This is a genomic window from Priestia sp. MDV22-iso46 (genome assembly GCF_058629175.1).
In genome coordinates, this window is sequence record NZ_JBZVWT010000001.1 from 1,323,858 (window position 1) to 1,381,528 (window position 57,671).

The 57,671-nt window shown below is 36.6% G+C and carries 50 protein-coding genes and 7 pseudogenes (1 of these 57 only partly in view); 17 read left to right on the forward strand and 40 right to left on the reverse strand.

Annotated elements, in window-relative coordinates; genetic code table 11:
* Positions 1–579: 579 nt before the first annotated feature.
* The 4 genes and pseudogenes from AC4NPH_RS06855 to AC4NPH_RS06870 all read right to left on the reverse strand — a co-directional run bounded on the left by AC4NPH_RS06855 (position 580) and on the right by AC4NPH_RS06870 (position 3,299).
* Positions 580–1,251 (reverse strand): HAD family hydrolase, encoded by a 672-nt coding sequence (locus AC4NPH_RS06855; RefSeq protein ID WP_013056345.1) that lies wholly within the window; start codon positions 1,249–1,251, stop codon positions 580–582.
* 168 nt (positions 1,252–1,419) lie between these two features.
* Complete coding sequence (locus AC4NPH_RS06860) at positions 1,420–1,944, reverse strand: hypothetical protein (RefSeq protein WP_097812100.1); 525 nt, start codon at positions 1,942–1,944, stop codon at positions 1,420–1,422.
* 585 nt (positions 1,945–2,529) lie between these two features.
* Positions 2,530–2,785: pseudogene (locus tag AC4NPH_RS06865) on the reverse strand (hypothetical protein); the annotation flags it as partial.
* A gap of 49 nt (positions 2,786–2,834) precedes the next feature.
* Positions 2,835–3,299 (reverse strand): hypothetical protein, encoded by a 465-nt coding sequence (locus AC4NPH_RS06870; protein ID WP_063671140.1) that lies wholly within the window; start codon positions 3,297–3,299, stop codon positions 2,835–2,837.
* Between the two features lie 236 nt (positions 3,300–3,535).
* Between AC4NPH_RS06870 and AC4NPH_RS06875 the strand changes: the two genes are divergently transcribed.
* Complete coding sequence (locus tag AC4NPH_RS06875) at positions 3,536–3,730, forward strand: hypothetical protein (protein ID WP_013056341.1); 195 nt, start codon at positions 3,536–3,538, stop codon at positions 3,728–3,730.
* Positions 3,731–3,851: 121 nt separating this feature from the next.
* Here the strand turns inward: AC4NPH_RS06875 and AC4NPH_RS06880 are convergent.
* From AC4NPH_RS06880 to AC4NPH_RS06890, 3 genes and pseudogenes are all read right to left on the reverse strand, one after another.
* Positions 3,852–3,992: pseudogene (locus AC4NPH_RS06880) on the reverse strand (type 1 glutamine amidotransferase domain-containing protein); the annotation flags it as partial.
* Positions 3,993–4,018: 26 nt separating this feature from the next.
* Positions 4,019–4,543, reverse strand: coding sequence for a spermidine/spermine N(1)-acetyltransferase (gene paiA, locus AC4NPH_RS06885; protein WP_035439286.1), 525 nt, complete (start codon positions 4,541–4,543; stop codon positions 4,019–4,021).
* A 19-nt stretch (positions 4,544–4,562) separates the two neighbouring features.
* Positions 4,563–5,015, reverse strand: a complete 453-nt coding sequence (locus tag AC4NPH_RS06890) for a MarR family winged helix-turn-helix transcriptional regulator (protein ID WP_063671139.1) — start codon at positions 5,013–5,015, stop codon at positions 4,563–4,565.
* Between the two features lie 114 nt (positions 5,016–5,129).
* Between AC4NPH_RS06890 and AC4NPH_RS06895 the strand changes: the two genes are divergently transcribed.
* Together AC4NPH_RS06895 and AC4NPH_RS06900 are read left to right on the forward strand one after the other, a co-directional pair.
* Entirely contained in the window at positions 5,130–5,774 is a 645-nt protein-coding gene (locus tag AC4NPH_RS06895) for a YczE/YyaS/YitT family protein (RefSeq protein ID WP_013056338.1), read from the forward strand.
* A gap of 109 nt (positions 5,775–5,883) precedes the next feature.
* Entirely contained in the window at positions 5,884–6,384 is a 501-nt protein-coding gene (locus AC4NPH_RS06900; protein WP_013056337.1) for a GNAT family N-acetyltransferase, read from the forward strand.
* A gap of 51 nt (positions 6,385–6,435) precedes the next feature.
* Here the strand turns inward: AC4NPH_RS06900 and AC4NPH_RS06905 are convergent, their stop codons facing one another.
* From AC4NPH_RS06905 to AC4NPH_RS06915, 3 genes are all read right to left on the reverse strand, one after another.
* Positions 6,436–7,200: a methyltransferase domain-containing protein gene (locus tag AC4NPH_RS06905; protein WP_053487071.1), complete on the reverse strand. Its 765-nt coding sequence runs from the start codon at positions 7,198–7,200 to the stop codon at positions 6,436–6,438.
* A gap of 144 nt (positions 7,201–7,344) precedes the next feature.
* Positions 7,345–7,794, reverse strand: coding sequence for a GNAT family N-acetyltransferase (locus tag AC4NPH_RS06910; protein ID WP_098197147.1), 450 nt, complete (start codon positions 7,792–7,794; stop codon positions 7,345–7,347).
* A 51-nt stretch (positions 7,795–7,845) separates the two neighbouring features.
* Positions 7,846–8,337: a GNAT family N-acetyltransferase gene (locus AC4NPH_RS06915; protein ID WP_098287219.1), complete on the reverse strand. Its 492-nt coding sequence runs from the start codon at positions 8,335–8,337 to the stop codon at positions 7,846–7,848.
* Positions 8,338–8,622: 285 nt separating this feature from the next.
* Between AC4NPH_RS06915 and AC4NPH_RS06920 the strand changes: the two genes are divergently transcribed.
* Complete coding sequence (locus AC4NPH_RS06920) at positions 8,623–9,369, forward strand: phosphorylase family protein (RefSeq protein ID WP_025601919.1); 747 nt, start codon at positions 8,623–8,625, stop codon at positions 9,367–9,369.
* Positions 9,370–9,612: 243 nt separating this feature from the next.
* On the opposite strand, the gene AC4NPH_RS06925 is transcribed toward AC4NPH_RS06920, so the two are convergent.
* Positions 9,613–10,881, reverse strand: coding sequence for an MFS transporter (locus AC4NPH_RS06925; protein ID WP_025601406.1), 1,269 nt, complete (start codon positions 10,879–10,881; stop codon positions 9,613–9,615).
* Between the two features lie 421 nt (positions 10,882–11,302).
* On the opposite strand from AC4NPH_RS06925, the gene AC4NPH_RS06930 reads away from it, so the two are divergent.
* The 4 genes and pseudogenes from AC4NPH_RS06930 (at position 11,303) to AC4NPH_RS06945 (ending at position 12,376) form a co-directional block, all read left to right on the forward strand.
* Entirely contained in the window at positions 11,303–11,497 is a 195-nt protein-coding gene (locus AC4NPH_RS06930) for a hypothetical protein (RefSeq protein ID WP_234014902.1), read from the forward strand.
* Positions 11,476–11,745, forward strand: coding sequence for a hypothetical protein (locus AC4NPH_RS06935; protein WP_240530843.1), 270 nt, complete (start codon positions 11,476–11,478; stop codon positions 11,743–11,745). Before AC4NPH_RS06930 ends, AC4NPH_RS06935 begins: the two co-directional genes overlap by 22 nt.
* Before the next feature lie 29 nt (positions 11,746–11,774).
* Positions 11,775–11,903, forward strand: a pseudogene (locus AC4NPH_RS06940) (cyanophycinase); the annotation flags it as partial.
* A 38-nt stretch (positions 11,904–11,941) separates the two neighbouring features.
* Positions 11,942–12,376, forward strand: a complete 435-nt coding sequence (locus AC4NPH_RS06945; protein ID WP_231101704.1) for a type 1 glutamine amidotransferase family protein — start codon at positions 11,942–11,944, stop codon at positions 12,374–12,376.
* Positions 12,377–12,451: 75 nt separating this feature from the next.
* On the opposite strand, the gene AC4NPH_RS06950 is transcribed toward AC4NPH_RS06945, so the two are convergent.
* The 4 genes from AC4NPH_RS06950 to AC4NPH_RS06965 all read right to left on the reverse strand — a co-directional run bounded on the left by AC4NPH_RS06950 (position 12,452) and on the right by AC4NPH_RS06965 (position 20,052).
* A complete protein-coding gene (locus AC4NPH_RS06950; RefSeq protein WP_063671128.1) occupies positions 12,452–14,497 on the reverse strand; it encodes a sigma 54-interacting transcriptional regulator in 2,046 nt (681 codons plus the stop codon).
* A 218-nt stretch (positions 14,498–14,715) separates the two neighbouring features.
* Positions 14,716–17,286, reverse strand: a complete 2,571-nt coding sequence (locus AC4NPH_RS06955) for a cyanophycinase (RefSeq protein WP_098314613.1) — start codon at positions 17,284–17,286, stop codon at positions 14,716–14,718.
* Positions 17,287–17,394: 108 nt separating this feature from the next.
* A complete protein-coding gene (gene iadA / locus AC4NPH_RS06960) occupies positions 17,395–18,567 on the reverse strand; it encodes a beta-aspartyl-peptidase (RefSeq protein WP_098314614.1) in 1,173 nt (390 codons plus the stop codon).
* Between the two features lie 63 nt (positions 18,568–18,630).
* Positions 18,631–20,052 (reverse strand): YfcC family protein, encoded by a 1,422-nt coding sequence (locus tag AC4NPH_RS06965; RefSeq protein ID WP_098314615.1) that lies wholly within the window; start codon positions 20,050–20,052, stop codon positions 18,631–18,633.
* Between the two features lie 457 nt (positions 20,053–20,509).
* Between AC4NPH_RS06965 and AC4NPH_RS06970 the strand changes: the two are divergent.
* Together AC4NPH_RS06970 and AC4NPH_RS06975 are read left to right on the forward strand one after the other, a co-directional pair.
* Positions 20,510–21,217 (forward strand): annotated as a pseudogene (locus AC4NPH_RS06970) (isocitrate/isopropylmalate family dehydrogenase); the annotation flags it as partial.
* A gap of 33 nt (positions 21,218–21,250) precedes the next feature.
* The gene (locus AC4NPH_RS06975; protein ID WP_098314617.1) at positions 21,251–22,189 is read left to right on the forward strand and encodes a nucleoside hydrolase; all 939 of its coding nucleotides are present in this window, start codon (positions 21,251–21,253) and stop codon (positions 22,187–22,189) included.
* Between the two features lie 88 nt (positions 22,190–22,277).
* Here the strand turns inward: AC4NPH_RS06975 and AC4NPH_RS06980 are convergent, their stop codons facing one another.
* From AC4NPH_RS06980 to AC4NPH_RS07015, 8 genes are all read right to left on the reverse strand, one after another.
* Positions 22,278–22,442 carry a hypothetical protein gene (locus tag AC4NPH_RS06980; protein ID WP_170959567.1) on the reverse strand — a complete coding sequence of 55 codons (165 nt, stop codon included), beginning with the start codon at positions 22,440–22,442 and terminating at the stop codon, positions 22,278–22,280.
* 3 nt (positions 22,443–22,445) lie between these two features.
* The gene (locus tag AC4NPH_RS06985; protein WP_053487067.1) at positions 22,446–22,877 is read right to left on the reverse strand and encodes a MarR family winged helix-turn-helix transcriptional regulator; all 432 of its coding nucleotides are present in this window, start codon (positions 22,875–22,877) and stop codon (positions 22,446–22,448) included.
* A 190-nt stretch (positions 22,878–23,067) separates the two neighbouring features.
* On the reverse strand, positions 23,068–24,051 hold the full coding sequence (locus AC4NPH_RS06990; protein WP_098314618.1) for an agmatinase family protein: 984 nt from the start codon (positions 24,049–24,051) through the stop codon (positions 23,068–23,070).
* Entirely contained in the window at positions 24,026–25,315 is a 1,290-nt protein-coding gene (hutI, locus tag AC4NPH_RS06995; protein ID WP_057274666.1) for an imidazolonepropionase, read from the reverse strand. Before hutI ends, AC4NPH_RS06990 begins: the two co-directional genes overlap by 26 nt.
* Positions 25,316–25,331: 16 nt before the next feature.
* Positions 25,332–26,993: a urocanate hydratase gene (hutU, locus tag AC4NPH_RS07000; RefSeq protein ID WP_029324272.1), complete on the reverse strand. Its 1,662-nt coding sequence runs from the start codon at positions 26,991–26,993 to the stop codon at positions 25,332–25,334.
* Between the two features lie 50 nt (positions 26,994–27,043).
* The gene (gene hutH / locus AC4NPH_RS07005) at positions 27,044–28,555 is read right to left on the reverse strand and encodes a histidine ammonia-lyase (RefSeq protein WP_491938738.1); all 1,512 of its coding nucleotides are present in this window, start codon (positions 28,553–28,555) and stop codon (positions 27,044–27,046) included.
* 360 nt (positions 28,556–28,915) lie between these two features.
* On the reverse strand, positions 28,916–29,740 hold the full coding sequence (locus AC4NPH_RS07010) for an aldo/keto reductase (protein ID WP_098314620.1): 825 nt from the start codon (positions 29,738–29,740) through the stop codon (positions 28,916–28,918).
* A gap of 37 nt (positions 29,741–29,777) precedes the next feature.
* Positions 29,778–29,969: a hypothetical protein gene (locus tag AC4NPH_RS07015; RefSeq protein ID WP_098239443.1), complete on the reverse strand. Its 192-nt coding sequence runs from the start codon at positions 29,967–29,969 to the stop codon at positions 29,778–29,780.
* Positions 29,970–30,284: 315 nt separating this feature from the next.
* Here AC4NPH_RS07015 and AC4NPH_RS07020 point away from each other — a divergent pair, with 315 nt between their 5' ends.
* Complete coding sequence (locus tag AC4NPH_RS07020) at positions 30,285–30,758, forward strand: YbaK/EbsC family protein (protein ID WP_013056318.1); 474 nt, start codon at positions 30,285–30,287, stop codon at positions 30,756–30,758.
* A gap of 866 nt (positions 30,759–31,624) precedes the next feature.
* On the opposite strand, the gene AC4NPH_RS07025 is transcribed toward AC4NPH_RS07020, so the two are convergent.
* The 4 genes and pseudogenes from AC4NPH_RS07025 to AC4NPH_RS07040 form a co-directional block, all read right to left on the reverse strand.
* Complete coding sequence (locus AC4NPH_RS07025; protein ID WP_013056316.1) at positions 31,625–31,933, reverse strand: DUF5634 family protein; 309 nt, start codon at positions 31,931–31,933, stop codon at positions 31,625–31,627.
* A gap of 307 nt (positions 31,934–32,240) precedes the next feature.
* On the reverse strand, positions 32,241–32,948 hold the full coding sequence (locus AC4NPH_RS07030; protein ID WP_013056315.1) for a GntR family transcriptional regulator: 708 nt from the start codon (positions 32,946–32,948) through the stop codon (positions 32,241–32,243).
* Positions 32,949–33,036: 88 nt separating this feature from the next.
* Positions 33,037–34,446, reverse strand: coding sequence for a GH1 family beta-glucosidase (locus tag AC4NPH_RS07035; RefSeq protein ID WP_013056314.1), 1,410 nt, complete (start codon positions 34,444–34,446; stop codon positions 33,037–33,039).
* Between the two features lie 666 nt (positions 34,447–35,112).
* Positions 35,113–35,841, reverse strand: a pseudogene (locus AC4NPH_RS07040) (spore germination protein); the annotation flags it as partial.
* Between the two features lie 472 nt (positions 35,842–36,313).
* Here AC4NPH_RS07040 and AC4NPH_RS07045 point away from each other — a divergent pair.
* Positions 36,314–37,087, forward strand: a complete 774-nt coding sequence (locus tag AC4NPH_RS07045; protein WP_013056312.1) for an alpha/beta fold hydrolase — start codon at positions 36,314–36,316, stop codon at positions 37,085–37,087.
* Between the two features lie 292 nt (positions 37,088–37,379).
* Here the strand turns inward: AC4NPH_RS07045 and AC4NPH_RS07050 are convergent.
* Positions 37,380–37,722: pseudogene (locus AC4NPH_RS07050) on the reverse strand (phosphatase PAP2 family protein); the annotation flags it as partial.
* 297 nt (positions 37,723–38,019) lie between these two features.
* Here AC4NPH_RS07050 and AC4NPH_RS07055 point away from each other — a divergent pair.
* Together AC4NPH_RS07055 and AC4NPH_RS07060 are read left to right on the forward strand one after the other, a co-directional pair.
* Positions 38,020–38,235 (forward strand): hypothetical protein, encoded by a 216-nt coding sequence (locus AC4NPH_RS07055; protein WP_041816517.1) that lies wholly within the window; start codon positions 38,020–38,022, stop codon positions 38,233–38,235.
* Positions 38,236–38,509: 274 nt separating this feature from the next.
* Positions 38,510–39,442, forward strand: a complete 933-nt coding sequence (locus tag AC4NPH_RS07060; protein WP_013056310.1) for an alpha/beta hydrolase — start codon at positions 38,510–38,512, stop codon at positions 39,440–39,442.
* A gap of 263 nt (positions 39,443–39,705) precedes the next feature.
* Here AC4NPH_RS07060 and map read toward each other — a convergent pair.
* The 6 genes and pseudogenes from map to AC4NPH_RS07090 form a co-directional block, all read right to left on the reverse strand.
* Positions 39,706–40,501: pseudogene (gene map, locus AC4NPH_RS07065) on the reverse strand (type I methionyl aminopeptidase).
* A 382-nt stretch (positions 40,502–40,883) separates the two neighbouring features.
* Positions 40,884–42,233 carry an LLM class flavin-dependent oxidoreductase gene (locus AC4NPH_RS07070; protein ID WP_013056308.1) on the reverse strand — a complete coding sequence of 450 codons (1,350 nt, stop codon included), beginning with the start codon at positions 42,231–42,233 and terminating at the stop codon, positions 40,884–40,886.
* Positions 42,234–42,254: 21 nt separating this feature from the next.
* Positions 42,255–43,106 carry a MetQ/NlpA family ABC transporter substrate-binding protein gene (locus tag AC4NPH_RS07075; RefSeq protein WP_013056307.1) on the reverse strand — a complete coding sequence of 284 codons (852 nt, stop codon included), beginning with the start codon at positions 43,104–43,106 and terminating at the stop codon, positions 42,255–42,257.
* 40 nt (positions 43,107–43,146) lie between these two features.
* Complete coding sequence (locus AC4NPH_RS07080; protein WP_013056305.1) at positions 43,147–43,800, reverse strand: methionine ABC transporter permease; 654 nt, start codon at positions 43,798–43,800, stop codon at positions 43,147–43,149.
* Positions 43,739–44,821, reverse strand: a complete 1,083-nt coding sequence (locus AC4NPH_RS07085) for a methionine ABC transporter ATP-binding protein (protein ID WP_013056304.1) — start codon at positions 44,819–44,821, stop codon at positions 43,739–43,741. The genes AC4NPH_RS07080 and AC4NPH_RS07085 overlap by 62 nt, the downstream gene beginning before the upstream one ends.
* Positions 44,822–44,877: 56 nt before the next feature.
* The gene (locus tag AC4NPH_RS07090) at positions 44,878–45,705 is read right to left on the reverse strand and encodes a MetQ/NlpA family ABC transporter substrate-binding protein (RefSeq protein WP_098314623.1); all 828 of its coding nucleotides are present in this window, start codon (positions 45,703–45,705) and stop codon (positions 44,878–44,880) included.
* A gap of 562 nt (positions 45,706–46,267) precedes the next feature.
* Between AC4NPH_RS07090 and AC4NPH_RS07095 the strand changes: the two genes are divergently transcribed.
* The 3 genes from AC4NPH_RS07095 to AC4NPH_RS07105 are packed head-to-tail and all read left to right on the forward strand — an operon-like array spanning position 46,268 to position 48,605.
* Positions 46,268–47,113 (forward strand): transporter substrate-binding domain-containing protein, encoded by an 846-nt coding sequence (locus tag AC4NPH_RS07095; RefSeq protein ID WP_013056302.1) that lies wholly within the window; start codon positions 46,268–46,270, stop codon positions 47,111–47,113.
* Positions 47,114–47,150: 37 nt separating this feature from the next.
* Positions 47,151–47,852 carry an amino acid ABC transporter permease gene (locus tag AC4NPH_RS07100; RefSeq protein ID WP_013056301.1) on the forward strand — a complete coding sequence of 234 codons (702 nt, stop codon included), beginning with the start codon at positions 47,151–47,153 and terminating at the stop codon, positions 47,850–47,852.
* A gap of 27 nt (positions 47,853–47,879) precedes the next feature.
* On the forward strand, positions 47,880–48,605 hold the full coding sequence (locus AC4NPH_RS07105) for an amino acid ABC transporter permease (RefSeq protein WP_013056300.1): 726 nt from the start codon (positions 47,880–47,882) through the stop codon (positions 48,603–48,605).
* Positions 48,606–48,674: 69 nt separating this feature from the next.
* On the opposite strand, the gene AC4NPH_RS07110 is transcribed toward AC4NPH_RS07105, so the two are convergent.
* From AC4NPH_RS07110 to AC4NPH_RS07135, 6 genes are all read right to left on the reverse strand, one after another.
* Positions 48,675–52,250 (reverse strand): glycoside hydrolase family 32 protein, encoded by a 3,576-nt coding sequence (locus AC4NPH_RS07110; protein ID WP_150369174.1) that lies wholly within the window; start codon positions 52,248–52,250, stop codon positions 48,675–48,677.
* An 86-nt stretch (positions 52,251–52,336) separates the two neighbouring features.
* On the reverse strand, positions 52,337–53,164 hold the full coding sequence (locus AC4NPH_RS07115; RefSeq protein ID WP_013056298.1) for a mannose/fructose/sorbose PTS transporter subunit IID: 828 nt from the start codon (positions 53,162–53,164) through the stop codon (positions 52,337–52,339).
* 26 nt (positions 53,165–53,190) lie between these two features.
* Positions 53,191–53,997 carry a PTS mannose/fructose/sorbose transporter subunit IIC gene (locus tag AC4NPH_RS07120; RefSeq protein WP_013056297.1) on the reverse strand — a complete coding sequence of 269 codons (807 nt, stop codon included), beginning with the start codon at positions 53,995–53,997 and terminating at the stop codon, positions 53,191–53,193.
* Positions 53,998–54,009: 12 nt separating this feature from the next.
* A complete protein-coding gene (locus AC4NPH_RS07125; RefSeq protein WP_013056296.1) occupies positions 54,010–54,504 on the reverse strand; it encodes a PTS sugar transporter subunit IIB in 495 nt (164 codons plus the stop codon).
* Positions 54,501–54,941: a mannose/fructose/sorbose PTS transporter subunit IIA gene (locus AC4NPH_RS07130; protein ID WP_014460796.1), complete on the reverse strand. Its 441-nt coding sequence runs from the start codon at positions 54,939–54,941 to the stop codon at positions 54,501–54,503. The genes AC4NPH_RS07125 and AC4NPH_RS07130 overlap by 4 nt, the downstream gene beginning before the upstream one ends.
* A 254-nt stretch (positions 54,942–55,195) precedes the next feature.
* Positions 55,196–57,671 carry the 3' portion of a sigma-54-dependent transcriptional regulator gene (locus tag AC4NPH_RS07135; protein WP_029324242.1) on the reverse strand. It continues 311 nt past the right edge of the window, so only the last 2,476 of its 2,787 coding nucleotides appear in the window; the start codon falls outside the window, past its right edge; the stop codon is at positions 55,196–55,198.

A 57,671-nucleotide genomic window follows, 5' to 3' on the forward strand; every position in this document is an offset into this window, starting at 1 on the left:
TAATTCTTTTAAATTTTTATGGTCAATAAAAAGTGGTAAAACATTTAAAAAATGCATATTTAGTTGTGCTTTATTTTAATTTCACTTAAATAATATTTCTCTTTTTTATTACATTTTTTAACTTTTATTAGTCTTTTTTATTATAAAGTCTAAATAGTTAACCAATTAAAAGGTTAATAAAAGAAATGCAAAAAACCCCATCTAAATTAAGATGGAGGTTTTCCTCTTTTAATAGTTGGGTTAACCATTATCTCCGAGTTCTTACAAGCTTCCACTGGCTGAGTGTCAATTTTATCTTATACCCTCTAATACATAAGTGAGCGCTATCAGATTTACGAATCATATGCGAAGTCATAATCAAAAATCTCCTTTCTCATAGAATTATTTTTAATATAAAACTATTTTGGAAATCTTAACCTAAGCATAGCTCAGTATTGTAAACCATTTATTAATGACAAGAAAAGATTATGTAAACATTTTAAATTGCAAGGGAACCGCTCATTATTTATGTTTCAACTTCAGTAGATTTAGGTCTATAATTGAGACATTAACCATCTATAATGGTTATGTACGAGGATCTTAGATTGACAAGCTACTATTTATGTTAGATACAATAGTTTTTAACTCCTTCAAATCATCTATTACCACATCAGCCTGCGCAAGTTCAGCTTCTTGAGCAAAATCAAAATTGCACCCCACTGCCATTAAACCATTATCCTTTGCAGCATTGATATCAGATAGGCGGTCTCCTACTACTGCAGCGTATTTGATATCGTATTTCTTTATAATCGTTTTGACTAACTCTCCTTTATCGAGAGTTTGGATTTGTTGAATACTAAATGTCTCTGTCACCCAATTATTCAAATCGTAATGGTCTACAATCGCTTCTAAATATTCCCTTAAACCGTTACTTGCTATGTAAATGGAACAATTATTTTCTTTTAAATAGCTAAAGACCTCTTTTACATTGGGATATAAAGCACCCTTCCCTTTTCTTATATTCTCCACTAAGCTTTTCAAAAAATAGTCATCCGTATACTTTCTCATTTCACCTGAATGAATAGGTAATAAAGCTTCCCATACTTTTGGTAAAGGTACACCCATAATCTCACGATACTTATCAATAGGAGTGCCAGTATCCCATTGATTGAGTGCACGCAAATGGTTAAAGGTATCATCAAGTGATAATTCTAAAATCTTATCTGTTTGAAACAGCGTTCCATCCATATCAAAAATCAGTGATTGCAACATTAAGTATCTCCCTCTTTCGGCAGTATTAAATATGTATTTATATATAATACCATAAAAAGGAAAACCCGCAGTTGTTAAAAACCATAATGAATGTTCTCAGCACAAAAAAGCACCTAATCATTTATAGGTGCTCTTTTTCATTTTGCAAATAGATCATTATTACTCATCCTAATTATTTATTTTTTGAACCAAAATACCTCCAACTTTACTATTATCATCTAAAGAAAACTCAATGTTGAGTTTATGAGTTTTATCAAAATACCCTATTATTGTTGCTCCGGTATCTTCTCTTTCGTAATAATTTTCTCCATATGCCCTAATGACATCTTTTTTGCTGTCACCAGTATGTATTCCCTTTTCCGTACCATACTTGTTACTAAGCAAGTCATATCTGCTGACTTTATTATTTACAATTTTAAATTCAACATCATACTTTTCTGTACTTTCTCCGTAAATGTAGGTAGTATACGGAGGCTGCTCCGTAACCTCTATAAATTTTGGTTTCTTCTTTAAACAACTGGCTACGTCATATTTAGAACTTCCTATTGATACTGATTTAACGTTTTCTAATTGAAGGTTTGTGCTTTTGGTGCTTGAATAGTATTTTTCTTTAGGCGTAGAAGATGGATCGCAGCTGGCTAATAATAGTAAAATGAGTGGAAAGATAAACAAAAAATAATTCTTAATGCGCACTGTTAGATTCCTTTATATCGTTTGTTTTTACTCTGACTCTCAGCATTTTCTAATCTATTAACTATTTTTCTTTTGCATATACAAGTCAATCGAATAGAAAACACTAACTGCAAAGTAATACATGGCAAGTATAGCTAACGTCTCATAGACAGATTCCGCAGCGCTATTTTTCACAAAAGAAAAAACAGTACGCACTACAAAGAAAACGATAGGATAGACTATAAATAGAGAATTAAATTTACGATTCATAACAACACAAAATTCCTTTATTTGGGTATTTAAGATTATTATAACATATAATTTTCTTTTTTATTTCTCTCCTACGTATTCCATAGGTTTTTCATTTACATAATACTGTTTATCAACATTACAACATCAAAAGAAATTCTTATTAGTAGGTCTTCTTTTGATTATCCGTTGTTTTCGATTTCTTATCTAAGATGAATTTTAAATGACTACTAAAGATGAATAAACCGCAGATAACCATCAACCAGCGCGTAATCCCTTGATTTATAGGATCAAAAAGGTTTAAAGAGCTATTCCTAATCCTGATAACATAGCTAGATAACGAAAAATCAAGTCTCATACCGCTACTGTATGCAAAGATACCCATTTCAGATCTCCTCTAGCAAGACGAAAAGAATCGTACCAGTTTTCAGTCGTTACCAATAAACTTTTATAAGAAAGTTCCTTTTTCTTTAAATTTTTGATTTCTAGAATAAAATCTAACATATTTTCTTCCTTAGGCACTTGAACAACCCGCTCTATAAATGTTCCATTAGGATTTTTTCGTTTTATAAATTTTTTCCCTTTCTATTTCTAACTCGGGCCGCCCCCTCATATTCCTTCCCCCTGTGTATTAACAAATAATCTCAGTGCTAAGTAGAAATCTATAATTGGTTCAGTAATTCTTCTAACTTTTCTTCAATATCAGCTTCTAAACGATTTTTTGACAAATCATACAAAGTGCCTGTCCCTTTAAAATACCCACTAAAGTAATACCACAATTGGATGTAATGAACGTATGCATCTTCTTCGTCTGTAAACCCATCAAAGTTTATTGCCACTTGGGAACGATATTCTTTTTCTAAACACTGCTTCGAACTTAGATTTGGTAGTTGGTCGCCATCAATATCTCGGCACACCCATACTTTTAAGTTCTGCTTACCATCACGTTCAAATTTACTTCTATATTTGTGCTGAAGACTTTTGCAGTATGTCTCTCCTACTTCTTCCAACTTCACTATATCTCTTTTTAAAGTCTCATTTATTTCACTCTCAGGGACTAAAATGTATTTGTCATCTGCTTCCTGATCCTGTTTATCCATAAATAGCTTTTTCAATTTATCAAACAAGCTTTTCCCACCTATCTAAAAAAAGAATATAAGCATGTTAAATTCGACTAAACGAATCTCATTTCCTTCTCTGAACTGCGTTTAGTCGCCATAACTAATATAATATCAGCTACTTCCTTACAAGTAGATTCTTTTCCTGGAGTGCTGATTTTCTGACATACTTGTAATTCGATATTTTTTACAGTGAGCACATATGTTAAAGTGTAAAGTAGTGAAGCGAAAGGAGTAACGACAACATGGCTCAACGAATCGTCAATATGTTTTTATCTGTTTTAGCTGCTTATGGAACGTTAATTCTAACGAAACACATGAGTATTGCAGATAATATCTTTGTGACACAGATTGTTCGTCTGATCATTTGTATTGTGGCTGTTATCATTGTGACAGGAATTACTACATACATTTTCAGAAATAAATCTTCTAATAAATAAAAGGGCAGCTATTTAGATAGCCGCCCTTTTTGTTTTCCTTAATTCTCATTTTATTTCACCCTAAAGAAATGGGGATGTCTCAATCAATCATGAGACATCCCCATTAGGGTTATAGATACTTTTATGCGTTTAAAGCACGTACAAATTCTTTTGCGAGGCTGATTGTAGACTGTGGATTTTGCCCTGTTAAAAGTTTTCCGTCTACTTCAATATGATCTGTCCAATTATCTTTTGCAATAAACTCAGCGCCTAGCTCACGAAGTTATACTTTATTTATCTTTTAAAAAACTATAAAAGTGTTTTAACCATAATAAAGTCTATTTGTTCTTCGTCTCCCATATAAAACGAGTGAGATCCAGTTTGAACAAATCCCTGTTTCTTGTAAAAAGCAATCGCATTTTTATTTTTTTCCCATACGCCTAACCAAATTTTCTTTTTATTAAGTGTCGTTGCTATCTCTACTGCTTTATTAAATAAATGTTTACCAAGCCCTCGTTTTTGAAAGCTGTTACCTATATAAATTCTTTCAATTTCAAGCGCTTCTTCCCCCATCTCTTCAGATTGAGCATCATCCGTATTAACCTTTAAATAACCTGCAATTTCATGATTAACATACATAAAAAAGAATTGCGAGGACGTATTTGATAGTTCTTTTTCTAACTGTTCGACTGTAAATGCTTTTTCTAAATAAGCTTTCATGTTTTCAGGTGAATTTTGATCTTTAAACGTTTCATTAAATGTTTTGTAGCTAATATTTTGAAGGTGATTTACATCTTCAAGAGTACATTTTTTTATATCCATCATCACTGACATGCGCCTCTCCTTTATATCATTAATAATTTCTCTTGTTTCCTTTTTTGACAAACTCCCAATCTGTTTCTATATTTTTTCTTACTCTTTGAACCAGCTTAAGAATGGTATCTGCTTCTTCCTGGGTAAAACCTTCTAATGCCACTGTATCCGAATAATCATTTTCTCTTTTTATAAACGGATACACGTTCTTCCCTTTTTCAGTGGGAAAAAGGTTTTTATTTTTTTTATTGTGGAGATCGTCTTTCTTCTCAATAAAACCATTCATTTCAAGCTTTTTTATAGCCCGAGCCGCTGTTGTTCGATCTACTTTTATCATCTCAGCTAACTTTTCTTGAATGATTCCGGGATTTTCACATATTCGCACTAAATACAAATACTGCCCCTTAGTCAGGTCATACTCTTTAAATTCTATATTACTAATCGAATCCAATGCTCTTGCTATCATTCCAATTTCACGCAGAATTTCACTCATAAATATCTCCTTTGTACATATTTTTGTTGCAAATACAATAAAAATAATATAAGTTTAATGTACCTTGAAATAGTTGCATTTGCAACAAAAAAATGAGTAAAGGGGCTGATTACAGTGAAATATGCTATTTATGTAGGAGGAATTTTACTATTAACTCTGGGAATTGCTTTGACGATCCAATCCAACCTAGGAGCTTCACCTTTTGATGCACTTTTAGTTGGACTATCCCTAAACGTAGGTCTTAGCGTTGGAAGCTGGGAAATTATACTTGCCTGTGTTTTAATTTGTGGTAATGCCCTTTTAAGCAAACAAAAGCCGGAAGTACTGGGACTGTTAACAGCATTCATAACGGGTCTTGGTATTGATTTATGGCTTTTTTTATTACAGAATTGGGCTCCCTTTGAAATGTGGTACAGCAAATTATGTTGTTTTGGAATTGGCTTAATCATTATAGGTGTAGGAACCTCAGCCTATTTACATACAAACTTTGCACCCATTCCAATTGATCGCTTAACATTAATCATACAAAAACTAGTTAAAACAAATTTATTTCTCGCAAGAACATTGATTTACTTCACATTTTTACTAGCTGCGATGCTTTTAAACGGACCAATTGGTGTAGGAACGTTATTAACCGTGTTTTTAGGCGGCGTGCTGCTTAATTTTTTTATGCCCATTACTAAAAGAGCATTAGACTGCATATTACCAAAATCTCATACCTCACAAAATCATATTCAAGATAACAAGCGTTCCATATAGATACATTTTTATTACTCAACTATCATAATATATTTGCACCATAGTACTAGATATAATAAGAGCAATGAGGAGGAAACATTTAATGAAGGAAAGGAGTTATTATTAATCAATGATTGTATTGTATGAAGATAAGTATAAAGAAGCAGTTATTCAACTAATATTGCATGTACAAAATGTAGAAGCTGGTGTAGGTATTAGAGTTGAAGAACAGCCCGATATTTTAGACATTAAGTCAAACTATCTCCATACCGGCGGTAACTTTTGGGTAGCTTTGAATGATAAGCAAGAAGTAGTAGGATGTATTGGATTGCAAAAGAAAACCAATGAAATAGGCATATTAAAGAAATTTTTTGTATACAAGCACTATAGAGGAAAAGAGTTTGGAATAGGAAAAAATCTTTATGCTTCTTTACTTCTTTTTGTGCAGAAGCACGGGTTTTCTAAAATTATTTTAGATACTCCATCTCAAGCTACTCGATCACATAATTTCTATAAAAAAGCTGGGTTTAAACAAGTGACCAAAAAGGATCTGACAGTTCAATATGATTATCCAGATCGAAATTCTCTTCTTTTTGAGCTAGATTTATCTAGCAAACAATTACATAATTAAAACGGAGAAAGCAGGTTTCCAGTTAGAGACCCGCTTTCTCTGTGTGATTATCTATTTATTTGCCTCAGCTCTAATAATAAAACGATGTTGTTTTACGTCAAAGAAACCTTTAGACTGTATAATTCCATGTATGTTATACAACCCTTCGATATATGTTTCTACATCAAAATTAGGAACTTGCCAAGGAATTGCCTTTAAATAAAAGACGAGCGCTCCGATATCATAAAATCTCTGTACAGGAAACTCTTCTTTGCAAGAAATGACGTTAAAAGAACTTTGTTTAAGTTCTTCTATTGCTTTCTTTAAATTCCAGTTGGAAAACTCTTTATTTATTGGAGCCCCTATACATTCATTGATTCGTGAACAGTCTAACCCGCCTACTTGCTGAGTGAAGAACGTGCCTTGGGTTGATAAAATTCGGTGTACTTCCGAAGCACAAAAAGATTCGTGCTGGTTCAAAATCAAATCAAAAGTATCATCTTTAAACGGTAAATTTTCGTCTTCAGTTCGTTCAACAACTTTGACACCAAGCGGTTCTAAACGTTTTTTAGCGATTGGAACGTTAGGTTTATATCCTTCTGTAGCATACATAACGTGAGGAAAAGGCTGTAACAAAGATAAAAATTCTCCTCCTCCTGTTCCCATATCTAAAGCGGCATTAGAGTCTTGAATAAGACGAAAAGCTTCACTTCCGTATGACCACGAAAGCATGTCGCTATCCATACGACCAGTACGAGTAATAATAGAAAAATCCCATCCAGTAAAATCAACATTTGTATTGTTTACAGGGTTTAAAAAATGTTTGTCCGTTATCATATTAAACTCCTCCTTTTTATAGCTAGCATTAATCATCTATCCTAAACTAGTAAAAGGCGGACCACGGACATATAGACAGCGTTGTTATGTTTCATGTGCTAACGTATTCACACTAACCGCTCCTTTATTAAAATTACGTATGCTTCATTTGTTTGTCCATTCATATGTAATATCGGGTAGTTTCTCTTCGTTTTCACATCCTCTTTTTATAATACTGAAGCCGTGTTTCTCGTAAAACCTCTGGGCATTTTTATTTCGTTCAAATGTACTTAATATTAATTTTCCATTTGATTCTGTCTTGGCTCTTTCGAGTAAATGCTGTCCGATTCCTCCTCCTTGATAATCTACATGAACGTACAGTTGGCTAATTTCGTCAGCATGATAAGCAATCATTCCTACTATTTGTTCATCCATTAACGCTAATTCAATTTTATAGTGTGCTGACAATATATGATTTAAAAAATAGACATGACGGTCAAAACTGTGCATTTCCTTTTGTTCAATCGCTTTTTCTTTACTATCTCTCCACATTTTTACCGTTTGCTCAGCAAATTGAGGATGATAGTGAACAATATCAACATTAAAATGGGCCATACATTTTCCCCTTATCTGTCATTATGCTATACGTATTCTTAATAACGATGTCTAGATATTCCCTTCATGTGGTTGAAGCCTGTCAACATCTTGTTTTAATAAAGAATACATGTACAAATCATCAAATTTTCCACACGTAAATTCATAGCTTCTTAATAGGCCTTCTTTTATAAAGCCATTCTTTTTTATTAATTTTTGTGAAGCAGCATTAGCAATCCCATTCCCCCAGTAATCTTTGCTTAGCTCATATCCAATTTCTGCACGGCAATGGTTATGAACTCTATTAAGAAACCCGCAGCTGCCAATAATGTCGTCTTGTTCTTTAAGAGTAATACCCCATCTTATTCCAGATTTTTCGTTTAAGATCGATTTATACCACGCAATCTCATTTGAAGCATCCTCAACCGTTGTAAAAGGCTCTAGACCGTAGTGTTTCATTACTTCTTTATCGGATAGGTATTTTAAAATATTGCCTGCGTCTTCTGCTACAATTTCCCTTAGGATAAGCCTTTTTGTTTTAATTATGGGAAAATAATTTGACACCTGTACCTTCCCTCCTCTTATTCATTCATTAACTAAACGGAGCTTTTCTCACAGCTTTATCTAATTTAAATAAGCGTTAGTAAGGAATTTCTTTTATTATTGGTGAATTCCTTTTTTAGTCATAAATATTTGTCAAAAACAAGAAAAAAAGCACACATAACTTCATTTCCAAATCAGAACCGTCATTTATTTTGTAGTTGTTCGTTTTAAAAATTAAAGGAATAAAAGCTAGTAATGAAGAATTCTTCTCCAACTAGTCTAAATGAAAAGAATAAGGAGAACGATATGAAACTATATGGCGATTTTGAAAAAAAAGATTGGCTAAACGTATTAAAGCTATCAGAAAAAGAGCTGCCTAATGCATTTATTATTCATGGTGAGTGGGAATTCCAAGATAATATAAATTTATGGAAAGAGATCTTATCTACTGATATTCATACGCCTAAATGGAACACGGTAATAGGTAAGTTCAATAACAGAAATATAGGATTTGCGAATGTATACGGCAGTCCGATGGCGTCAAACATTGTACATCAATTTGCTGGCAGCGGAACCGACTTATTTATTCAAACGGGATATTTTGGAGGTTTATCTTCTACTATACAATATGGCGATATTTTAATTGTATCTGCAGCAAAAATGCAAGATGGCGTATCACACTGGTATTTACCAGAACAAACGCTTGTAGAAGCTAACAAAGAGTTAGTGGAAGCCGCCTGTAGGTATTGTGAACAAAAAGGCTACAGCTATATAAAAGGACATGTGGTCAGTATGGGTGCCATGCTGATCGAGACGCATGACATGGTAAAAGAATGGTCGCTTGCAGATTTTCTCGGGGTGGATATGGAAACAGCTACCACTTTAGCCATTGCTCATAAATTCAACAAGCGCGCTGTCGGCTTATTAAATTTATCAGATCTCCTTCTTCACGGTGATACTGTTTATTCGTATACAAAGGACAGAGAGTTAATAGAAAGTGAAACTGATAAAGCAATTCGCGATGTGGCTCTTTATTTAAGTAGTAAATTCTAATAGCGTGCTGTCTTATAAAAATTTTTGTATTACTGATATGAGTAAAATCTATTTGGAGTAGAATGCTCAGTTATACTATTCTTTTTAGAAGTATAGCTCTATATGACTCTAAAAAATGGGATAGACTAAAAAAGATAACCACTTATAAAAGCGATTATCTTCTGCCTGCTTGAAAGTATAAAAATGAACCTTATAATAAAGATACGAATTTTTCTGCACTGTAAATGAGACAGTCATTGTGAATTAAGAAGCATTCAGCACGCTCTGCTCCTTTTTTCCTTTTTCTTTAATTAGTAAGACACCTAACAACCCCATCATTGAAAACAAAATGGGAATCATAAAAGCATAATGATACCCGATGTGCAGCGAGCGTTCGGGAAATAAATCCAGAACATTTCCGAAAATACTAGGTAATAATACGGCGCTTAAAAAGCCTCCCATATTGGCAAAGCCTGATACAACCCCTACTTCTTTTACGGAGAAGGATTGACGTACTACGGCAAATGTCAAAGCGCTTGCGCCGTTTCCAAAGCCGATGATAAAAAGCAAAATAACGACTAGCATGAATGAAGGTTTCACGCCGGATAGTAATAATCCAGTCCAGCTAAGCACCACAATAAGGTGAATAAGTGAATAGATTTTTTTAATGGAATTTAACCTGCTTGTTATCCAGCTGATTAAAGGGCCACCAATCATAGCGCCAAACAGACCATACATAATAAGCTGACTTGCATCAGCGCGGGATAAATGGAACACATTCATTCCATAAGGAACTCCCCAAGAACCAATAAAACCGATATATGTACCGACTACACCAAAATGACAAAGAAATGTTGCCCAGGCTTGGCGAGTCGTCATCACTCTCCTTAGGATCCCCCATACGCTTTCCGGAGTCTTAACAGAGGATTTATTTGCTTTAGCATCCTCTTGAAATAATCGTTTAGGTTTTATCACTAAAACGACATAAAGCAGGTAGGATACCGCCATTAAAACTAGACCTATGCTAAGAAAAGGAACTCTCCAGCCTGAAAATGAAATCCACATAGACAAAGGCACGGTAGCTGATAATGAACCTACACTTCCTACCAGCCCAATTAAACCTAATAGCTTTACAAACTCATTTCCCTTAAACCACTGACTTAAAATTAACACTAAATTGACAAAAATCATTGAGTCTCCCGTACCGACTAGTAAACGAGAGAAAATTAACACATATTCGTTAGGAGCCGTGCTGTAGATAAGACTTCCTATTCCAGTTAAAAGCGACCCTATAATCAAAAATCGATTGGGACCGTATCGGTCAGAAAGTAAACCAATAGGAATCTGAAGGCCTGCATATGCTAAAAATTGTATACTAGTCATTAACCCTATAACAGATGCTGAAACGTGAAAATCTTTCATTAACTGTTCTGTAATAAGTCCAGGGGCTGTTCGTTGACTGACAATCAAATAATATGCTAATAAAGCGGTTCCAAAAACAACCCATCTGTAACTACTTTCCTGTTTGTTCATTTTGACAGATCCTCTCATGTATAATTTTTTCTGCGTAGAAATGCTGGTATAAAACGTTTAAGCGATGAAGATATTGATAGAATGAAGGTCTGTTTGATAAATAAGGCGCTATTGCGGCCAGATCTTCTTTTTATCCTTGTTTTTCCTTTCTATCATAATTTTAAGTTTTTAAACGTTATTTTTCAATGAAGGATGTAATCTTGTATACCTTTTGCAATTTTCTTTTCACTATTAGGCATCCGAGTTAGAGTCGTTCTCGCCATTTTTCGGGTGTAAAAAACCTTAATAATGACCCATAAATAACCTATATTACACATAGAGCTTTAAAAAAATTCTTCTTTCACTGTTTTGCCGGTGTTCAATAAGTTGGTATAAAACTTGCGTGTTTATCTATGAACTCCTATTAAAGGAGGAGAACTTTATGAAAAAAGCTGAACGTAAAAAAACATTAAAAAGCAGGTCATTACTTGTGCTGTTCTCGCGGCATCTCTTTTACTTCCAATCTCCACTTCCGCTGCTTCTGCACCTTACACGTTTTATCAAGTCGGAAGTACCGCAGACAAAGCGACTAGTACAAACTTTGGACAAGTCTATATGGGAGGAAGCACCGATGTAGATGAAGCGTTCAAATGGATGATTCAAAAGGCAAACGGCGGAGATTTTTTGGTTATAAGAGCGACGGGTACTGACGCCTATAATTCATATATCTATGACCTAGCAAAAAGTATAGGTAAGCCCCTTAACTCTGTTAGCACAATTGTCGTTGATGATTTAATAAGAGCAGGCTCAGACTCTTCTTTGATTGATAAAATTAACAAAGCAGAAGGCATTTTTTTGCTGGAGGCAATCAAGCTGATTACGTAGATTTCTTAGAAGGCTCCCCGGCTCTTACAGCATTAAATAACCGTATTACGCAGGGCATTCCTTTTGGAGGAACGAGTGCCGGCACCATGATTCAAGGTGATCACATTTATGATTCTATCTCAGCAGGCTCTACAACTTTAGATTCGAAACAGCGCTAAACAACCCGTATAGTTCTCTTATTTCTTTTACAGATTATTTGATTCAAACACCGCATAATAACAACATTCAAACAGACACTCACTTTGAACAACAAGATAGAATGGGGCGCTTTTTAACATTTCTTGCACGTAATATCCAAGACGGAGAAGAAACTGGAACAAGCGCAAAAGGAATTGCTGTTAATGAACAGTCAGCACTGTTGGTAGAAAAAGATGGTTCAGCTAAAGTAGCAACACAGCCAGGCTCTACAAATGCTGCTGTTTATCTGGCTAAAACAAATAAGGCGCCTACTACTTGTATAAGCGGTCAGCCTCTGACGTTTAATAATATTTCTATCTATAAACTATTTAATGGCAGCACTTTTAATCTTTCCACTTGGACAGGTTCTGGAGGATTAGCTTATACTTTAAACGTAAACGGCGGTGTTATTACTTCTTCTACAGGAAAAGTTTACGGCGGAAATCAGCCGTAAACGCCGAGTTTATGACTACATTATTTTATAAAAAAAGGGAAGCTTAATTAGTTAAGTTTCCCTTTCCCCTGTATATCAAGGATGAATCAAGTGCTGTTTTGTTTTTAAATGATATAGATAATGCAGTCCTTTTTCTGTTATTTTTGTTCCTGCTCTGCCTCTGCGCTTTATAATATACTCTTTTTCTTCTAGTACATCTAAACGATTTCTCACCTGCTGTTCTGTAAGAATAAAGCCTTTTAAATGCTGTGTAATCCACTTTCTGCTTGCTGCTTTTCCTGTATCATTACACTGTTTTATCGTTTCTAACAGAGCATGATTTTCTTGAAGTTCAATCAAGTCCAACGATTCATTTTCAATTTCATACAAAGAATGATCCTCTTTTTGACTACTAAGCCTATATTCTACGTCTTTTGCTTTCACTTCGTTTTCATCACAGACGGTAAGCAAATACTCAATGACTCCTTTTAATTCTCTTATATTTCCTAACCATTCATATTCGATAAGCAGCTTCATCGCTTCTGGATGGATATGCGTCCACGTTTTCGATTTAGAAATAAAATGATGAATCAGTAAAGGAATATCGGTTCTTCTATATCTTAAAGGAGGAATGGTTAAAGATAATACATGTAAACGATAGTATAAATCTTCTCGAAACACACCTTCTTTCATTTTATGTATTAAATTGTTGTGAGTGGCTGCTATTATCCTTACATTGATAGGAATTACTCTTGTGCCTCCTACCCGCCTAATTTCTTTTTCTTGAAGCACCCTTAAAAGCTGGGTCTGCAAACGCGGGCTGATATCACCAATTTCATCTAAAAAGATTGTACCTTTATCAGCGCTCTCAAACAGCCCTTTTTTGCCGCCTTTTTGCGCTCCTGTAAAGCTGGCTTCTTCGTACCCAAACAGCTCGCTTTCTAACAATGTATCGGTCATGGCACTGCAATTTACCGCAAGAAATGGTCCATTTTTACGTGTAGAATGATTGTGGATAGCCTGAGCAAACAGCTCTTTTCCTGTACCGGTTTCTCCTTGAATCAAAATAGGATACTCAGCGGCAGCCATTTTCTGGGAAATTCCAATCGTTTTAAGCAAAGCTGGGTGTTCTCCTATAATATCTTGATAGTTATACTTAGCAGAAAAACCGTTTTTTCTAAGTTCTGACTGCGCTTTCCCTTCTATTTCAACAGCTTGATTAACACTTTTAAACGTTGCTACAGTAGTATTGCTTTCGTGAATCATTGACTTATAGATAACCATTTCGTACCCGTTTATGTTAAAGTACTGACTTTTCTCGTTGGACGATATAATAAACTCCACAAGGCTTTTGTTAGAAATTACGCTTTGAATCTCATGATCTATAGCATCAGAAGAAGCTAGTTGAAACAATGATTCTAACCTTTTATTGAATAACGTAATTTTTCTATTAAAATCCACGGCAAGAATACCATCTTCTACTACGTTTACAATACTCTTTACATGAAGGTGAAGTTCTTTCATTTGCCCTTCTGCTTCTATTAGTTTTTTTTGCAGCACAATGATGTTTCGCAAATAGCGATCCCAAATAATTGAATGATTAGACTGATTAAAACCAAATGATTTTATAAGTTCAAAAATGGTAGCCATGTCAAAAAGCCTAACGCCTATATCAATTACATGTTTTACATATGGCGGGCACAAGTGAACCTCACCTGGAGAAACAGCAATTTCAACCCCTTCGTAATAGGTCTTTTGCTTTTTAAAAGGAATAAACTGAACATGATTAATCCCTACTTGATAGAGAGACTCTATTAACTTAAGAGTTTCTTTATCATCATCGTTTACAATTAACACCTTTGTATGGGCAGGGATTTTCAGCAATTCATTTATATGTTTATGGTGAATCGTTCTATTTCCTACAATTTCATGTGCATGCTGAACGTCTAATCTGTCCTTCATTTCGTGCTTTATACTCTCCGATGAATAAAGGACAACATCGCCATCAATTTTTCCGGGTAATTCTTCATCAATCGCAAAGCATTCAATAGAAATGTAATCTCCTAACAACTCTTTTAATTGATTATGTAAAATGATTCTAGTTTGCTTGCTTCCTGTTATTAAAACTAATTTCTTTTTCATTGTATGGACACCTTTCTACAGGCCTTTAACTTGACTTGCCTTCAGAGATTAGTTTATGGAATATATACCTATCATTTTATACTTTGCTGCGCATTTCATCTAGCGGACGTTTGTCCCTATTACAAATAAAACAAGTAGAAAAAAGAACCTCCACTTCAATAGATGGAGGCACGCTATGTCAAAGCTCTACATGCATTTAATTACTTTCTGTTTTCTTTTTATTTAATAGCTACTTTTATTGGTTTGATATCTAACGTAACTTTCACAATGGAATAATCGTCTTTTTGACCGTCTGTATAAGCCCAATAACCATTGCTTTCAGCGCTTTTTCGGAAGGTAAGCTCAAAACCTTTGTTTTGGTTAAACGCATAGCTCTTTATTTCTTTACTCTGGGCATTATCAATAAGATCGTAAGCCAAAAATTTTCTTAATACACCGTGCGGAGAGAAAAGACCCGTGTTCGGCCCAATCTTTTCACTGTAGTATTCATTTTTTCTAGTAGATGTTTTAGCTGGGTTTATTACGATCTCTTTTGTTGTCATATTTACTTTGTCGCCTGGCGTAATACAAGAGATAAGAATATTTTTGTAATCACTCGGAAATTTGTCATTTGCCTGTACCTTCGCTAAGTCAACTAGCGTAATGCCGCCTCTTCCCACAACTTCTATTTGTTTTTCTTTATTATTTACTACCATAGCAGTATCTTCATCAATTCCGTAAGAAAGCTGATTTTTATTTCCTTTTTCATATGCTGTTGCAATAAGACGTCCGAGTCTTGCTTTGTTGTCAAAATGCTGATCTACAAGACCGTATTGGAAAAAGCCAAGACCTTTTTCCAAATAAGCAGGCCCGCCTTCTTGCTGAGTCATATCATCGTATGTGTCTGTAAATCCGTATGAAAGCGCTCCGTAGCTATCTCCGCCTGCGAGCATAGTATTACTCATAATCGCCGCGCCGGCGCTCGTACCGCCAAGTACTGCTCCATTTTTATACGTATGCCATATGGCTTGTAAAACTTTTGAGTCCGAACCATTTTCATTACGCAACGAGCCCGTAATCAAGGTTTGATCTCCTCCTACAAACCAAATGCCTGTTAGCCCTTTAACTTTTTGCGCTAGTTTATCACTATTCATATTTGCTTTCCAATTCGACTCATTTTCAGAAGTTCCTTTAAAGTCATGGTTTGAAATAGGTAAAACTTCTATATTTTCTGCCTTCATTCCGTATTTAATTAAATCTTCTTTAAAATGACTAGAGGAATCAAACTTAGTACTCGCTGCAGGCACAATTCCTATTTTGGCCTGTTTTCCTCCTGCAAGATTAATAAACTTGTTATACACGCTTGAATTGCTGCTGCCAAGTGCTCCTCCTGCAATTAAGAGCTTACCTTTAATCGAATCGTATACAGGACTTTCAGATGGAGAAAAGGTAGATTTTTTATAAGTTAAACTAGTTTCTTTATCCGGCTGGAATTTAACGGTTTTGGGCGTAATATCCATTCCTACATTTACGATGGAATAATCATCTTTTTGTCCGTCAGTATATCTCCAGTAGCCGTTTGTATCACTATTCTTTCGAAAAGCAATTTCATATCCCCACCCTTGACTGTCATAAACATAGCTGTTGGCAGATTTCATCGATTCATTGTCAACAAGAGAATAGGATAAATAAGCCTTTAATCTTCCATATGGCGTAAAAACACCCGTAGCAGGCAGTGCGTTAAAGGAATAATATTCAAATCCCTTCGTTTCTACTTTATCTTTTGGAAATTCAAATGACTTTAAATGATAGTTAATTTTATCTCCAGGAGATAAGTAACTAACTTTTATGTTCTCTAAACCTGAACGCGCTTTTTGCTTAGATACAAAGCTCGAAGCTGATTTTAGCTTAGCCTTGCTCATGTCTAATACAGCTACTCCGCTTCGTCCAACGACTTCAATTTTTTGATCTTTATTATTAACGACCATAGCCGTATCTTCGTCCACACCGTATGCAAAGTTTTGTTCTTTGTCGCGTTCAGAATTATACGCAGCTACTGCAAGTCGCCCAAGTCGTGCTCGTTCATCCATATGCTGATCGATTATGCCGTGTTGGAAAAAACCCAGCCCCTTTTGAACTGATAAAGGCTCGTACTCTTTTTTACCGTCTTCCCCTTCATTTACATGCTTATTTGCCTTGTTTCCTATACTTTCTTTTAAAGCTCCTAGACTGTCTCCCCCCGTAATCATGACGTCACTCATAATTGCAGCTCCTGCACTTGTACCTCCAATTACTGCTCCTTTACGATAAATATCCCAAATAGCTTTTAACGCTTCGGAATCGCTTCCATTATTTTGCCGAAGGGAATCTACAATTTTTGTTTGGTCTCCTCCAACAAACCAAACTGCCGTTAGTCCTTTAATTGTACCGGATAACTTCTTATCGTTTACTTGGCTCTTCCAAGTTGATTCATCCCTTTGTGTGTCAGAAAAATCGTGATTTGAAACGGGAAGTATCTGAATAGAATCTGAGTTTACTCCGTATTTCACGAGATCTTTCTTAAACTTTTCAGAAGACTGCAGCGTTGTGCTAGCAGCTGGAATAATCCCTATTTTGGCTTTTTCTTTTCCTCCAGCAAGCGAGAGGAATTTTTCATATATGTCGTGATTAGATGTTCCTACACCTCCGCCTGCAATAACAAGGTTGCCTTTAATGTCCTGAGTATTGTCTTGTGCTTTTGCAAGCAGCGGTGTACTCAAAGAAGAAAGTAATGTAAAGCTGATCAGACATGAAACAAGTTTCTTTTTCATTGGAATGCCCCTTTTCACGCAAATTTCAATAGCTCTTTCTAATTAGCTCATATCCTTTCCACAATACGTTCGTTAAATGATGCTTCGCTGCTTAGAGCCTAAAATCTGTTATTCAAACGTTCCTTTCACAAGAGGAACACCATCTTTTAGCATCATCTTACCTTGAGCAAAAACTGTTTTAATCGTTAGCGTCTCTTTATCTAAAAGGACTAAATCTGCATCTTTTCCAGGTTGAATATGCCCTTTATTGTACAATTTTAATACTTTAGCAGGGTTAGAGGTAATAACTTGAAGAGCTGTTTCTAAAGGTACTGATTCCTCTAATACTGCATCTCGTACTTCTTGAAATAAAGAAGCCACTTTTCCAACTTGAAGACCTTTATAATCTCCGTTATCATCAAAAAACGGTAGGCTCGCGTTTCCATCGGATGAAAACGTAATACTTGAGATCGGAACTTCTTCTTCAAGCATGATGCGTAACCCTTTGCTGCACTTCACTTCCCCTTCTTCTAAAAAATGGGGAATGGTGCTAGTCGTCAAATCTACATATCCGCCTCGTTTTGCAAATTGAATTCCTTCTTTAAACAGCTCTTCATTTCGATTAATGTGTGTAGGATGAAATTGACGAATTGGCAGGTCTGTTTTATCTGCAATTTGATTTAATAAAGATAATTTTCGTTCTCCATCTCCTACGTGAACTTCTAATATTCCAGCTTTTCCTGATAAAATCCCTCCATTGCGGGCAGCGGAAGCCACCTTTACCAGTTCTTCAAATGTCGGTTCAGAGGAACGGTGGTCAGAGATCGCAATTTCACCTACTCCAATAATTTTATCAATTAAAATAAGATCTTCCTCGATGCTGCTGGTTAACGTTTTTACCGGTATTTGATAGGAACCTGTGTGAATGAAACAGCTAATCCCTTCTTCTTCTAATCCTCTTGCTTTGGCCAGAAGATTTTCCATTCTTCTTGTTGTACCGTCTGTTCCAAGTACACCTACAATAGTTGTAACACCGGCAGTCGTTGCATCGGTTAACATTAGTTCAGGAGTGCGTGTTTTATATCCACCTTCTCCTCCTCCACCAATAATATGAACATGTGAGTCAATGAAGCCTGGAGCTATAATGTGATTAGCGGCGTCTACAACATCAATAGGAATGGACGTATTTAAATGCTCAATATAATCTTTTATAAGGATGATTTTGCCGTCTGCAAGTAATACGTCTTTTTTTCCTAAAGGCTGTGGTGCATATACTTCTGCGTTTTTGATTAAGGTTAACAACTTCTATTCCTCCTACTAGTAAGCTCGACTTGCGAATAATATTTTTCTATATAATTTTAATGCTTAAAATGGTCCGTAATTGATAAAATAAGCAATCACAACGGCTATTAGACCAATCACATATTGAATAAGGACTAACGGCAGCACCCATTTTGCCCACTTTGTCCATGAAATTCCCGCAATCGCTAAGCCAGCCATTAATGTTCCAGCCGTCGGGAAAATAATGTTTCCGATGCCGTCTGCAAAAGAAAAAGATAATACTGCTGTTTGTCTTGTAATATCAAGCAAATCTGCAAGCGGTGTCATGATTGGCATTGTCAGCATCGCATGACCTGTTCCAGATGCTAAAATAAGGTGAATCAGCGCTTGGAAGTTGTAGATTCCAATGACGCTTAAATATCCCGGAATATGTTGAATGGCTCCAGATACTTGATGAAGCATAGGATCTACAATATGACCTTCATTCAAAACAACAAGAACAGCACGAGAAACTCCGATAACTAGCGCTCCTCCAACTAATGCTGCTGCCCCGTTTGTAAACGACTTAACTGTATTCTCAACAGACAGTCTCCCAATAACCCCAATCACAATAGTCAAAATGACAAACAGAGAGGCAATTTCGGTAATGTACCACTTATACTTAATAACCCCAAAAGCAAGAATTACATAGTTAACAAGAAATGCTGCCATAATCCATTTATGCTTTCTAGTTAACTTTGCATCTGAGTTTAAAAGTTTATTTGCATTAGTTATGCTGTATTTTCCGTATGTTCCAATCGAAGGACTTTTTTTAACTTTCATTGCATATCGGTAGACAAACCATACTGAAACAGCGTAAACAACTACGAATAAGATAAGGCGAAAGCCCATTCCAGAAAACATAGGAAGCTCTGCTACTCCTTGTGCAACACCTACTGTAAACGGATTCATAACGGCCGTAGTAAAACCAGCTGATGCTCCAATTAAAACAATGGCAGTTCCCGTTAATGCGTCGAACCCAAGAGCAAGTGCCAGCGGAATTAAAAGAGGAATATAGGCTAGCGTTTCTTCCGCCATTCCCATTAAAGATCCTCCTACCGCAAAAAATAGCATCATAACAGGAATTAATAACTTTTCTCGGGTAGCAAGCTTTTTAGCCATCGTTGTAATTAATACATCTACTGTACCCGTAGCACTTAGTACACCAAAGAAACCGCCAATAATTAATACAAAAAAGATAATGTCGGCTCCTTCTACCATTCCTGTATGTATCGCTTTGACCATATCAAAGAATCCAACTGGCGTAGAATCAATCCATTTAAACGACTGAGGATCTACCGTTGTTCGTCCGTCTACTTCTACACGTGCGTATTCTCCGGCTGGCAAGATATACGTTAAAATAGTAGCAATCACAAGAAAGCCTAACAACAAAGCAAAAACGTTTATTTTCCTCTCTTTTTTCCTTACCTGATTTAATGAACTCATTTCTTTTTGCAGTTCACTCATTCTTCTTCTCCCCTTCATTGTGAAATAATAACTTTAAACAGACTTCTCGTTCTTTAAAAGCAGCTTCCTTATCTGCAACTACATATTGCTCCTTTCTTTTGTATTCCTCATATACAGTACAAGCAATTTTCGTGCCAACGGATAACCGTTTAATTTTCTGAATTATGATATAATTAAATCATGTTTTAGGTGGTAATTGGGTGTTTTTTTAAATTTAATATCACCAATTAAGAAGCTGTTTAATAGAAAATCTGGAGCACGAAGCATTAGCTAGTTCTTTTTAAAAAAAGCAGCAAAAAGAAAGATAAAAGAATTTAATCTATAAACATAAAAAAATACTATTTTATTATTGTCTTTCCTTTAAGTAGATTAATACTATAAAACTTCAATCTATTTATAAAAGCATTGCGAATAATGAAAGGGTGTTCAAATCAATGACTGTTTATCGTATAGGGGTATTGGCCGGCAAAATACAGAAGGATTTTGTGCCGATCGTAATATGTTTTCTGGACACGGGGAATGGCAAATTACAAAAGACGTTGTGGTGACATCGGGCGTATTTACGCGAAAAGCCGTAGAAAGAATTGCGCATGAAGCTTTTGCATTGGCTATGCAGCGTCGTAAAAAAGTAACAATCGTACATAAAGCAAATGTTTTAAGATTAAGTACCGGACTATTTCTAAACGTTTGTCGAGAAGTAGCTGAGCAATATCCTGAAGTAAAAGTGGACGACTATCATATTGATGCTATGGCTGCTCATCTAGTACGCCGTGCAGCCGATTTTGATGTCATTGTAACCAAAAACATGTACGGTGATATTCTTTCAGATTTAGCCGGCGAGCTTGTAGGGAGCTTAGAATTAGCCCCTTCTCTTAATGCAAATGAACATATGGCTATGGCACAAGCAGCTCATGGTTCTGCGCCAGATATCGCAGGTTTGAACATAGCAAACCCAACCGGTATTATTTCTTCGGGGATTATGCTACTGAGATGGCTGGCTGAAAAACATACGGATCACAAACTTCCAGAAGTGGCTGCTACAGTAGACTGCGCTCTTTATCAAACGCTCCAAGATGAAGTGAAAACAAAAGATTTAGGCGGACATGCCTCTACGTCGGATTTTACAGAAGCTATTTTAGATAGAGTAAATTCCCTGCAAAAATAACATTAATTTATCCATTCTATAGAGGTGACAATAATGAAAAAAAGAAAGATTATTATGGACTGTGACCCAGGTCATGATGATGCCATTGCAATTATTTTAGCTGCTGCACAACCAGGATTAGATATTTTAGGGATTACAACTGTTTCAGGAAACGCAGAAATAGAAAAAACGACGCTGAATGCTTTGAAGGTGTGTGATTTAGTATCGTTACATAACGTGATTGTTTCAAAAGGAGCAAGCGAACCAATGATGCGTAGACGTGAAAACGCGCCTAGTATACACGGTGATTCAGGATTAGACGGCCCTGAGTTCCCGGCTCTCTCTCGCAGCTGGAGCGAAGAACACGGAGTAGATACTATTATACAAATGGTCAAAGAGTCAGAAGATCCCGTTACGCTTTTGCCTACCGGTCCATTAACGAACATTGCTTTAGCTTTAATAAAAGCTCCAGAAATTAAAGAAAATATTGAAGAGATTATCCTTATGGGCGGCGGAACCTTCGGGAACTGGACGCCAACAGCTGAGTTTAATATTTGGGCAGATCCAGAAGCGGCTAAAAAAGTGTTTGATAGCGGCATTCCACTGATAGTAATGGGGTTAGATATTACGCATCAAGCCGTTGCAACAGATAATGTTATTAACCAAGTGATGAACATTGATAATAACGTAGCAAAAAAGGTGGGTGAATTATTAGCATTTTTTAAATCTACCTATAAAGAAACGTTTGGCTTTGATGGTCCTCCTGTTCACGATGTATTAACCGTTGCTTATTGCATAGCTCCAGAACTATTTACGCTAAAGGAAGTTAATATTGTGGTAGAAACACGCGGAGAATACACGGCTGGAACGACTTCAGTTGATTTGCTTGGAGTTACAGGAAGGAAAGCAAATGCGAAGTTTGGTTTAACCCTTGATGTGGATGGATTTTGGGATCTGATGCTTGAAGCTCTTAAATCATATTCAGCTTCGTAATGTTCATTTAGAAAATAAACTTTATAAACGAGAGGCAGCACCATAGCTGAGTTGGTGACTTGCTGGTGCTGTCTTACGTTTATTCATACTATCTAGCTGTTCTTTTCGCTTTTTGATTGAGCATTACCGTAATGATTGAAGCGACAATAACACCTGTAATTAAACAGTTGGATAGATCTTTATAAATTACTCCCATTACTGTCCCGCCTATAACGCCTACACTAATAAGTGAAATTCGCTCTCTTTGATTCATGATTTATCCCTCCATCTTTTTTAATAAAACATTTAATTTATGAAGAGCGAAGTGCAGGTCTAATTGCTCTTCTTCATTTAACTTCGCAAGATTTGTATGAAAGTTACTATAAATCCCTCTCCATTTTTCTTCTTGAATACTTTTTCCTTTAGACGTTAATGAGACTAAAACTGCACGCTTATCTCGCGGATCAGGCATTTTGATTAAATATCCTTCATTTTCTAATTCACTGATAACATTCGTTAACTGTTGTTTGGCAATATTTAATCCATTACTAATTTCCTTAATATTCAAATCTCTTTTTTTCATATACATAAATTCAACTACGTGATTTTGTAAATGTGTTAATTTCACTTCATTCCTGTTTAAGTTCTTGAAGTTTTCAAATAAAACCGGTATTAAAGCGATATATTCCTTAGCCAGATTTTCCTTCATAAGATGTTCACCTTCTTTAGTAAATATATTATTACTAAATTCGAATAAAAACAATAAAAATTGTTTATTTTAGTAAAAATATATTTACTAAAATCCATACACACTTCTAAAGTTATTTTATCCCACTCTCAACAATCGTTTATTAGTCTTATAAAAATAGCCATATAAAAAAGTAAGGAAGCACACTTCCTTACTTTCTGTTTGCAACGCCCGTTAAAAAATTCAAAAACACGTGTACGCCTGCTTTCACGGTAATTTCTCCTACATCACGCAGCGGATCTAGACATACAATATCCATTGCTTGAACAAGTGGATGACTCCCGGCGGTGTATACTGCTTCAAACAACTCATCTGTCCTCATTCCGCCTGTCGTTCCTGCTGGAACTCCCGGTGCGTAAGCGATATCTAACACGTCCATATCAACGGTTAAATAGATCATGTCTACTTCTTTACTCAGCTGCTTTAATGCTTCTTTCACCGTATGGGTTATTCCCGCTTTTCTTGCTTGTATTACCGTTACATAATGAACGCCTTTGCTATCTGCATATTCTTTTAACGACTTTGAGTTGTAAAACCCGTGAAGTCCGATATTCCATACATGAGCTGCATCAATAGTATTGCTTTCGATTAAATTTCGTATAGGGGTTCCGTTAGAAGGACCGTTATCTTCTAAGCTGCGTAAGTCAAAGTGCGTATCAAACTGTAAAATCCCTATTTTCTGTTCAGGATGTGACTCTTTCCACCCTTTTACTAACATAGCTGTAATAGAATGATCGCCTCCAAGCATAATAGGTAGCGCATGCGGATGATATTTCCGCATAGACATCATCGCTTCTTTTATATGCTGATGAGACTTCTCTATATCCGTTACGTGCTGTTTGACGTCTCCTAAATCCAACACTGACAAGGAAGTCAAATCTGTATCATACTCAATATGATACGGATTAAAGGATTTCCAGAGTTTCCTCATGGCCATTGGCGTCTCGCTGGCTCCAGAAGCACTAATGGAAGACCTTGAAAGAGGCACGCCCAAGACCGTAATATCTATCGATGTAAAGTCGACGCTGCTTCCATCTTCAACTGTCTGAATCCAATCGCTTACTTTTGGGTCAGGAGTACTTTGACGCTGCCAGCAAAAAGGCGGTCGATCAAGCTGTGGGTACGGATAGTTCATGCAAAACACCGCCTTCAACCACAACTTTTCCATCTTTTAATACCGTGTCTACAAGGTTTACGGCATAGTTATACTGCAGCGTTTGGTAATTGGGAGCGTCAAATAGCACTAAATCGGCTTTTTTACCTACTTCAATACTTCCGATTTGATTCCCTTTGCAAATGGCATGAGCCGCGTTGATCGTACAGGCCGTTAAAACTTCTGCTGGCGTCATCTTCATCGTTAAACAAGCTAAATTCATAATAAACGGCAGCGATTCCGTAGGAGAAGATCCTGGGTTTCGATCTGTAGACAAAGCAACCGGCACTCCTGCTTCGATCATTTTTCTAGCACGCGCCGGCTCTTCCATTAAAAAGAATGCAGTACCCGGCAATAGAACGGCTATAACTCCGCTTTCAGCCATTTGCTTAATTCCTTGATCCGATGCTTTTAACAAATGATCCGCAGACACAGCTCCCACTTTAGCCGCTAATTCTGCCCCGCCAAAAGACACAATTTCATCGGCGTGGATTTTAGGTTTTAGTCCATATGCTTTTCCAGCTTGTAAAATACGATCTGACTGTTCAACTGTAAACACGCCTTCTTCACAAAATACATCACAAAATTCCGCTAGCTCTTCTTTTGCAACGATTGGTATCATTTCTTCGATAACGAAACGAACAAACTCATCTTCATTTCCTTTGTACTCGACTGGCACCGCATGAGCTCCCATAAAGGTTGAAACAACATCTACTGGATGCTGTTCATTCAGTTTCTTCGCTACTTTTAATTGTTTGATTTCATCTTTAAGATTTAAACCGTACCCGCTTTTGGCTTCAACAGTTGTAACTCCGTACTGCAGAAATTTATTTAAACGTTTTGTAGATTGCTTGATTAGCTCCTCTTCTGTTGCTTGTCGTGTACTAACGGTTGTTTGTAAAATTCCTCCTCCCGCTTTTAAAATATCAATATACTTTGCCCCGTTTAAGCGCATTTCTAATTCTTTTTCACGACTGCCGCCAAACACAAGGTGAGTGTGGGGATCAATCAACCCAGGCGTTACGATTTTTCCTTCGGCATCAATTATATTAATAGGTTCATGGATATGCTCAAGGTATTCCTGCGCTTTGACGTCAGGCCCAACAAATACAATTCTTCCATTTTTCACGAGTACGCTGCCATTTTCAATGATTCCTAGATCTGACATTTCCTCCGCTCGTCTAGGCTGACTTCCTCCTTTAACCGTAATGACTTGTGCAGCGCATTTGATATACGTAATAGTCATACGTATCCCTCCTTTTTTATTCATTTAACGCCGGAATTTGTATTCCTTTTTCTTTTGCAGTTTGAATCGCCTTATCATAGCCGGCGTCTACATGACGAACAACACCCATGCCTGGGTCTGTTGTTAAAACACGTTCTAGACGTTTGGCGGCTTCTTCCGTCCCGTCTGCTACTACAACCATTCCAGCGTGAAGAGAATACCCCATACCTACTCCTCCTCCGTGGTGAACAGATACCCAGCTTGCGCCTGCTGCCGTATTTACTAATGCATTCAAAATCGGCCAGTCTGCTACTGCATCACTGCCGTCTTTCATCGCTTCAGTTTCCCGATTTGGCGAAGCCACAGAACCGGCATCTAGATGGTCTCTGCCAATAACGATAGGCGCTGACAGCTCTCCGGACGCCACCATATCATTAATAATTTTTCCAAAGCGCGCTCTTTCTCCGTAGCCTAGCCAGCAAATACGAGCCGGCAATCCTTGAAACTCAATTTTTTCTCTCGCCATTCTAATCCAGTTGCAAAGATGCGTATTATCCGAAAACTCACGTAAAATGACTTCATCTGTTTTATAAATATCCTCTGGGTTTCCTGACAAAGCGACCCATCGAAACGGTCCTTTTCCTTCACAGAACTGCGGACGGATGTACGCTGGGACAAATCCCGGGAAATCAAATGCATTCGTGACACCTTCATCCAACGCCACTTGGCGAATATTATTGCCATAGTCAAAAGCAACCGCGCCTTTTCTTTGCATCTCTAACATGGCTTGAACGTGAATAGCCATACTTGCTTTTGATTGTTTTATATATTCATTTGGATTTGTATTCCGCAATCTTTCTCCTTCTGCTAAGCTGACTCCAATCGGCAAATATCCGTTAAGCGGATCATGTGCCGATGTTTGATCCGTCACAATATCTGGGATAAATCCTCGCTCTATCATCTCAGGAAGAATCTCGGCTGCATTTCCAACTAATCCAATGGAAAGCGCTTTGCCCAATCTTTTTGCATCTTCAGCTAACGTGATCGCATCAGCTACGCTTTCGACTACCGTATCGCAATATTTTGTTTCGATACGTTTTTCAATACGCGTGCGATCAACATCAATTCCAATTACAACCCCGCCTGCCATCGTAACAGCTAGTGGCTGTGCGCCTCCCATTCCTCCTAATCCAGCTGTTAGCGTAATCGTTCCTTTCAAAGTTCCGTTAAAATGCTGGTTGGCACACTCAGCAAATGTTTCATACGTTCCTTGAACAATGCCTTGGCTTCCAATATAAATCCAGCTTCCTGCAGTCATCTGTCCGTACATCATTAACCCTTTTTTATCAAGCTCATGGAACGTCTCCCAATTTGCAAAAGCAGGAACAAGATTTGAATTCGCTAATAAAACACGCGGTGCATCACTGTGGGTTTTAAAAACCGCAACTGGCTTGCCGGACTGTATAAGAAGCGTTTCATCTTCTTCTAACTCTTTTAACGCTGCGACAATACGATCGAACGCCTCCCAGTTACGGGCTGCTTTTCCGATTCCTCCGTATACGACTAACTTTTCCGGATGCTCCGCTACTTCGGAATCTAAATTGTTTAGAAGCATGCGAAGAGCAGCTTCTTGCACCCAGCCTTTGGTCGTTAGTTCTGTTCCACGGGGTGCTTTCATTCCACTTTGTTTTGTCTCCATTTTGTTTTCCTCCTCTATAAAAATGAAAAACTGTTAAACTAACATTTTTATTACAGCGCTAGTTCATAATTAGTATCTTGCACAAAGGTTTTGAAATCAGCTGTTAACGCCTCAATATCGCGTGAGAAAATTCGGTCTTTAATAATGGTTGGTACGGTTTTTCTAATTCTTGAGTAAATTTTTCTTGTTTCTGAAGCAAGTTTATCCACTCCTTGAATATCGGCCGCTTGAGCCGCACAAATTGCTTCAATTGATAAAACTCTTCGTGTATTTTGGATAATTTGATAAGCGTGACGTGCAGCAGTCGTTCCCATGCTGACATGATCTTCTTGATTCGCTGAAGATGGGATGGAATCGACACTTGATGGATGCGCTAATACTTTATTTTCGGAAACTAATGAAGCAGCAGCATATTGAGTAATCATGAGTCCAGACTCTAAACCAGGATCTGCACTTAAAAATGCTGGCAGCCCGCTAAGCTGAGGGTTTACTATTCGTTCGATGCGCCGTTCAGAAATATTCCCAAGCTCCGCCATTGCAATTCCTAGAAAATCCATAGCAAACGCAATGGGCTGCCCGTGAAAGTTCCCTCCAGAAATTACTTTGCCGCTGTCGGCAAAGATGAGCGGGTTATCGGTTGCTGAATTAATTTCAATTAACAGCTTTTCTTTTACATAATTTAAAACTTGATAAATAGCACCATGAACTTGAGGAATGCAGCGCAGTGAATACGCATCTTGCACTCTTATTTGACCTTGAGAAGTAGTTAATTGACTGCCTTCTAAATACGAAAGAATTCGGGCAGCTACCTGCTGTTGTTCCGGATAAGGTCTTACCGCATGAGACTCGGACATGAATGCATCTAAAATGCCTTGCAGACCTTCTAACGTCAGTGCTGCAATCCCGTCAGCAAGATCTGCTAGCTTTTGAGCTTCAAGGTACGAAACTACTCCTACAGCTGTCATTGCCTGAGTGCCGTTAATTAAAGCTAGCCCTTCTTTCGCTTGTAATTGGATAGGTTTAAGCCCAGCTAGCTTTAAAGCTTCTTCTCCTTGCATTCGCTGGTCATTATATACAGCTTCTCCTTCTCCAACTAACAGCAGCGCTAGATGTGATAATGGAGCTAAGTCACCGCTAGCTCCAAGTGAACCTTGACTTGGGATAACCGGCACTATATTTTGGTTTAAGCAATCGATAAGCAGCTGCAAGGTTTCCAGTCGTATGCCGGAATACCCTTTAGCCAATGCATTCGCTCGTAACAGCAGCATCACTCTGCTTACTTCTAAAGAAAATGGTTCTCCTAGTCCGCAGGCATGACTGCGAATTAAGTTAATCTGCAGATCAGCTAAGTCCGTTTTTGAAATAACCGTATCGCTAAACTTTCCGAATCCAGTATTTACTCCGTAAATTACGTTGTTGTTCGTAATACTCTCTTCAACCAACGTTCTGCTTTTTTGTATATGTTCAACTGCGTGATCGCTAATTTTCACGGAGTATCCTTGGTAAATAACTTTGTAGATTTGGTCGAACGTCAGTGAATTTCCATCGATTTGAATAAACATCATACTCGCTCCCTTGTTAAACTGTATACTACCTTTTCTTTTTGAACACAAAAAGGGGCTATATCAAAGAGGAAACAAGCTCCTTTTGATATAGCCCCCTATAAACTAACCTACTTACACTATGGGCTTTTATTAATAATCAGCACTTCACCTTATACATACAAACAATCGCTAAATGACTAAATCACTATACACTTTAAGCTGTACAACTTAAAGCAACTAGGGTACCTACACTAAGTATTACGCTGAATTAATCATTTGTCAATTATTATTTAAGAAAATTTTAAATAATCTGAAATAAAATCTTTATTTCTTATAGCAGCGATGATTCACGGCTGCACATTCTTATTTCTTTAAACGTTATCGGACGTTCATGTCACTTGGGTGCGGACCTTTGCGGCGATTGCTGTTTAACTCATTAATCTCTGCCATATCATCGGCAGTGAGTTCAAAATCAAACACGTTAAAGTTTTCTTCTATTCTAGACGGTGTAACTGATTTAGGGATGACAATTGTGTTGTTCTGTAAGTGCCAGCGCAATACAACTTGAGCCGGAGTTTTGCTATGTACTTCAGCAATTTTTTGAATGACTTCGTCTTGTAACACTTCTCCTCCTTGATCAAGGGGGCTCCATGCTTCCACAAAAATATTATGTTTGGCACAAAACTCTTTTAATTCATTTTGAGCTAGATACGGATGGCACTCAATTTGGTTTAAAACAGGTGTTACATCACATTCGTTTAACAAGCGCTCTAAATGCTCAATTTCAAAGTTACAGACGCCAATTGCTTTTACTTTTCCATTGTGATAAAGCTTTTCTAATGCTTTATACGTCTCCACATACTCATCATATTGAGGCGTAGGCCAGTGAATCAAATATAAATCGACATAATCAAGTCCTAATCGTTCTAAGCTTTCGTCAAATGCACGTAATGCATTTTCATAGCCTTGATCGCTGTTCCAAACTTTTGTTGTAATAAACAGCTGTTCTCGAGGAACAGAAGATTCTTTAATCGCTTGACCTACTCCTTCTTCATTTTTATAAATCATGGCTGTGTCAATAGAGGTATACCCAACTTCAATTGCTTTTGACACTGCAGATGCTGCTTGGTTATCTTCTACTTGCCATACGCCAAATCCAAGCTGAGGCATTTTTAAACCGTTGTTTAATGTAACAATATTCATTTTACACGTCTCCTTTTTTGTTAAAAAGTTCAAAGTTTTAATGATGGTGCCAGCCGATCAGCATAGCAACCTGTCCCATTATAATGCCGACTGGGATTCCTATAATCATGGCTCCAAATCGAAATTCAAAAGACCATGCGCGCGGCACAAGGGAAAACAAATAAATCATACTCATCGTTGCCATACATGTACTGCTAAAAAAACTGACGACAGTGTGTAAATTTGGCATTACTTCTCCTCATTTCACTAGAACGTTTGCGCCTTTTCAATTTCATCATTTATCTTTCGCTCTAATGCCTATGTTTTCGCAGCCGACATAGTTACATTCGTCAAAGGGTTCCGTAATCCTGCTTTAATCAGTTAAAAATACTTTACCTACGTAACTTTTTTAGTTAAAACGAATATGTGCTTTTACCTTCAAAGTTGTGTATAATTTCTGTATATTAAAATAATAAGATTTTTTCACTATAAAGAACAACTGCACATTCTCTGTAAGGCAATCATACATATTTGCAAGAGTTAACGAAAGGAATGGATATAAAAAATGGCGATTGAAAAAGTAAAAGCATATTTTAAACAATATGGTATGGAGAATCAAATTATCGAAATGGATGAGTCCAGTGCTACTGTAGAACTAGCAGCGCAAGCTTTGAAATGCGAGCCGAAACGCATCGCAAAAAGTCTTTCTTTTAACGCCGAAGGAACTGTTCTATTGATTGTGGCAGCAGGAGATGCAAAAATTGATAACCGAAAATATAAAGAAGAGTTCGGAACCAAAGCAAAAATGCTTGGAGCAAGTGAAGTAGAAACGCTGATTGGTCATGCTGTAGGCGGAGTATGCCCTTTTGCCGTTAATGAAGGTGTTCACGTGTATCTAGATGAATCTCTGAAACGTTTCGTCACCGTTTTCCCTGCCTGTGGAAGTGGAAATAGTGCAATCGAATTAACAATACCTGAACTAGAAGAATTTTCGAAATGCTTAAAGTGGGTTGATGTCTGCAAAGGATGGAATGAATAATTTAGGTAAATTACGGTACATCTATACATAAAATAAATAAATCAGCACGCCAACAAGCTGAAACAGTTTTTTGTTTCAGCTCATTGGTGTATCTAAACGAATTTATGAAACAGCTTAACCCAACCTAGGTAAGAAACCCCTAAGAGAAATACAAAAAGAAATAGTAAAGGAATGTTCCTAGGGATAAAAAGCCAGCCGTCTAACGTATTCCACAGAAATTCACTTTTATTTGCTTTTCTCATCATTTTCACCTCAAGCAGATTTACTATTTTGTATTCAAAAATTCTTTTACATAGTTATATACAGTATCTTCAACTTATGACCTTTTTTCAAGAAAAACGTGCACGGAAAATTGATTGAATGTGAATCTTTTCAATTTATATCCGCTATGTACTCATCCATCATCTTAGTTTCATCTGTAAAAAAGAAGAAGCCTACATTTTTAGATGCAGGCTTCTTCTCGTTGATTCAGTCTTTCCTTTGTTTGCCTAGTCAGGCCCTTTCGTTACGTATATCGGTTCATAACCAAAGTGCCTTGCGTGAGATACGAATATCTACTTTCAATTTGCGGTAATACATTTGCTGAAGTCGCTGTTAAGCCTTTCAAAACTAATCAGTCCCTTCATACACTAAGTATTTAACCTTTCACAACAACCATTTGCATGATAGCTGCTGTACTATATGTGTACCCCGTATTTATATAGTAAAACCTTAAAAAACAATTTTTATTATATAATTTTCTAGACTTCAAAGCAAAGAAAATTTAGATAGTATAGATGAAAGACACCCGTCACCTATTAGCTCCTCTACTGTTCGTACTCAAGCGTTCAAAGAAAAGCATCCGCAGTGAAATTCATCAAATTTATTTAATGTATGATTTCATCAATTTTTTGAAATGCATCTTCAAGTGAAGTATATCCATTTGTTTCTCCTTCGTTACCTTGAACGGTCCATTCTTGCTTTTCTACTGCTAGTTTCCCGTCTTTATCTTTTATATAAGGTCTGTTAAGCATAAACACATGATCATCCTTTTTTACTGTGTAGCCAAGATAATAGTGATTACCTTCTCCTTCTTCCTCATATACGGAGACGCCTTGAAGGTTATATTTGTTTAAAATGTCATCCATATGATGAGTCAGTTCACTTATAGCCGTTTCTCTTTTTACATATTCCACATTTTATACCCCTTTTCATTTTGATTTATGTTTAGCATTCCCTTGAGCATATTCAATTACACTATATTTCAAACCATTCATTATGTGAAATTTCCCCTGTATCGGCATTAAAGAAGTTACGGCTTGTCATTTGATATAAAGAAATTTAATCTACCTCCTCTTACCTTGTTGTAAAGAAAAATCATTTTTCTCTTTCGTATCTCCAATTAGTTATCATAGAAAAGACCCTCATATCCACGACCTCATTTCATTCTTAAACAATCAAAAACCGGTTAAGAAAAATAAACTTAACCGGTTAATGCTGATGTTATTTAAAATTGATACGATTTAAGATTTTTGCTTTTTGAAAGTGAAAGATAGATTTTGACAACTCAAAGATCGTTCCGTTCGTTAAGCACACCGTATTTTCGATAATCAGTGCTGGGTCGAATGGGTCGATATGAAGGAGTTCAGCACTTTCTTCATCAATTTTTTCGCAGTTGATGACTTTGTCAGCAAACCCAATGTTTAATTTTAAGTGATCTATCAGGTAACTATAAATAGAATTTGATGCAATATCTTCATTTAGATAAGGTACCACATCTTTTTTAAAGTAACTGATTTCAATAGAAAAAGGTTCTTCATCTACAATTCGCAGCCGCTTCACATAATATAGCTTGGTTCCGCCTTCACACCGTAAACCTTTTGCGGTTAATTCATCAGCTTCTACCACGTGCAAAGAAAGAATTTTTGTCTCAATTGTTTTCGACGTTAAGTCTTTCGTTAATCCTCTAAGACTGCCTAAATTAATATAATCTGTGACTGATTCCTCACGCAAAAACATGCCGCTTCCTTGGACTTGATAGATATAGCCGCGATTGACGAGCTGAGTCACTGCTTTTCGAATTGTATTACGGCTCACTTCAAATTTTTTTATCAATTCTTCTTCCGTCGGTAGCTTTTTTGTTTGATCAAACGTCCCTTCTCGAATTTCCCTTTCTAAACGATCTGCAATTTCTTTATATTTTATAGCCATATAATCTCCCTAGTTTACATTCTCAATCATTTACTGCTTCTATTATACACAAAACCTCTTGATCAAAATCAAGAGGTTTTCTTTTTACTTATAGCTCTTCTCCTCTCGTTTCAATAATATGCTTGTACCAATGAAACGACAGTTTTTTCTTTCGATTTAAGTTATCGTCGTGATCTACGTAAATGAATCCGTATTGTTTTTTATAACCATTTAACCAGCTTAATAAATCAATAACAGACCAAGCGTAATATCCTTTTAGATGAATGCCTTCTTTTATTGCGCGCTTAATCACTTTTAAATGTTCTTCAATATATTTAATACGGGGAACGTCTACAATTTCACCATCAATAATCGGATCTTCATCACCAAGACCATTTTCTGTTACGTACATTTTAATATCACCATAACGCTCTTTTAACATATGCAGCCCGTCTAAAAATCCTTGAGGTGAAATTTCCCATCCCCATTTTGTATAGGTTTTATCTGTCATCTTTACTGTGCGATAAAAGCCGTCAAACGATGGATTTCCAGGAGCTAAAGTAGATGTTTCCCTCGAGTGCTCCATAGACGAAACAGCTTCTTGATTTTTCTCTACTCGAATCGGTTGATAATAATTAAGACCAATGAAATCATTGTTTTCGGCATTTCTTTTTAATGTATCTAGCTCTTCTTTCGTCCAGCTTGGGGTCCATCCGTTTTCTTTTAATTGCTGTACGACGTAAGATGGATATTCGCCTTTTAAAATCGGATCATAATACCAAAACGTTTCGTATTCATTCGCGTGTCTAGCAGCTAAGATATTTTCCTTTTTATCATCAACACTGTAAGCCGGTAAGAAGACATGTGTAATACCAATTTCTCCATACTGCTCCAGCTGCTTATAGATCTCTACGGCTTTTGCATGTGCATAAAACACATAATGTGTAGCTTGAAAGTACTTTTTTTCATCGTTTTGGATACCAGGCGGATGTGCTCCTTTTAAATAGCCTAATCCGCAAAACATAACGGTTTCATTGAACGTAATCCAATGTTTAACACGGTCTCCAAATGCCTTAAAACAAACCTCTGCATACTTAACGAAAGCATCGGCTGTTCGTTTATTCGTCCATCCGCCGTCTTCTTCAAGCGTCAAAGGCAGATCCCAGTGATACAGCGTTACAAATGGAACAATTCCATACTTTAAGCATTCATTAATCACTTGATTATAAAATTCCAAGCCTTTTTCATTCACTTCTCCATCGCCAGTTGGCAAGATACGCGCCCATGAAATAGAAAAGCGGTACGATTCTAGTCCCATCTCTGCCATTAACTTAATATCTTCTTTGTAGCGATGGTAATGATCAATAGCTACATCTCCATTTGTGCCTTTATATGTTTTTCCAGGAATCTTTGAAAAAACATCCCAGTTTGTTTCGCCTTTACCATCTTCATTCCAAGCTCCTTCTATTTGATAAGAAGCTGATGCAGCTCCAAATAAAAAATCCTTTGCGAATTTCATTATAGCACTCCTTATTTTCATACTGACTTTTTAAATTCATTCCAATATATTAAATTTATAGGTACAAATTTAATATTGATTATATACTTATTTTTTGCATTTGACTACAAAAAATGTAATACAAAGACCTTTTTATTTTTCTCTAATTTAAAGAAAAATTTCGTTATCTTACTCATACTTGATAAAAGAACAAAAAAAAGCCTGCTTTGAAAAAATTGATCAAAACAGGCTATTTATTAATATGACGGATTAACGCTTTATAATAACTCTCATCGTTATTAAACTTTCGTTTTCACATATAAATAAAGACCATACTCTGTGGGAACAGCAGGATAACCCATTACAAGCGATTTTAAGTTTTTTAAAACTTTTGCTATTCCTCGTTTTAATAATATTATATTAATTTAGGAAAAAAACGTTATTACCAAAGGATTCTTCATTCAAAATGCACATTTGTTTATAATTGATAATTGATATAAAAAAATAAATTAATACACTTTATTTCGTTAACTAGAGGTGTTTTTGTTAATGCCCTTCTTGAATTTTAAAATTGTTTCTACTGCTTTTTTATATCCTCCAGCCTCTTTTAAAGATTCTCCAATTTTGCAGCTGCTTTCTTTAAATGATTTATTTAATAACACTTTTTCTGTTGTATTTCGTAATGTAATTGTCTTCAATCAGTTCTTCAATATATCCACTTTCCAATACACTATCTATTTCGATGCGCTGCAATCGATTTTCGACTTCTTCAATAAGGGTGTGATCCGCAAGTCCTTCTATGTAGGCAATTACAACATCGGTGTTAGTATAACTCCCGATTTTCATCGATTTCATTTTGAGGTGAGGACTTTTGATTTTCCGTCGGAGGAGGGAAGTACTGACTCCTAATGTTTCCACAAAACCTTCCCTTGGTCCCCGTACAACACTTTCTGCGGTTGGTTCTTCAATCGATCTCTTTTCCCACTTTGCCAACCCCAAGGCAAGTCCAGATGCTTCATGTTGTACGAAAAGCACAGGGTTCCCGATGGAGATATTCTCTATACAATCTGCGAACGTCTTAACTTCTTTCATCTTTGAAATGTGTATCTTTTTCTTTAACATTTCACGTAAACTACGAACCCTTTCTTCTGTTTCTGACGTAAGTGGGGCGAGAACATTCTCATCAATCTCCTCAATATTAGATAAACCCTCTATATAGATAAGGACGGCTTTTGTTTGTCCACCTATTAAAAACGTCCGAAAGACTACATCAAAACAGTCCTGATAGATGGAGCGAAGAACCTGTAGGTTTTCATCTAAGTCTAAAGAAAGCAGTACTTGTTGCTCGTTAATCTGTTGATCCGTATAGAGTTGTTTTAGCTTATGGAATCTTCTTCGAACCTTTCGAAACAACATAGACAGCTCCTTCCTTTTATGTAAGGTTGCATAGAAAAGCGTAATGAAACCTATCCTTATCTTTTGTTGTATTTTCCAAAATTATTATATCTAGTTAAAAATTTCATTGATTATTTAAACTTAACTCTTTTTGTATGTTTTTTCGTTACAAATTATATAGATAGTAAAGCTTAGATAAGAGCAGTTTTTCTATTTTTAGCCTGTATAAAGTATTTATTTCCAATCTGTATAATGGACATTATAGGAAATCTTATTAGTAATTGTTAAATCTAAATCTTTTTTAGTGTGTATAGTGCCACTATACTAATCCCATACTAAATACTAAAAGAAGTTATTTGAGATTAAACAATACAGAACAAATAGTTAATTGTATTAAGTTAAATGTAAGATGAAAAAAAATTTCAGTTTTCATCAACCGAATTAACTTTAACTAAAAAGTAGTTATTAATCGATTTTGGAGTGAGAAATAAGCATGCCTTTTGTTGAAATAGACACTAATCAATATTTGTATTATGAAGAGTATGGACAGGGTATACCTATCATCTTTATTCATCCACCTGGGATGGGAAATAAAGTGTTTTACTATCAATACGATTTATCCAAGCATATGAGAGTCATCTTTCCTGATTTAAGTGGTCATGGACAAAGCCCAAAAGCTGCACAAACTGTATCAATTCCCTTCTACGCAAACGAAATATTACGCTTTATGGATGCATTACATTTAAACAAGGCCATTATATGTGGCTATTCTGCTGGCTGTCTAATTGCTCAAGAGCTTGCTATTTATCATTCCGATAGAATAGAATTATTAATTTTCTCAGGAGCATATCCTATAGTAAGAGATATGCCTGGACAATTATTACATAAAATAGGATTATATATGGTAAGAGAACACCTAAATATATTAATAACAAGCATTGCTAGAAGTCATACCAGAGACAAGACACTAAGAAGAAACCTAGTTAATTATATGAAAAAAGCCGATCAAGAATCATGGTATCAGTATTATAATCATTCATTACAATATAACTGTTTAGACAAACTTCATCGTTTAACAGTACCTTTGTTGTTTATGTATGGTGGAAAAAAGGATTGGACTATCCGCTATATGAAAGAGTATAAAAATAAATGTAAACATGCTGAATTCTTTATTTTTACACAGCAGGGTCACCAACTGCCTACAAAAAAAGGGATTCAGTTTAATGAACTAATTACAGGGTTTGTCTTAAATAAATCCAGTTTATAAAGCTAAAAGGCACTTGGAAAATGAAGAATCCTAAAATCCCATATGTATAAGAACGGATGATAAACTACGAAGACTGATAAGGTTGCTCAGCTCATCAGTCTGAATATATATTTCACAATTAAAAATAAGACGCTTCGGAAAATCCCTTAGCCGCTTTAGCTTATTATCATCACTATCCACAAAAGTCTCCACCATAACAACTATATAATAATCACTAAAAGGATAAACAATGTGACTTATAAAGCTAATCCAGAACCGAGTCTACCACAATTAGATATTCAAAACGCTTCATTTATATATTGGAACATGATGATACTTTTATTTTTCGTTTCATTACCTTTAAAGCACCTGGGAATTTGTCAACGATAGTGCTTGTCAAGCTACCAATGAAGACTATCAGAAGGATAATGATGTCCTAGCCAAATCCTTGAGAATCCCGTTAACAAGGACAATCCCAACATAACTGACCCAAGAATACGTTTATGGAGAAAGATAGAAGTGGATACAGCAAAAGCAAGCAACGTATGTTTACTTAAGAATGAAGAATCCATCTTTGAAGGAATGAGTATACCGACACGGCGCTCCATAAATGGACGAGGCTTAAAATAAAAACATTTAATCAACGTATTAATAAAGTTGGATCAGGTTCAGCTTCATCCTTTTTATCATTACAACCAAAAAGAAACCCTACTGATAAAATGGTTGATAGGAGACCAAATAAATATTTTCTTTTCTTCACTTATTCTTCACCCCTTACAGTAGTCGTATATCTATTAAGATCGACATTATTCTTTTAATAATTACAGGTAATAATTTAAAATCCCAAATAGGGATAGTATCATTTTCCGCGTATATATAAGTAACATCGTCAAAAAATAAAGCCGTTGGAAGAACGGTTTCTTTCAAACAACTATCAAAGAGGGATTTGCATAATGAACAACTTACAGGGGCTAACTTCTTTATTTAATTTTAATGGAATGTTTGGAAAGAGAAATAATAACAGAGTCATACTACTTTCACTTTTAGGTGTAGGAATTGGGACTTTGGCCATTTGGCTAATAAGAGGGACGGGGAACAAAATCGCATCTCCAACCATGCAAACAATGAAGAGTAGAAGCCAAATGAAAAACGGTTTATCTAACCAATAATAGACACGCATACTTTCTCTACGATATATAAATTAAAGACTAACGATCAGTTTAATTATGGGAACAATATATTTAATGTACACCTGTATTAATAGTTCACCATGCTGATTACAAAAAATAAAAGCCCCTAGATTTTTGTTAAATCTAGGGGCTTTTCAAACTTACTTAAACTTTTTATTCTCTAATACAATCATTTGGTTCTTCATTTTCTGTTATTAAATGGGGAATATAATATTATTCGATGAGATAAATTACTGAGATACAGAGGTGGAATATGAAACAAGTTATTAAAAATATTCAAAACGATCAGCATTTTCCTTTTACATACGATTCACGCCCCATGGCTGAAAATATGAAACGTTACAGTGAGTTTTACAATCTTCCAACAGAGGGGCTAATGTATCGCTACGGATTTGAAACGGTTGCTCATGAACGGTTGTTTATCCAATCTTTTCGTCCCTTACAGATAAAAGCTCATATACTCCTTCTTCATGGCTATTATGATCATGCTGGAGTACTAAGTACGGTTATTCGTTTTTTGATTCAAAAAGGGTTTCATGTGTTGACATTTGATTTACCAGGACATGGATTGTCAACAGGAGAACGAGGAGCCGTATCGGAGTTTTCTCTCTATGTAGAAAGTATTCGAGAAGTCATGCGTAGACACCTGTCTTCAAGCTCTCTACCTATCTATATTGTAGCTCATAGTACTGGCGCTGCTGCTGCAGTCGATTATATACTGAATAACCATGAAGCATCTCAGGTTCGAAAGGCGGTCCTTGTCTGTCCCCTCGTTCGTCCTTATCACTGGAATGCAATCACCATTTGTATAAAGTTCTTAAAAGTGTTCACCACGAATTTGAAAAGGATAATTCGAAACAATTCATCAGATTCAAAGTTTTTGCATTTTGTGAAGAATGATCCGTTACAGTATGATCAGCTCCCCCTCGGTTGGGTAGAAGCCTTGATAAGATGGAATGAATTAATTAAGGAAGGGAGCCCTAGTCCTATTCCTATTCTCATCCTTCAAGGAAAAAAAGATACAACAGTGGATTGGAGGTATAATGTTGGTTTCTTACTGAAGAAGTTTCCAAATATAGATATTGAACTTATAGAGAATGGAAAACATCATTTATTTAATGAAAAAGAGCTGATAAGAGAAAAAGTGTTTACTTCTATCCATCGTTATTTAACAGGTAACGTGTAAACACAGGTTCCGAGAACAAAGTATATAATATCTGTCTATTATTCGAACGAAGGGAGTTTTATTGATTAATGAACATCGAAATATCTGCGTAGTTTTTTACTAGTGTCTACTTGATGCGGAGCAGACCACTTGAATAAGAAGTTACATTTTAAGTTTTCCTGAAAAAAGCCACCTCACAGCAATGAACGATCATTGCAGTGAGGTAGCTTTTGCTAATAAAATCTTTAGAAATTAGCAGGTGCGTGGGGTAATATGCTGCACCCTCATAGTTCAGTTAAAATAATCGGTTCACCGTTTGTTACAACAATCGTATGTTCACATTGTGCTACAAGACTATTATCAGGTGTAACAAACGTCCAGCCGTCGTCTCCGCGTTCAATGATATGATCAGCTTTCATAGAGATAAACGGCTCTACAGCAATAACAAGGCCTTTTTTCAAAAGGGCTTTATCCATTGGATCATAATAGTTTAAAATATGGTTAGGAGCGTCATGCAAGCTGCGGCCCACACCGTGACCCGTTAAGTTTTCAATAACAGCATATCCGTTTTGATGTGCAAAGTTAGATACAGCACGACCAATTTGGTTTTGTTTTGAACCAGCTTTTACTTTTTTCATGGCTGCCCAAAATGCATCTACTGCAGCTTGGCACAACTTTTCTTTTTCTTCGTCTTGCCCAATAACAAATGAAATACCCGTATCTGAATAATAGCCATCAAGTACGGCAGATACATCCACATTGACTAAATCGCCATCTTTTAATACTCGGTCTCCGGGAATACCGTGAGCCACTTCTTCGTTTACACTAATGCACGTTACACCTGGGAAATTATATTCTTTTTCAGGTGCAGAAATAGCACCGTGTTCATCCAATATTTTTTTACCGATCATATCAAGCTCTTTTGTTGTCATGCCTGCTTTTGCTTGGTTTTTCATCTCTTCGCGCGCAAGTGCAACAATGCGTCCAATTTTGCGTAAACTTTCTAAATCTTGTTCGTTACCAATAATCATAAAAAACACTTTCCTTCCTCGAAATATATATCCTATCCGATTTTATCATATTTTTATGAGGATTTTTCAAAAGACCTTTTAAGAACTAAAATGTACGATTAATTAGACTAGTAAGATATTTATCATATGCTAAACTTTTGTTTCTTAACCAATTAAATCCACAAAAAAAGAGGTTGAGACATACCTAAATCAAACGAATCTAAAGACGGACAAATTGGATACATGAGCTGAACCGCTTGTTACACCGCTGTGGATTTCCGTGCAAGACTTCGCTTTCCGCGGGCAGCCGATGAGCCTTGCCCTCCAATCAACAGCTAGAAGCACCTACATACATGAAACCTGCGTTCACCACAACAACAAAAAATCCGAACGATTAATAAAATTTATTAATCGTTCGGATTTACCTTTAAACAAAATAATTTTGCTTCTTTCTACATGATCGGCCTTACACCTTCATCAACAAACTTATTTCCAGGTTTTTTAAGCTCCAAATGGTCTCTTAATGTGCTTCCTTCATAGTCTAACCGAAACAAACCTCTCTCTTGTAAGATTGGTACAACAAGATTTACAAAATCATCTAAGCCAGATGGAAGCAAAGGAAACTGCAGCATAAATCCGTCCGCTGCTTTTTCCTGAAACCATCTTTCCATTTCGTCCGCAATTTGAATGGGGGTTCCTACAAAGTTATCTTTCCTTGCAGCACCGAAAAATCGCGTATAAAGATCTCCTACCGTAAGTTTTTCCCTTGCTATAATTCTTAGCATCTCATCAAACTGACTTTGAATGCCATTCACGACTGGAAATTCCACCTCTGATGCAGGAGTATTTAGGGCATACTTGGTAAAATCCACGTTCCCCATATACCCAGAAACGAACTTTAATCCTTCATATGGATTCACTAGCTTTTGTAAATCGCTGTATTTTTGAACCGCTTCTTCTTCTGTTCCTCCTACAATAGGGGAAATACCGTGAAGAATATGTAAATCCGCTTCTGTTCTATTGTATTCAGAAAGCCTTGATTTAAGGGATTTATAAAAGCTTTTGGCTTCTTCTATGTTATCTCGGTGAGCAAATACCACTTCTGCCGTTCTTGCCGCTAAGCGCTGTCCCGGCTCAGAAGAACCGGCCTGAACGATAACGGGCTGTCCTTGGACGGAACGAGCGATATTTAACGGCCCTTTTACAGAAAAATACTTACCTTTATAGTTAAGTTCATGTACCTTTTTAGCATCAAAAAACGCTCCGTTTTCTTTATCATATAAAAAGGCAGCATCTTCCCACGAATCCCATAACCCTTGAACAACATCAATAAATTCTTCCGCACGTTCATAACGGTGATCGTGTTCCCAATGAGTATCACGGTTAAAGTTTAACGCCGTTTCACCTGTTGCATCTGCTGTCGTCACAACATTCCAGCCCGCCCTTCCTCCACTTACATGATCGACAGAGGCGAACTGACGCGCTAGTGTATAAGGTTCATTGTAAGTAGTTGAAGATGTGGCAACAATGCCAATTTTTTCAGTAGCTGCTGCCATTGCTGTAATGATTACAATAGGGTCAAATCGATTTAAAATCTGAGGGTGCGACTCTGCATTTACTGCTAAACTGTCGGCAATAAAGGCGATATCAAATTTTCCTCTTTCAGCGGTTTGTGCAAGCTTTTGATACACAGAAACATCGATGCTTGCGTCAGGCTTTGAATCAGGATGACGCCATGAAGCTACATGCATACCTGTGCCAATCAAATATGCTGCAAGTTTCATTTTTCGTTCCTTGGCCATTTTCCCACTCCTATTTTGTACTTATTTTGTTTTATACGTGTCTTTGTACGTATTCAATTCTTTCAAACTAATAAACGTCGGAATATAATTTCCTTTGTATGTTTTTTTAATAAAGGCAGCCGTACTTTTGGATTGATACACTTTTACTAGCTTCTTTAAATACACTTTATCCTGATCTTTTTTTCTTGCAGCGATGACATTAATATAGGGCTTCGCTGTTTTATTTTCATGAATGAGTGCGTCCTTTAAACTTAGACCCGCTTCCACAGCTACACCGTTGTTAATAATGGAAGCCGCCGTATCTTGCATAACGCGGGGAGTGCTTGCAGAATCGACGGGAACAATCTTTAAATTTTTAGGGTTGCTTTTAATTTTATCCTCTCCTCCGTTACCGTCAAAGCCTTCGACCACTGTAATTAAATCCGCTTCTTGCAGTAAAACTAGTGCTCTTCCCCAGTTGGAAGGATCATTTGGAACAGCAATTTGAGCACCGTTTGGAATGTCTTTTAATGATTTATATTTTTCAGAATAAAGACCTAGAGGGGCAATGATGGTCGTTCCAATTGGCACAATATCCGTTCCGTTCTTTTGATTAAATGAGTCTAAATAAGCAACGTGCTGAAACGCATTTACATCTATTTCTCCTTCAGCTAAGGCTTGATTAGGATCGTAAGCTGAAGAAAAATTCACAAGTTCTATATCCAGGCCTTGTTTTTTTGCTTTCTCTTTTATAAATTCCCACGTCCTAAGTTCAGAACTTCGAATGCCTACTTTAATTTTAGCTTCTTTACTATTGGCACTGGATGAGGAATTAGAACATCCTGTTATGACGAGGATGAACAACAGCAGAAGCAGAAATATCGGTTTTTTCATTTATAACTCCCCTTTTAAAAAGCTTGCTTCTAATACGTTTTTACACTCTTCTAATCTTGCGTTCTATGATGTTCCCTAAAGATTGAATACCTTGAACAATAATGATAAGAAGCACGACGGTGACTACAATAGTAATCGTGCTGAAGCGCTGATAGCCGTAAGTAATAGCTAAATCGCCAAGCCCTCCGCCTCCGATAGCACCGGCCATTGCCGTTGCTCCAATTAACCCAATTGTGACAGTTGTTAAGCTTAAAATAAGAGAGGGAAAGGCCTCTGGAATTAAAAAACGGAATACAATTTGAGTTTTAGAAGCACCCATCGCTTGCGCTGCTTCAATAATACCTTCATTTACTTCAAGCAAAGAATTTTCAACGAGTCTAGCCATATAAGGTCCAATATGTAAAACAAGCGGAACAATAGCCGCCGTTGTACCGATAGTCGTTCCGACGATGAACCTTGTAAATGGGATGATCGCTACAAGTAAAATAATGAACGGAATCGAACGAAAAATATTTACAATAGGATTTAAAATTGAAAAAATAACTCGATTTTCAAGAATATGACCCTTGCGTGTTACAACAAGTAGAATTCCTAAAGGAATTCCAATTAAAGCCCCGAAAAGCAGGGAAGCACTAACCATGTACAGTGTTTCCCACAAAGCCGCTAATATCAACTCTTGGCTTACTTCTAACATTCTCAACCACCTCTTCTATTTTTATATTTTGCTGCAGTGCATATAGTTCAGCTCGATCTATTTCTTCTTGTGTGCCAATTAATTCAATAATTAAATGACCAAATGGAATCCCCTGTAACTCTGTAATATTTCCAAGTAAAATATTCACCTGTACATTAAAGCGCTTAGATAAAGTTGAAATTACAGATTGACCCGAATTACTGCCGAGAAAGTTAATCTTAAAAATCTTCTGATTTGAATTTGTAGTTTGAACTAATTCATACACGTTTTGTGGAATGTCATCTCGAACAACCGACTGGACAAAATTTTTAGCAATTTCAGTACTTGGACTTGAAAAAATATCAAATACATTTCCTGTTTCAATAATCTTCCCGTCCTTCATCACAGCGACACGATTACAAATTTGCTTAATGACTTCCATTTCGTGTGTAATTATTACTATCGTAATTTGATATTCTTCATTAACTCTTTTCAGTAATTTCAAAATAGATTCTGTTGTATGCGGATCTAATGCCGAAGTTGCTTCATCACATAATAAAATAGAAGGGTTCGTTGCTAATGCACGCGCAATGCCCACTCTCTGTTTTTGACCTCCTGATAGATGATCAGGATATACACCAGCTTTGTCTTCTAAACCTACAAAATGAAGAAGTTCTTCTACACGTAGCTTTATGTCTTTTTTTGGTTTTCCACTTAATATAAGGGGCATTGCTATATTTTCAAACACTGTTTTTGAATTTAATAGATTAAAGTGTTGAAAGATCATGCCGATTCTTTTTTTGTTTTTTCTTAGCTCCGTTTCAGACAACGTTGCTAAGTTTTCTCCATCTACGATCACTTCACCTGACGTCGGGTACTCCAGCAGATTAATCGTTCGAAGCAGTGTGCTCTTCCCCGCCCCGCTTAATCCAATTACCCCAAATATGTCTCCTTTTTGTATCGTTAATTCAATGTCTTTGAGGGCTTCAACTTTCTTTGAACCACTCTCAAATATTTTTGAAACACGTTGAAACTTTATCAAAAGAACCCCTCCTTTTCTTTCAAACTGTCATTCCTATTTCTCTTTTACTCCTATACTTAGAAAGCTGGAACGACTGCGCCATCATATTTGTCATTAATAAACTTTTTAACCTTGTCTGTCGTAAGTGCTTTTGCTAAACGTTGAATATTTTTATCATCTTTTTTCTCTTTCGTAGTCACTAAAATATTCACGTAAGGAGACTCTTTCTTTTCAATAATTAACGCATCTTTAGTTGGTTTAAATCCGCCTTCAAGAGCGTAATTCGTATTGATAGCTGAAGCTTCTACATCATCAAGAGAGCGGACAAGGAGCGGACCATCTACTGCAACAAAGTCTAGCTTCTTTTTATTCTTTGAAATATCTTCAACCGTATAAGAACTACCACTAGGTTTCTTGTTTAATTCAATGATTCCATTAGTCTGGAATAGCTCTAGTGCACGTGAAAAATTCACTGGGTCATTAGGAACAGCAACCTTTGCTCCTTTGGATAAATCATCAATTGATTTTATTTTTTTAGAATACACTCCAAACGGTTCAATATGAACGTTTGTCACGTTGACAAGATTTAATCCACTGTCTTTATTCGTTTGCTTTAAGTATGGCGTATGCTGAAAATAGTTGGCATCTAATTCTCCATTTGCTGTTTGTTCATTTGTCTGTATGCCGTCTTTAATATTTACAATGTCCAACTTTATACCTCCTTTTTTCAAATCGGGTTCCACATACTTTAAAATTTCGGCATGCGGCGTGGAAGCTGCTCCCACTTTAAGAACTATATCTTCTTTCTTGTCACTATTTTGGCCAGATGCTTTTTCTTTATTTCCACACCCTCCCACAACAGTAATCACTGCTAATAATGCAAAAAGCCATACAAATTTCTTCATTTCTCTCTCTACCTCCATCATTTGTGATGTATTAAACATATGGCGTTAATCTGCGGCCACTAAAAAAGACAAAAAATCTGAGGTAATCCCCGTCATTTTTGTCTCCATTCGTCTGGTCGACTGTTCTATTTCCGCTATAGGTTTAACAAACATTTTTAAATCCGATAATTCCAATAAGAATTTTAAATCTTTTGAAAAATATACCAAACATCTTTTTGACTGTCAATTTAGTATTTTTAAACCTTGAGATTACATATTTTATTTGTGCTGGCTGTACTTGAGTGCCTCAATCGAGCATTAGATAGAAAGTCTAAAAAACCTAACCAAAATGTTTATGTTACCCCAAAAACCGACTTTACAAATAGGAATAATTAACTTAATATAGACTTCATATTAATCAGGCCGTCTGGTCAACCAGAGGCTCTTCAAACATATCGATAACGTTTGAAGAGCCTCTTTTGTTTTGCAATCTAAAGTTCACTGCCTACTGGATCACCAATGGCACCGAAAAAGCTTTTTTATTATTCGTCACACAGAAATTAGTATCGGGAGGAATAAAACGATGAAAAAATTATACTTTACTTTAGCTTTTGCAATTGGACTTATTATGGCTTTAGGAGGATGCTCTCAAAGCTCTAGCTCAGAAAATAGCGATAAAAAAGTAGTCAAAGTTGCTTTGAGTGATGAAGTAAATCCGCCTTTTCTATTTACGAACGACCAGAATGAGCCTATTGGATATGATATGGATTATTTAAAACAGCTTGAAAAAAAGCTTCCGGAATACAAATTTGAATATACGCTTGGGGAAGAAGAAACAAATTTGGTAGGTGTCTCGACGGGAAAATATGATTTCGCCATCAATTGGTTCTTTAAAAACCCTGAACGTGAAGAAAAGTTTCTTTATCCTGCACATGAATATGGTTATTCTTTAACGGCCTTAGTGACACAAAAATCACGGAATGATATCAAAACACTTGACGATATGGTAGATAAAAAGTTTCCACCCGTATCTGCTACAGGTGGATTGCGCGCTATTTTGAATGCTTATAACAAAGAACATGCCACTAAGCCTTTAACATTAGAAAGCATTGATAACCCTTCTACGGCAGAAAACTTAAAGTTAGTGGATAAAGGTAAAGCGGATGCTATTTTTTTAAACGTAACAACATTTAACGAAGTACAAAAACAGCTCAAATTAAATTTAAAAGTAGGAGGCATTGTATCAAAAGAACCAACTTGGTTAGTCTTTAATAAAAATAATCAAAAACTTGCTGATGAAATTGATAAAGCGACAGTCAAATTAAAAAATGACGGGACGCTAGAAAACTTGGCTGAAAAATGGTTTAAAGTAAATTTCTTTAAAGACTTAAAGTATATTAATCAGCAAAACTTCAATTTCCAAGATTAAATGAGTATAAGAATTCATCATTAAGGCGGGGTGAGATATGATTAGTACTGATTTTCATGATTGGTTAAAACTATTGTGGCAAGTGGTAGATAAACTTCCTTTAACACTATTTATGTTAGGCCTTTCTCTACTTTTTTCGTTGCTTTTAGGTTTCGTGATTGCCCTGATACGCATTCAAAAAAAGCCTGTTCTTTCTAAAATGGCTACCATCTATTTATCTTTTATGCGCTGTACACCGCTGCTTGTTCAGCTGTTTCTTGTATACTTTGGCCTTCCTCAGCTGCTGCTCCTTGTCCATATCGACATTAACAGCTGGAGTCGCGTCACTTTCTTGGTGATTGCTTTTTCCTTACATACTGCCGCTCCTTTATCAGAAGTTATTCGTTCAGCATATCTCTCGATTGATAAAGGGCAGTTCGAAGCAGCGTATAGTATAGGCATGAACTATTTTCAATCCTTAAGAAGAATTATCCTTCCTCAAGCGTTTGTAGCAGCACTACCTAATTTAGGAAATGCTACGATTTCATTATTAAAAGATACTGCACTTGCTTTTAGCATTGGGATTATTGATATTATGGGGCAAGTTCGCCTTATTTTGGGCAACAACTATGGAATAGGAATGTTTGAAATTTATGTTACGATTTCACTTGTTTATTGGAGCATGTGTATCGTAATTGAAATCATAGTCAGTTATTTAGAGAAACATCTTAAAAAAGGCAGGGTCAGCATCTCTAAATAACCTGCACTAGTAAAGGAGTGAACATGATTGCCTATTATTGATTTGCGATTTGCTTTGGAGCAAACTCCTGAAGTCTTAAAAGGTGTGCCTTTAACACTAACAATATCGATCATTTCAATGGCGTTAGGAAGTATTTTTGGTCTTTTCATTGCGGTATGCAGAATATATAAAATTCCACTGCTAAAGCAAATAGCTGTTATATACGTCTCATTTATGAGAGGCACTCCATTGCTCGTACAGCTCTATGTATTTTTCTACGGAATCCCTATTTTTATAGAATTTCTAAACGAGACTCAAGGATGGCACTTAGGTGGGGATACTATTTCACCTTTAATTTATGCTTTAATTGCGTACACATTAAATACCTCTGCTTATCAATCAGAGGTATTCCGTTCTTCTATTCAAACCATTGACCGTGGTCAATTTGAAGCTGCATATTCAATAGGAATGACTACTTTTCAAGCTATTAAAAGAATTATCTTCCCCCAATCTTTAGTAGCCGCTATTCCTAACCTTGGAAACATTTTTATTAGTTTAATTAAAGCCACTTCTCTTGCTTTTGCGGTAAAAGTAGTTGAAATTATGGCGATATCTAAGGTCATCGCCAATGATGGGTATAGATATTTAGAAATGTATCTGGTCGCTTCACTTATTTACTGGATTCTTTGCTTTTTCTTTGAAAGGCTGTTTGTAGTCATTGAGAAAAAGCTTAGTTATTATGAATTAAGAGAAGAAGTGCGTTCAGCTTCTTAGTCCCCCTAGAAAAATTACTATAAACTGATCAAGAAAGCTGCCTTAGTCAACGGCAGCTTTCACAATCCCTTAATCCACTATTTCAAGCTTCACTTCATTAAACAAACTAGTAGAATTCCACACATTCAACCCCGCATAGCCTTCTGAAAAGGTATGGTCCACTGCATCAATCACAAGCTTATCATCGAGATAAACTTGAATGTGTTCTCCTTCAGCCGTTACTTTCAAGCGATAATCCGTATTTGTCTTTAAATCCAACTTTCCCCCATCATCGTAAATAATGAGATCCTTGCCTATTCCGTCTCTAAACGCAATGAGTTTTACTTGATTATTAAGCACATCTACATTCGCAGCATAAGCGTTATTTGCCTGTTCATCCGAACGGAATACTAGCGCTCCTGCTCCTGTAGAATTTGAAACAGAATCGGCTAACACCTTTATCTTTGCCTCATATATAAAATTCTTTGCTTTTTCTGATGATAAAGCAAAGGCATCTTCTTTGCTTCGTCCTTGTTTTCCATTAATCGTATCGGCCCATAGTCCGCTAATGCTTTTCCACCCTGATAAGTTTGTATCAACAGGACTTTTATTCCAAATAGATTTTAATGGATACATCTTTAGAGAATTCAATTTTACACCTCCTCCTTTGCTATAAAGCCTTATTTTATTGCTTGAAAGCTTTGGAAAGAGCTGATCTGTTATTACTTCAGTGCCGTCATTACCAAATACTTCTACAGATGACTGGTCTACAAACATATGAAGCTTAACCTTTCCGTCTTTTGGAAGCATGGAAACAGAGTGTTTGTCTTTCACATTTTCACCAAAATCAAAACTTCCAGAGTTTGTTCGGTCAACAAATAATCGCTGCTTGTTTACGTTATAGCTGACTTTTGTATTTTCACTGCCTTCTTTTTGAATTTGAAAACCAAATTCTTGTGCATCTGTATTTGAAACATCGAATTCTGCAATGATTTCATATTTGTTTTCCTGTATGCCTGAAAGAAGATTTTTGTTTTCAGTAACCATCAGATTCTTCAACACCTTTTTTTCTTGCTTATTGCGAATTGAATCAATTGAAACAGGTATTTGTTTTAAACGAAGCCCTTTTGCTGTGTTGGTGAGTTCTATTTTTCTTGGGATTGACATAGAGCTTCTCCAAGTAGTAGTTGGGGTATTGTTGGCATATTGCCAGTTGCTCATCCAGCCTAGCCAATACTTTTCTCCGTTATCTCCTTCAACTCCGCTCCAATCTACAGCAGCATAAAAGTCGGCACCATAATCTGTCCAAAGCACTTCCTCTGGCGGGTTTTCATTTTTAAATGTTTTTCCGTCAAAATCACCAACAAAGTACTGCATACCTGAACCTCCAGCTGCCGCTCCATCATTGATGCTGACCTGCAGCACCCATTTTTTCTTTGTGCTGTCTCCATCAACCGGCAGTTCAAGTAAAGTAGGACACTCCCAAATCCCTCCGTTGCTTCCATGAGTTGATTTCACCCATTCTCCTGACACAGTATTCCAATCTGAAAGCTCTCCGCCTTCCCTTTGTTTAACTTCCTCCGGTTCTTTTGCTACACTGTCTACTTTATCCGGCATTTTTTCTGTATTAAATACATTAACATCATCTAGATTAATATGCCCCCATCCGCCTACAGCTTGATCAACGGCTTTAATGTACAGTACTTCTCCTATATACTTAGAAGCATCCCACACGTAGGGCTGATACTTTTCATCTGCAAACTTTGTATTCGCTTGACGAATCAATTCTTTATCGTCAGATGCTCTGACTAAGGAGACATAGCGGTTTGTGGGGTCGTTTCCGCCTCCCATTAACAAATTGATTTCACCTGAGCCGCTCAATTTAAAATAAGACGAATGTAATTCTCCAGTGGCATTATCGCCATCTTGCTTATCAGAAAAACCCCATAAATGATACTTTCCTTTTTGTTCAAAAAGACCGCTCCAATTTGCGGTTGCATCCGTTACATGATCGTTTGTGAATGCATTTCCCTTTATCGTTTTCCAGCCGGTGAGATCTCCTGTTTCAAAACTTTTATTTTTAATTTCTTTTTCATCCGTATCAATAAACTTAGTTATATTAACGTCTTGAAACTGGACTGAAGATTGATTAACGTGTAGTCCAAACAATCCTTTTGAAAAAGTTTCATCTTTTGCAGTAAGGGTGAAGTTATCGTCTATATGCAAATCAAGTTTATTTCCCGATGCAGTTACTTTTACTTGATGTGATTTGCTCGTATCAATTTTTTCGTTTGTTTCGGCAAGGACAGTTGAAATGCCATTTTGAAGCTTTACTAGTTTGACTGTATCTTTAGAAGCATCCACGCTAGCTATATATCCGTTTTTGGCTTCCGCGTCTGCTCGAAAGAGTAGTGCACCTGAACCATTTGCATCTAAAAATGTCATATTTGACTTGAAAATGAACTGATCTCCCTGTTCTTCACTTATGATATATCCATCGCTGTCAGATTTACCAAGTTTTCCAGCAGCAGTATCATTCCACGTTCCAGTAATAGGTTTCCAGTTAGATAGATTGGTTATAAAATTAGATTGATTCGTAAATTTAACATGACGAAAGACAGCTGTGGAATTCCATGCTGTTAATCCAAACTGACCATTTTCAAAAGATGCATCACTGCCTTCTAGAACCTGTTTGCCATTTAGCAATACCTTAAAGTAGTGACTGTTTGCTTCTACTTTTACATGATATGCTTGTGATGTATCAAGCCTCATCGACTTTGAAACAACGGTTGTTACGTTTCCTTTCTCTACTTTGTTAAGTGTTAAGAGGTTCTTTTCAGCATCTAAATTGACGGTATATGCGTTTGTTGCGTCTTTATTAGAACGAAAAACAAGACCGCCTGCGCCTGCGCGTCCATTCTTTTCTACAAGCGTAATTTCTCCCTCTAGAGTAAAGGATTGACCTTTTTGTTCGGATAAAGTATATGAGTAGGCACTACTTTGACCGTTTGCTTGGATGCCTCCATCAGGTCCAAACTCACTTGCGTATTTCCAATTTTTCAAGTCAGGTGATGTATAAAACATAATTTTATCTTTAGCAGCTAAAGACATCACCCACTGCTTGGTTTGGTCGTGCCAAAACACTTTTGGGTCGCGCCAGTCAGGAACTGGGGGATTCGGCATAACAGGATTTCCTTCATATTTGGTCCACGTTCTTCCGCTGTCCGTGCTGTATGCTAGACTTTGCACTTGTCCTTTATTGCCCGAGTGTGTAAAGATAGCTACCATTGCTTCTTTTCCAAACCCTGCGGTATTATTCCAATCGATAACGGCACTTCCTGAAAAGATCTCTCCGTTCTCGTCTGGAGAAAGAGCAATCGGCAGGTGTTTCCATTTCACTAAATCTGTACTAACCGCATGCCCCCAGTGCATAGGCCCCCAAGTGGTACCGTAAGGATAATACTGATAAAAAAGGTGATACTCTCCGTTATAATAAACCATTCCATTTGGATCGTTCATCCAGTTCGCTTCTGGAGAAAAATGAAATTGATTCCGGTATTTTTCTTGATAATACCCTGTATTATCAGCTAATACAGGGCATGCAGAAAACAAGCTTATAGAACAAGCGACTCCAATCATCAATAACTTTTTAACGGTTCTTTTCATCTTCCTTTCCTCCTTTATTTGCATACTGGTTATATAAAACATTTTCACCAGCAGATGTTAGAAGAATAGATGACTCCTCTTATTTATCAACCTAAAAAGCCTATCCAATAACCTCCTATACCAATTAAGAAAATACCGAAAATAATAAGCAGCGGATTTGTACCTTTTCGAAGCATCCATGCTACTAATAAAGTTAGCGCTAAAGGAAGTAGCCCCGGTAGAATACTATCAAGTACGTCTTGCACGGTTTTTACCACAACTTTACCAGAATCATCTTTGATCCTAGAAACAACCACTGGTATATTAATAGTGGTCCATTTCGAAACCAACGCTCCCATTACGAAGAGTCCTAAAATGGATGCACCTTCTGTCAGTTTTTGAATTCGATTGCCTACTAAATCTTTTAAAATTTCTGTTCCTTTTAAGTAGCCATATTTTAATCCATAATATTTTGTACTTAATCGAATTGCATTAATTAAGATGAAAAACAGCAGTGGCCCGGCAATATTCCCTCCTAACGCAAGCGATGCGCCTAGGGCTGCGAGAACTGGTCGAAGCGTTCCCCAGAAAATAGGGTCTCCTACACCAGCAAGCGGGCCCATTAATCCAATTTTCATTCCGCTGATAGCTTTTTCATCAAAATCTTTTTTGTTTGCCATTTCTTCTTCCATTGCTGCCGTGACGCCGAATATAGGTGCGGAAATCCATGGGTGTGTATTGAACCATTCTAAATGACGTTTTAATGCTGCATTTCGCTGAGCTCCTGGTCCATATAAGCGCTTGATTGCTGGAATCATAACATAACAGTAGCCCATTGCTTGAACACGCTCAAAGTTAAATGAACCGAGTAAAAAATTCGAACGAATGAACATGCTAAAGATATCTTTTTTCGTTAATCTTTTTTCATTTTCCATCTCTATCCCTCCCTTAAGTTCGCCGTTTAGGCATCTAAATCATCGTCATCATCATATACTTGTTCGCTCCCTGTAGCTGCGGGAACGCCTGCCGGCTGCATTTGATTTCGCTGCTGCATTACTTGCTGATAAAGAAGTGCTAAACAAAGACCCAGCGCTCCAAATCCTACCAGGTTAAACCCTGTAAATGCCGCCAATAAGAACCCGATATAGAAAAAGGGCTTTAAATGAGGAATGTTCATCATATTGATAACCATGGCGTATCCTACGACCACGATAATTCCTCCTCCAATTTGCAGGCCTTTTGTAATAACTTCCGGAATATTTCCGAGGAAAGTTTGCACGGCGCTTACGCTGATTAATGTAACAATTAAAGTTGGAATCATAACGCGGAGAGCTTGAAAACCCATAGCAGTAATATGCATAATTTCAATTCCTTTAAAATTTCCTTCTTCCGCATACTTATCAGCTCGATGAATTAAAAATACTGTAATGGTACGAACAAAAATGGTGAGCACTTGCCCTGCAGCTGCTAAAGCTATGGCTACCGCAATGCCTTCACCAATACCCTGACCAGCTGTGATAACTAAAATAGTTGAAATAACAGAAGCAATAGCCGTATCAGGTGCCATCGCCAATCCAACATTCATCCATCCAAGAGCCATTAATTCCAGTGTTCCACCTAAAATAATGCCGGTTTTTAAATCTCCAAGCACCAAGCCTACTAATGTGCAGGCAATGAGAGGACGATGGGATTGCCCTTCGTCCAACACGCTTGCGATGCCAGTTACCGCTGCAATGACTAATAATAAAATAATTTGTATGGAAGACATAAACTCATCTCCTTATTTGATTTTTGTTTCATTTCTCAGTAGTTGAATAAAATTTTCACTAGAATCTGAAGGTAATTGGCGCAGCTCAAGCTTTACGCCTAGTTCCTGCAGTTTCTCAAAAGCATCGATATCTTTTTCGGTAACGCTTACAGATTTAGTGATTTGTTTTCGGTCATTAGCAAAACGCATGCCGCCTACGTTTACTGTCTCAATAGGTACGCCCGCTTGAACAAGAGCGACAATGTCTGCGGGATTTTCAAACAGCAGCATGGCTGTTGTATCCTGATAACGAGGGCTGTGAAATGCTTTTGTCATTTTAGAAATCGACACAGCGCTCGCTTTTACATTCGAAGGGGCCACAGAAAGAATAAGCGTTTTTCGCATTTCATCCGCTGCCACCTCATCTGAAACAATGATAATTCGATCTGCTGCATTTGTTTTGATCCATCTTGTTAATACCTGCCCGTGAATAAAGCGGTCATCAATTCTTGCTAAAACGATTTTCATAATAATCCATCCTCTCCGATTTGGTTTGCTTGCTGGATTTTCTCCAAATGTTCACTGCACACTTGAAAACTTTCTTCATTCACTTGCTTTAATCTTCCTAGCATCTCTTTTAATGTAACGTGTTCCCTCATGGCTAACACTTCTAATAGCATAGGCAAGTTAACTCCGGATACCATATCCGCTGTTTTATTTTTAAGGATATATGGAGTAGCCGCATTGTAGGGTGTACCTCCGAAAATATCGACTAAAAAAAGCACTTCATTTTCTAAGGGCATTTCCTCTAGTGCCTGTTTATATTTTTCTTCAAGGGTTTGGATACCCTCTCCTTTTAGAAAAGGTACGGCTACTACGTGATTCTCTTCACCAAATATCATTTTGGAAGACCCCTCTAACGCTGGCGCGAAATCACCATGTCCACTAATAATGACTGAAATCATGTACACTTGCTCCTCTCTTTTACGTTCTACACTTATTTATTGCAAGTATCGTGCCAACAAAGAGTATTAAGCGCTTTCATTTATTTTTCAATACCTTTTTCTGTGTTGTTGATACAGGTTTCTTAAAATAAACAAACCTGTATCAAAACGTCATGCGTTTTAATACAGGTTTTTCTGTTATTTAAAAAGTGGGATAAAAAAAGAAACTAGTGGCATATAAATCAAACTAGTTTCTCAGAATTATAATATGATTTTTACATTTCATCCGCAAAAATGGTGGCAATAAATAATTTTTCATCTCTTGTTAAGGTAAGTTTCAGCTTTTTTTCGACGGCTTGTAATGTTTTTTCCGTTTTTTGATAAATATTTTCTAACTGATGAGTGATTTCTTCATCCTCTGGAAAAGTAAGAGGTTCATTTTTTATCATTCTTTCTAAAGCAAAGGCTGTATGCATCACAATTCGAATCATAACAGTGTTGCTTAATTCCATTTCTAACTCATCTTGTACATGACTTAACCACTCTAACAGAATCTCACTTATGAGGTACGGATTAATAAATAAAAGGTACTTTCGCAAGTTTTCTTCGCAAAGTTCGCGCACCACAATATTCGCTTCGGTTTTCTCGTCATCATAGCGTATCGTTTCTTTTGTAATTGCCTGTTGAAGTATTCGCTCTCCCTGCCCTTCAATGAGGACTTCTAATGATACATGAGGCGCATCAATCCTTGGATTTTTAGTACCTGCTGTTGCAACAATTTCATATTCTTTTTGAATTTCTCGAATGTTTGCTGCTAATTTAATAGAAGAAACGGTTAGAATTTTAATAGGTTCTTGAGATACTTTGCGTGAAATAATCGTTAAGATTTTTTCTAATTGTTTTGCTGTACCGCTTCCTGTTGTACAAATAGAAACAAGTGCTTTCTTTTTTCCAAACACGTGCTGCTGCTTATCTATAAATTCCATAAAGTCTTTTTGCACCGAATCAAATATGGCATATAAATTTAAATCTAAATAATTTACTTTTCTAACGGTGTCTAACACCATAGACGTCGTCACATTGCTGATGGTTTTAATTTTAGTCCCTGTTTTTTGTTCCAACTTGCTTTCTAACATGGCAAGCGAGCCCATGTCCACAAGCATTAATACGCCTTCTCCTTCATCTACTTTCTTAATTCCTTGGATTAACCTGTCTACAATTTCAACCGGAGATACCGTCAAAGGCACATCAATAGCTATAATAGGAGTGCTTCCTAAAAGCTCCGTAGCAACTTCAACCATAGAAGTTGCCGTGCTGTTTCCATGCGCAGCAACTACAATCCCTACTCGTTTATTTTCTTCTAACGTTCGAATCGATTGAATAACCATTGTGAGATAAATGACTTCTATTTCTGGCACGCTAATGTTAAACCACTTTTCAATTCGATTTTTAAAAAGCAGTGCTACCGCATATTCTTTTGGATATGTTTCGCGAATTTCATCTATCTCCTTTGTATTTAATACGTCTACTTGTTTTTTTCGCTTTAAAAAGGATTCCATATGCATACTTAAAAAATGAATAAACCTGCGATCAAATTTACAGTTCAATTCTTTTTCAGCCAACTGTTTTAATTCTTTTGTAAGCTGAATCACATCGTCTTCTACGAATTTCATTAAATTAGAGCTCTGGCCATTTTTTTGATTAAAAAAGCTCCGAACATTCAAATGAATGTCGGTAAGAATATACTGATTGATGTCTTCTTGAGATAAACCTTCTTTTGTTAAAACATCTACTTTTTCTTCTATTAACTGATATAAATTAAATGATACGTCTTCCTCCATTTTTATTTCTTGGCTCTCCATAGCCGGGGAGATAATCGTTTTAAGGTTTACATATTCAGAAATTTTTTTGCTGCGCTCCATATTTTTACTATTCGAAATCCAATCTCGTTTAATATCATCAGGCAGATCTCGCACTGTAAGTTCCACCATATGTTTACTATCAAGGTTATTTAAAAATCCGTGTGCGCAAACGAGCTGCACATTCGACTTTAACTGCCCTACATTCCCGAATTTTTCAGTGTGGATTAAAGCATTTAATACATCAATGTGGACACTTAGCTTTTTATTAATTCGTTTAGCCTCTTGTTCTAAAAGAAACGTGGTGAGGCGAATTTTTTCTTTTAAAGACCTCTCTTCTAATGAGGGAATATGGATAGTCATCGGAATTCTTCTTAAGAAAGTTTGCAGTAAGGCTGAACCGGGATTTTCAGTTGTAGCACAAATAATTAATACCTTAGACGTTCGCTTGTGATCTGTTTCCCCTAGGCGATTGTACGTACCTTGATCAATGAGGTAAAAAAGCATTTCTTGGCCTTCGGGAGGAAGCCGGTGTACTTCATCCATAAAGAGAATCCCTTCATTTGCTTGTTCTACTAAACCTACTTTACTTTCAGTTGCTCCAGTGAAACTCCCTTGCTTATGACCAAATAACTGAGAAAGAAGTAATTGAGGATTATGGTAATAATCAGCGCAGTTAAAGGTAATGAACGGGGCATCTGTTTTTAGCCTCTCTGAATATAAGGCAAATTGATAGATTCGTTTTGCAAAAAGAGATTTTCCCGATCCCGTGGGACCTAATAGCAGCATATGTAATCCATTAGGCGGGTAAAGAACAGCAGCTTTTGCTTGAGAAATCGATTTTTTCAAACTGCCTGTAGCTCCAATCATTAATTCAAAAGGATTAGCAGGA

What these genes read in the sequence shown, in the direction of transcription:
- AC4NPH_RS06875 (WP_013056341.1), top strand. Translation starts at nt 3,536, where the DNA reads ATGGCTCAACGAATCGTCAATATGTTTTTATCTGTTTTAGCTGCTTAT.
- AC4NPH_RS06990 (WP_098314618.1), bottom strand. Translation starts at nt 24,051, where the DNA reads ATGAACTATCCGTACCCACAGCTTGATCGACCGCCTTTTTGCTGGCAG.
- AC4NPH_RS07120 (WP_013056297.1), bottom strand. Translation starts at nt 53,997, where the DNA reads ATGTCTTCCATACAAATTATTTTATTATTAGTCATTGCAGCGGTAACT.
- AC4NPH_RS07075 (WP_013056307.1), bottom strand. Translation starts at nt 43,106, where the DNA reads ATGAAAAAACCGATATTTCTGCTTCTGCTGTTGTTCATCCTCGTCATA.
- AC4NPH_RS06925 (WP_025601406.1), bottom strand. Translation starts at nt 10,881, where the DNA reads ATGAACAAACAGGAAAGTAGTTACAGATGGGTTGTTTTTGGAACCGCT.
- AC4NPH_RS07095 (WP_013056302.1), top strand. Translation starts at nt 46,268, where the DNA reads ATGAAAAAATTATACTTTACTTTAGCTTTTGCAATTGGACTTATTATG.
- AC4NPH_RS07130 (WP_014460796.1), bottom strand. Translation starts at nt 54,941, where the DNA reads ATGATTTCAGTCATTATTAGTGGACATGGTGATTTCGCGCCAGCGTTA.
- AC4NPH_RS07010 (WP_098314620.1), bottom strand. Translation starts at nt 29,740, where the DNA reads ATGAATATTGTTACATTAAACAACGGTTTAAAAATGCCTCAGCTTGGA.
- AC4NPH_RS06980 (WP_170959567.1), bottom strand. Translation starts at nt 22,442, where the DNA reads ATGAATCAAAGAGAGCGAATTTCACTTATTAGTGTAGGCGTTATAGGC.
- AC4NPH_RS07115 (WP_013056298.1), bottom strand. Translation starts at nt 53,164, where the DNA reads ATGGAAAATGAAAAAAGATTAACGAAAAAAGATATCTTTAGCATGTTC.
- hutH (WP_491938738.1), bottom strand. Translation starts at nt 28,555, where the DNA reads ATGTTTATTCAAATCGATGGAAATTCACTGACGTTCGACCAAATCTAC.
- AC4NPH_RS06920 (WP_025601919.1), top strand. Translation starts at nt 8,623, where the DNA reads ATGAAACTATATGGCGATTTTGAAAAAAAAGATTGGCTAAACGTATTA.
- AC4NPH_RS07015 (WP_098239443.1), bottom strand. Translation starts at nt 29,969, where the DNA reads ATGCCAAATTTACACACTGTCGTCAGTTTTTTTAGCAGTACATGTATG.
- AC4NPH_RS07080 (WP_013056305.1), bottom strand. Translation starts at nt 43,800, where the DNA reads ATGTTAGAAGTAAGCCAAGAGTTGATATTAGCGGCTTTGTGGGAAACA.
- AC4NPH_RS07070 (WP_013056308.1), bottom strand. Translation starts at nt 42,233, where the DNA reads ATGGCCAAGGAACGAAAAATGAAACTTGCAGCATATTTGATTGGCACA.
- paiA (WP_035439286.1), bottom strand. Translation starts at nt 4,543, where the DNA reads ATGTCAGTGATGATGGATATAAAAAAATGTACTCTTGAAGATGTAAAT.
- AC4NPH_RS07100 (WP_013056301.1), top strand. Translation starts at nt 47,151, where the DNA reads ATGATTAGTACTGATTTTCATGATTGGTTAAAACTATTGTGGCAAGTG.
- AC4NPH_RS06985 (WP_053487067.1), bottom strand. Translation starts at nt 22,877, where the DNA reads ATGAAGGAAAATCTGGCTAAGGAATATATCGCTTTAATACCGGTTTTA.
- AC4NPH_RS07045 (WP_013056312.1), top strand. Translation starts at nt 36,314, where the DNA reads ATGCCTTTTGTTGAAATAGACACTAATCAATATTTGTATTATGAAGAG.
- AC4NPH_RS06965 (WP_098314615.1), bottom strand. Translation starts at nt 20,052, where the DNA reads ATGAGTGAACTGCAAAAAGAAATGAGTTCATTAAATCAGGTAAGGAAA.
- AC4NPH_RS07125 (WP_013056296.1), bottom strand. Translation starts at nt 54,504, where the DNA reads ATGAAAATCGTTTTAGCAAGAATTGATGACCGCTTTATTCACGGGCAG.
- AC4NPH_RS07030 (WP_013056315.1), bottom strand. Translation starts at nt 32,948, where the DNA reads ATGGCTATAAAATATAAAGAAATTGCAGATCGTTTAGAAAGGGAAATT.
- AC4NPH_RS07055 (WP_041816517.1), top strand. Translation starts at nt 38,020, where the DNA reads ATGAACAACTTACAGGGGCTAACTTCTTTATTTAATTTTAATGGAATG.
- AC4NPH_RS06900 (WP_013056337.1), top strand. Translation starts at nt 5,884, where the DNA reads ATGATTGTATTGTATGAAGATAAGTATAAAGAAGCAGTTATTCAACTA.
- AC4NPH_RS06905 (WP_053487071.1), bottom strand. Translation starts at nt 7,200, where the DNA reads ATGATAACGGACAAACATTTTTTAAACCCTGTAAACAATACAAATGTT.
- hutI (WP_057274666.1), bottom strand. Translation starts at nt 25,315, where the DNA reads ATGACTATTACGTATATCAAATGCGCTGCACAAGTCATTACGGTTAAA.
- hutU (WP_029324272.1), bottom strand. Translation starts at nt 26,993, where the DNA reads ATGGAGACAAAACAAAGTGGAATGAAAGCACCCCGTGGAACAGAACTA.
- AC4NPH_RS07035 (WP_013056314.1), bottom strand. Translation starts at nt 34,446, where the DNA reads ATGAAATTCGCAAAGGATTTTTTATTTGGAGCTGCATCAGCTTCTTAT.
- AC4NPH_RS06890 (WP_063671139.1), bottom strand. Translation starts at nt 5,015, where the DNA reads ATGAGTGAAATTCTGCGTGAAATTGGAATGATAGCAAGAGCATTGGAT.
- AC4NPH_RS06975 (WP_098314617.1), top strand. Translation starts at nt 21,251, where the DNA reads ATGAAAAAAAGAAAGATTATTATGGACTGTGACCCAGGTCATGATGAT.
- AC4NPH_RS07020 (WP_013056318.1), top strand. Translation starts at nt 30,285, where the DNA reads ATGGCGATTGAAAAAGTAAAAGCATATTTTAAACAATATGGTATGGAG.
- AC4NPH_RS07110 (WP_150369174.1), bottom strand. Translation starts at nt 52,250, where the DNA reads ATGAAAAGAACCGTTAAAAAGTTATTGATGATTGGAGTCGCTTGTTCT.
- AC4NPH_RS06855 (WP_013056345.1), bottom strand. Translation starts at nt 1,251, where the DNA reads ATGTTGCAATCACTGATTTTTGATATGGATGGAACGCTGTTTCAAACA.
- AC4NPH_RS06935 (WP_240530843.1), top strand. Translation starts at nt 11,476, where the DNA reads ATGGGAGGAAGCACCGATGTAGATGAAGCGTTCAAATGGATGATTCAA.
- AC4NPH_RS06930 (WP_234014902.1), top strand. Translation starts at nt 11,303, where the DNA reads ATGAAAAAAGCTGAACGTAAAAAAACATTAAAAAGCAGGTCATTACTT.
- AC4NPH_RS07090 (WP_098314623.1), bottom strand. Translation starts at nt 45,705, where the DNA reads ATGAAGAAATTTGTATGGCTTTTTGCATTATTAGCAGTGATTACTGTT.
- AC4NPH_RS06950 (WP_063671128.1), bottom strand. Translation starts at nt 14,497, where the DNA reads ATGAAAAAGAAATTAGTTTTAATAACAGGAAGCAAGCAAACTAGAATC.
- AC4NPH_RS06910 (WP_098197147.1), bottom strand. Translation starts at nt 7,794, where the DNA reads ATGGCCCATTTTAATGTTGATATTGTTCACTATCATCCTCAATTTGCT.
- AC4NPH_RS06955 (WP_098314613.1), bottom strand. Translation starts at nt 17,286, where the DNA reads ATGAAAAAGAAACTTGTTTCATGTCTGATCAGCTTTACATTACTTTCT.
- AC4NPH_RS07060 (WP_013056310.1), top strand. Translation starts at nt 38,510, where the DNA reads ATGAAACAAGTTATTAAAAATATTCAAAACGATCAGCATTTTCCTTTT.